The sequence below is a fragment of the Citrobacter sp. Cb041 genome (genome assembly GCF_030336655.1).
Lineage (GTDB): Bacteria > Pseudomonadota > Gammaproteobacteria > Enterobacterales > Enterobacteriaceae > Citrobacter > Citrobacter braakii.
This window is the reverse complement of record NZ_JAOWDD010000038.1, coordinates 288,357-334,384: the sequence shown is the minus strand read 5'-3', so window position 1 is coordinate 334,384 and position 46,028 is coordinate 288,357. Positions and strand designations below refer to the sequence as shown.

The 46,028-nt window shown below is 51.6% G+C and carries 41 protein-coding genes and 3 pseudogenes (1 of these 44 only partly in view); 25 read left to right on the top strand and 19 right to left on the bottom strand.

What is annotated here, in order from left to right; translation table 11 throughout:
* Positions 1–34: 34 nt before the first annotated feature.
* On the top strand, positions 35–1,045 hold the full coding sequence (gene pyrD, locus OGV52_RS12945) for a quinone-dependent dihydroorotate dehydrogenase (protein WP_287108610.1): 1,011 nt from the start codon (positions 35–37) through the stop codon (positions 1,043–1,045).
* A gap of 107 nt (positions 1,046–1,152) precedes the next feature.
* On the opposite strand, the gene symE (OGV52_RS12940) is transcribed toward pyrD, so the two are convergent.
* Complete coding sequence (gene symE, locus OGV52_RS12940; protein WP_287108609.1) at positions 1,153–1,515, bottom strand: endoribonuclease SymE; 363 nt, start codon at positions 1,513–1,515, stop codon at positions 1,153–1,155.
* Between the two features lie 777 nt (positions 1,516–2,292).
* On the opposite strand from symE (OGV52_RS12940), the gene OGV52_RS12935 reads away from it, so the two are divergent.
* The 3 genes from OGV52_RS12935 to pdxY all read left to right on the top strand — a co-directional run bounded on the left by OGV52_RS12935 (position 2,293) and on the right by pdxY (position 5,986).
* On the top strand, positions 2,293–3,663 hold the full coding sequence (locus OGV52_RS12935) for a tyrosine phenol-lyase (protein WP_287108608.1): 1,371 nt from the start codon (positions 2,293–2,295) through the stop codon (positions 3,661–3,663).
* A 188-nt stretch (positions 3,664–3,851) separates the two neighbouring features.
* Entirely contained in the window at positions 3,852–5,117 is a 1,266-nt protein-coding gene (locus tag OGV52_RS12930) for an aromatic amino acid transporter (protein ID WP_016151548.1), read from the top strand.
* 11 nt (positions 5,118–5,128) lie between these two features.
* On the top strand, positions 5,129–5,986 hold the full coding sequence (gene pdxY, locus OGV52_RS12925; protein ID WP_016151549.1) for a pyridoxal kinase PdxY: 858 nt from the start codon (positions 5,129–5,131) through the stop codon (positions 5,984–5,986).
* A gap of 470 nt (positions 5,987–6,456) precedes the next feature.
* On the opposite strand, the gene OGV52_RS12920 is transcribed toward pdxY, so the two are convergent.
* Positions 6,457–8,010 (bottom strand): L-lactate permease, encoded by a 1,554-nt coding sequence (locus OGV52_RS12920; RefSeq protein WP_287108606.1) that lies wholly within the window; start codon positions 8,008–8,010, stop codon positions 6,457–6,459.
* 580 nt (positions 8,011–8,590) lie between these two features.
* On the opposite strand from OGV52_RS12920, the gene OGV52_RS12915 reads away from it, so the two are divergent.
* The 3 genes from OGV52_RS12915 to OGV52_RS12905 are packed head-to-tail and all read left to right on the top strand — an operon-like array spanning position 8,591 to position 11,433.
* Positions 8,591–9,310 (top strand): (Fe-S)-binding protein, encoded by a 720-nt coding sequence (locus OGV52_RS12915; RefSeq protein WP_016155592.1) that lies wholly within the window; start codon positions 8,591–8,593, stop codon positions 9,308–9,310.
* A 10-nt stretch (positions 9,311–9,320) separates the two neighbouring features.
* Positions 9,321–10,748 carry a LutB/LldF family L-lactate oxidation iron-sulfur protein gene (locus OGV52_RS12910; RefSeq protein ID WP_016151552.1) on the top strand — a complete coding sequence of 476 codons (1,428 nt, stop codon included), beginning with the start codon at positions 9,321–9,323 and terminating at the stop codon, positions 10,746–10,748.
* The gene (locus OGV52_RS12905; RefSeq protein WP_016151553.1) at positions 10,741–11,433 is read left to right on the top strand and encodes a LutC/YkgG family protein; all 693 of its coding nucleotides are present in this window, start codon (positions 10,741–10,743) and stop codon (positions 11,431–11,433) included. The genes OGV52_RS12910 and OGV52_RS12905 overlap by 8 nt, the downstream gene beginning before the upstream one ends.
* A 48-nt stretch (positions 11,434–11,481) precedes the next feature.
* On the opposite strand, the gene gntP is transcribed toward OGV52_RS12905, so the two are convergent.
* A complete protein-coding gene (gntP, locus tag OGV52_RS12900) occupies positions 11,482–12,825 on the bottom strand; it encodes a gluconate permease GntP (protein ID WP_131347536.1) in 1,344 nt (447 codons plus the stop codon).
* A 260-nt stretch (positions 12,826–13,085) separates the two neighbouring features.
* Here gntP and uxuA point away from each other — a divergent pair, with 260 nt between their 5' ends.
* The 5 genes from uxuA to OGV52_RS12875 all read left to right on the top strand — a co-directional run bounded on the left by uxuA (position 13,086) and on the right by OGV52_RS12875 (position 18,860).
* Positions 13,086–14,270: a mannonate dehydratase gene (gene uxuA / locus OGV52_RS12895; protein WP_016151555.1), complete on the top strand. Its 1,185-nt coding sequence runs from the start codon at positions 13,086–13,088 to the stop codon at positions 14,268–14,270.
* A 78-nt stretch (positions 14,271–14,348) separates the two neighbouring features.
* The gene (locus OGV52_RS12890; protein ID WP_181221168.1) at positions 14,349–15,824 is read left to right on the top strand and encodes a fructuronate reductase; all 1,476 of its coding nucleotides are present in this window, start codon (positions 14,349–14,351) and stop codon (positions 15,822–15,824) included.
* Between the two features lie 221 nt (positions 15,825–16,045).
* Positions 16,046–16,819, top strand: coding sequence for a Uxu operon transcriptional regulator (gene uxuR, locus OGV52_RS12885; protein ID WP_029139754.1), 774 nt, complete (start codon positions 16,046–16,048; stop codon positions 16,817–16,819).
* A 647-nt stretch (positions 16,820–17,466) separates the two neighbouring features.
* Entirely contained in the window at positions 17,467–17,676 is a 210-nt protein-coding gene (locus OGV52_RS12880) for a hypothetical protein (RefSeq protein WP_016151558.1), read from the top strand.
* 176 nt (positions 17,677–17,852) lie between these two features.
* Entirely contained in the window at positions 17,853–18,860 is a 1,008-nt protein-coding gene (locus tag OGV52_RS12875) for a porin (protein WP_016155597.1), read from the top strand.
* A 59-nt stretch (positions 18,861–18,919) separates the two neighbouring features.
* Here OGV52_RS12875 and OGV52_RS12870 read toward each other — a convergent pair whose 3' ends face one another.
* From OGV52_RS12870 to OGV52_RS12855, 4 genes are all read right to left on the bottom strand, one after another.
* Positions 18,920–19,321, bottom strand: coding sequence for a hypothetical protein (locus tag OGV52_RS12870; protein WP_016155598.1), 402 nt, complete (start codon positions 19,319–19,321; stop codon positions 18,920–18,922).
* Positions 19,322–19,511: 190 nt separating this feature from the next.
* A complete protein-coding gene (locus OGV52_RS12865; protein WP_287108604.1) occupies positions 19,512–20,699 on the bottom strand; it encodes an MFS transporter in 1,188 nt (395 codons plus the stop codon).
* Positions 20,700–20,796: 97 nt separating this feature from the next.
* Complete coding sequence (locus tag OGV52_RS12860) at positions 20,797–22,077, bottom strand: DUF445 domain-containing protein (RefSeq protein WP_279263593.1); 1,281 nt, start codon at positions 22,075–22,077, stop codon at positions 20,797–20,799.
* 74 nt (positions 22,078–22,151) lie between these two features.
* Positions 22,152–23,078, bottom strand: a complete 927-nt coding sequence (locus OGV52_RS12855) for a LysR family transcriptional regulator (protein WP_016151563.1) — start codon at positions 23,076–23,078, stop codon at positions 22,152–22,154.
* Between the two features lie 219 nt (positions 23,079–23,297).
* Between OGV52_RS12855 and OGV52_RS12850 the strand changes: the two genes are divergently transcribed.
* Positions 23,298–24,530, top strand: coding sequence for a dicarboxylate/amino acid:cation symporter (locus OGV52_RS12850; protein WP_003019196.1), 1,233 nt, complete (start codon positions 23,298–23,300; stop codon positions 24,528–24,530).
* A gap of 30 nt (positions 24,531–24,560) precedes the next feature.
* Positions 24,561–25,751, top strand: a complete 1,191-nt coding sequence (gene metC / locus OGV52_RS12845) for a cystathionine beta-lyase (RefSeq protein WP_049282575.1) — start codon at positions 24,561–24,563, stop codon at positions 25,749–25,751.
* 92 nt (positions 25,752–25,843) lie between these two features.
* On the opposite strand, the gene mdtM is transcribed toward metC, so the two are convergent.
* The 3 genes from mdtM to OGV52_RS12830 form a co-directional block, all read right to left on the bottom strand.
* Complete coding sequence (mdtM, locus tag OGV52_RS12840) at positions 25,844–27,085, bottom strand: multidrug efflux MFS transporter MdtM (protein ID WP_016151565.1); 1,242 nt, start codon at positions 27,083–27,085, stop codon at positions 25,844–25,846.
* Positions 27,086–27,408: 323 nt separating this feature from the next.
* The gene (locus tag OGV52_RS12835; RefSeq protein ID WP_279265304.1) at positions 27,409–28,059 is read right to left on the bottom strand and encodes a LysE family translocator; all 651 of its coding nucleotides are present in this window, start codon (positions 28,057–28,059) and stop codon (positions 27,409–27,411) included.
* Positions 28,060–28,107: 48 nt separating this feature from the next.
* On the bottom strand, positions 28,108–28,923 hold the full coding sequence (locus OGV52_RS12830; RefSeq protein WP_235117071.1) for a helix-turn-helix transcriptional regulator: 816 nt from the start codon (positions 28,921–28,923) through the stop codon (positions 28,108–28,110).
* Between the two features lie 230 nt (positions 28,924–29,153).
* Here OGV52_RS12830 and OGV52_RS12825 point away from each other — a divergent pair, with 230 nt between their 5' ends.
* On the top strand, positions 29,154–30,092 hold the full coding sequence (locus OGV52_RS12825; RefSeq protein WP_287108601.1) for an Rpn family recombination-promoting nuclease/putative transposase: 939 nt from the start codon (positions 29,154–29,156) through the stop codon (positions 30,090–30,092).
* Positions 30,093–30,143: 51 nt separating this feature from the next.
* Here OGV52_RS12825 and OGV52_RS12820 read toward each other — a convergent pair whose 3' ends face one another.
* Positions 30,144–31,556, bottom strand: a complete 1,413-nt coding sequence (locus tag OGV52_RS12820; RefSeq protein ID WP_287108599.1) for an aminotransferase-like domain-containing protein — start codon at positions 31,554–31,556, stop codon at positions 30,144–30,146.
* 177 nt (positions 31,557–31,733) lie between these two features.
* On the opposite strand from OGV52_RS12820, the gene OGV52_RS12815 reads away from it, so the two are divergent.
* The 7 genes from OGV52_RS12815 (at position 31,734) to tssD (ending at position 36,273) form a co-directional block, all read left to right on the top strand.
* Positions 31,734–31,898, top strand: a complete 165-nt coding sequence (locus OGV52_RS12815; protein ID WP_064484482.1) for a DUF1127 domain-containing protein — start codon at positions 31,734–31,736, stop codon at positions 31,896–31,898.
* A gap of 148 nt (positions 31,899–32,046) precedes the next feature.
* On the top strand, positions 32,047–32,511 hold the full coding sequence (locus OGV52_RS12810; protein WP_049282571.1) for a MarR family transcriptional regulator: 465 nt from the start codon (positions 32,047–32,049) through the stop codon (positions 32,509–32,511).
* A 5-nt stretch (positions 32,512–32,516) separates the two neighbouring features.
* Entirely contained in the window at positions 32,517–33,584 is a 1,068-nt protein-coding gene (locus tag OGV52_RS12805) for an HlyD family secretion protein (protein WP_287108596.1), read from the top strand.
* Positions 33,574–34,638 (top strand): DUF2955 domain-containing protein, encoded by a 1,065-nt coding sequence (locus OGV52_RS12800; RefSeq protein WP_049282568.1) that lies wholly within the window; start codon positions 33,574–33,576, stop codon positions 34,636–34,638. The genes OGV52_RS12805 and OGV52_RS12800 overlap by 11 nt, the downstream gene beginning before the upstream one ends.
* A gap of 205 nt (positions 34,639–34,843) precedes the next feature.
* A complete protein-coding gene (locus OGV52_RS12795; RefSeq protein ID WP_287108595.1) occupies positions 34,844–35,275 on the top strand; it encodes a tlde1 domain-containing protein in 432 nt (143 codons plus the stop codon).
* Entirely contained in the window at positions 35,275–35,781 is a 507-nt protein-coding gene (locus tag OGV52_RS12790) for a hypothetical protein (RefSeq protein ID WP_049282567.1), read from the top strand. The genes OGV52_RS12795 and OGV52_RS12790 overlap by 1 nt, the downstream gene beginning before the upstream one ends.
* Positions 35,782–36,273 (top strand): type VI secretion system tube protein TssD, encoded by a 492-nt coding sequence (gene tssD, locus OGV52_RS12785; protein ID WP_016151575.1) that lies wholly within the window; start codon positions 35,782–35,784, stop codon positions 36,271–36,273. It begins immediately after the preceding gene.
* A gap of 94 nt (positions 36,274–36,367) precedes the next feature.
* On the opposite strand, the pseudogene symE (OGV52_RS12780) reads toward tssD, so the two are convergent.
* The 3 genes and pseudogenes from symE (OGV52_RS12780) to OGV52_RS12770 all read right to left on the bottom strand — a co-directional run bounded on the left by symE (OGV52_RS12780) (position 36,368) and on the right by OGV52_RS12770 (position 38,023).
* Positions 36,368–36,685: pseudogene (symE, locus tag OGV52_RS12780) on the bottom strand (endoribonuclease SymE).
* A pseudogene (locus OGV52_RS12775) lies at positions 36,615–36,761 on the bottom strand (type I restriction endonuclease); the annotation flags it as partial. The pseudogenes OGV52_RS12775 and symE (OGV52_RS12780), both read right to left, overlap by 71 nt.
* Before the next feature lie 95 nt (positions 36,762–36,856).
* Positions 36,857–38,023, bottom strand: coding sequence for a restriction endonuclease (locus OGV52_RS12770; protein ID WP_019078303.1), 1,167 nt, complete (start codon positions 38,021–38,023; stop codon positions 36,857–36,859).
* 233 nt (positions 38,024–38,256) lie between these two features.
* Here OGV52_RS12770 and OGV52_RS12765 point away from each other — a divergent pair, with 233 nt between their 5' ends.
* Together OGV52_RS12765 and OGV52_RS12760 are read left to right on the top strand one after the other, a co-directional pair.
* On the top strand, positions 38,257–38,544 hold the full coding sequence (locus tag OGV52_RS12765; RefSeq protein WP_049282566.1) for a BrnT family toxin: 288 nt from the start codon (positions 38,257–38,259) through the stop codon (positions 38,542–38,544).
* Positions 38,531–38,833: a BrnA antitoxin family protein gene (locus tag OGV52_RS12760; protein WP_049282564.1), complete on the top strand. Its 303-nt coding sequence runs from the start codon at positions 38,531–38,533 to the stop codon at positions 38,831–38,833. The genes OGV52_RS12765 and OGV52_RS12760 overlap by 14 nt, the downstream gene beginning before the upstream one ends.
* Before the next feature lie 307 nt (positions 38,834–39,140).
* On the opposite strand, the pseudogene OGV52_RS12755 reads toward OGV52_RS12760, so the two are convergent.
* The 5 genes and pseudogenes from OGV52_RS12755 to OGV52_RS12735 form a co-directional block, all read right to left on the bottom strand.
* Positions 39,141–40,993 (bottom strand): annotated as a pseudogene (locus OGV52_RS12755) (UvrD-helicase domain-containing protein).
* A 186-nt stretch (positions 40,994–41,179) separates the two neighbouring features.
* Positions 41,180–42,136 carry a GTPase gene (gene yjiA, locus OGV52_RS12750; RefSeq protein WP_287108593.1) on the bottom strand — a complete coding sequence of 319 codons (957 nt, stop codon included), beginning with the start codon at positions 42,134–42,136 and terminating at the stop codon, positions 41,180–41,182.
* 12 nt (positions 42,137–42,148) lie between these two features.
* Positions 42,149–42,343, bottom strand: a complete 195-nt coding sequence (locus OGV52_RS12745; RefSeq protein ID WP_003830038.1) for a YbdD/YjiX family protein — start codon at positions 42,341–42,343, stop codon at positions 42,149–42,151.
* Between the two features lie 49 nt (positions 42,344–42,392).
* Positions 42,393–44,543 carry a pyruvate/proton symporter BtsT gene (btsT, locus tag OGV52_RS12740; RefSeq protein WP_003830033.1) on the bottom strand — a complete coding sequence of 717 codons (2,151 nt, stop codon included), beginning with the start codon at positions 44,541–44,543 and terminating at the stop codon, positions 42,393–42,395.
* 242 nt (positions 44,544–44,785) lie between these two features.
* The gene (locus tag OGV52_RS12735) at positions 44,786–45,334 is read right to left on the bottom strand and encodes a hypothetical protein (protein ID WP_181221177.1); all 549 of its coding nucleotides are present in this window, start codon (positions 45,332–45,334) and stop codon (positions 44,786–44,788) included.
* Between the two features lie 248 nt (positions 45,335–45,582).
* On the opposite strand from OGV52_RS12735, the gene tsr reads away from it, so the two are divergent.
* Positions 45,583–46,028, top strand: the 5' end (the start) of a protein-coding gene (gene tsr, locus OGV52_RS12730) for a methyl-accepting chemotaxis protein (RefSeq protein ID WP_200108369.1). Its footprint extends 1,216 nt past the window's final position; 446 of the gene's 1,662 nt are visible here — the first part of the coding sequence; it begins with the start codon at positions 45,583–45,585; its stop codon lies off the right edge, out of view.

The window sequence follows — 46,028 nt, the reverse complement described above, 5'->3', positions numbered from 1 at the left end:
CCCCGGTTTGCACACCGGGAATCCAGGAGAGTTCATGTACTACCCCTTCGTTCGTAAAGCCCTTTTCCAGCTCGATCCAGAGCGCGCTCATGAATTGACATTCCAGCAATTACGTCGCATTACCGGCACGCCGCTCGAAGCGCTTGTCCGCCAGAAAGTACCCGCAAAACCGGTTACCTGTATGGGGCTGACGTTTAAAAATCCACTCGGGCTTGCTGCCGGACTGGATAAAGACGGGGAGTGCATTGATGCGCTCGGCGCGATGGGATTTGGTTCCATTGAGATTGGTACCGTGACGCCGCGTCCTCAGCCGGGTAATGATAAACCACGTCTGTTTCGTCTGGTCGATGCAGAAGGTTTGATCAACCGCATGGGGTTTAATAACCTGGGGGTTGATAACCTGGTTGAGAACGTTAAAAAATCGCATTTTGACGGTATTCTGGGGATTAATATTGGTAAGAATAAAGATACTCCGGTAGAAAACGGCAAAGATGACTATCTGATTTGTATGGAAAAAGTCTATGCTTATGCTGGTTATATCGCGATTAATATCTCTTCACCGAATACGCCGGGATTACGTACGCTGCAATATGGTGAGGCGTTGGATGATCTTCTGACGGCAATTAAAAATAAGCAAAATGATCTGCAAGCGATCCACCATAAATATGTTCCAGTGGCGGTTAAGATCGCACCGGATCTTTCTGTGGAAGAACTGATCCAGGTTGCTGACAGTTTAGTTCGTCATAATATTGATGGCGTAATTTCGACTAACACCACTCTCGATCGTTCTCTCGTTCAGGGAATGAAAAATTGCGATCAAATGGGTGGCCTGAGCGGTCGACCGTTACAATTAAAAAGTACAGAAATTATTCGCCAGTTGTCTCAGGAATTAAAAGGTCAGCTGCCGATTATTGGGGTTGGTGGTATCGACTCGGTGATTGCTGCGCGTGAGAAAATAGCTGCCGGTGCAACCCTCGTTCAGATTTATTCAGGCTTTATTTTTAAAGGCCCGCCGTTGATTAAAGAAATCGTCGCCAATATCTGAATGCTACCTTAATCACAATCCAGGGCCTTATTTATGGCCCTGGTTTATTTAAATTCCCTTGCTGTTATCGGGTTTTACCTTGAAGCGGTATTAGTAGCTGCCAGATCTCACGCTTTCGCCGTTTTCCCCGCAATCACCCCGATAAACTCCAGCACCTGCTTTTGCTTACGCGCGGAGAGCTTTTCCACGGCGCGCAGGGATTTCATCAGTTCTGACTCTTCGGGTTCGGGCGTGCGGGCGGTTAACACAATGCAGCCTTGCATGACGCGCACATCGACGCGGGTGCCGGTGTCGAATCCGGCGGCTTTAAGCCACTGGCCCTTCATCACGATGGACGGAAACTGGACATACTTCACCGGCAAACGGCTGTAATCAGGATAACCGCTCGCATAACCCACCTTCAGGCAACGGTTATCTGCGACGTACACTTCTGGATCAAATGAAACTGCAATACAATGCGTATCAGTCATGGTGACTATTCTCCGATAATAGTTACTGCGATTAGCGATGTGGAGGTGTTGGCGCACCTTCGCATCGCGCTAATAAAACCCCTGTAAATTACCCCAGTAATTGGCGGGAAGTCCAGATGTAAATAAGATGAAATAAGCGCGATTAGCACGCTTTCGGAATAAATAGAAATCCTCTCTATCCCAATAAACATAGTATTATTCACCGTATAAATTCATTCATATCCCATCCTCCTGATACCTGCCATTTCCAGAAAATAACGCCCATCTGTATCAGACAAAAATGTGATCTAACTCACTGAATCAAATAGCAAACTCTGAAACAACACCGTTTTGTACACTTTGCTTTACACTTTTAGTGATGTGAATCACAAATATAAACCCGTGAAGTGATCCGACTCTCACAAAATGGGGTGTACTCATTCAGCAATACAGAATGAGCACAGCCTGGAAAGTTAAGTTTTCAGTATTTCCCCTCTCCACGGGGGCACCATCGCAAATGGCAAATCAACACGCAAAAAAAAACTTGTTGAATATGAACGGGTAAAAAAATGACGTGTGATTTGCATCACCTACATTTACAGCTTTTTAAATTATTGCCAGTGATTAATGTTGACCAGGCTATTTCCATAATCAATTAAATCTTGCATAGTGCCTCCACATTATTTCTCCCCCTGACTCAGGAGGCGAATAGTTATATTTCATCAGACTTTATTGATGAACCAGGTATGCTTTACTTCACATTAATACGTACATGACCACTGTTACTGGAGAAACAAAATGAATTATCCGGCAGAACCCTTCCGTATTAAAAGCGTTGAAACTGTATCTATGATCCCGCGTGATGAACGCCTTAAGAAAATGCTGGAAGCGGGATACAATACTTTCCTGTTAAATTCGAAAGATATTTATATTGACCTGCTGACAGACAGTGGCACCAACGCAATGAGTGACAAGCAGTGGGCCGGAATGATGATGGGTGATGAAGCCTACGCGGGCAGCGAAAACTTCTATCATCTGGAAAGAACCGTGCAGGAACTGTTTGGCTTTAAACATATTGTTCCTACTCACCAGGGGCGCGGCGCAGAAAACCTGTTATCGCAGCTGGCAATTAAACCGGGGCAATATGTTGCCGGGAATATGTATTTCACTACTACCCGTTATCACCAGGAAAAAAATGGTGCGGTGTTTGTCGATATCGTTCGTGACGAAGCGCACGATGCCGGTCTGAATATTGCTTTTAAAGGTGATATCGATCTTAAAAAATTACAAAAACTGATTGATGAAAAAGGCGCCGAGAATATTGCCTATATTTGCCTGGCAGTCACGGTTAACCTCGCAGGCGGGCAGCCGGTCTCCATGGCTAACATGCGCGCGGTGCGTGAACTGACTGCAGCACATGGCATTAAAGTGTTCTACGACGCTACCCGCTGCGTAGAAAACGCCTACTTTATCAAAGAGCAAGAGCAGGGCTTTGAGAACAAGAGCATCGCAGAGATCGTGCATGAGATGTTCAGCTACGCCGACGGTTGTACCATGAGTGGTAAAAAAGATTGTCTGGTGAATATCGGCGGCTTCCTGTGCATGAACGATGACGAAATGTTCTCTTCTGCCAAAGAGTTAGTCGTTGTTTACGAAGGTATGCCATCCTACGGCGGCCTGGCCGGACGCGACATGGAAGCCATGGCGATTGGTCTGCGCGAAGCCATGCAGTATGAGTACATCGAGCACCGCGTGAAGCAGGTTCGCTATCTGGGCGACAAGCTGAAAGCCGCAGGTGTACCGATTGTTGAACCGGTGGGCGGTCACGCGGTATTCCTTGATGCGCGTCGCTTCTGCGAGCATCTGACGCAGGACGAGTTCCCGGCGCAAAGCCTGGCTGCCAGTATCTATGTGGAAACCGGCGTACGTAGTATGGAGCGCGGAATTATCTCTGCGGGCCGTAATAACGTGACCGGTGAACACCACAGGCCGAAACTGGAAACCGTGCGTCTGACTATTCCACGCCGCGTTTATACTTACGCGCATATGGATGTGGTGGCTGACGGTATTATTAAACTTTACCAGCACAAAGAAGATATTCGCGGGCTGAAGTTTATTTACGAGCCGAAGCAGCTCCGTTTCTTTACTGCACGCTTTGACTATATCTAAATAATAATTATGGCCCCATCTCAGGATGGGGCTTTTTTGTATTTCTTTTCCATGAACAGGAAGCCTTTGCGGTGCCCGTTACCGTGACATAACTACAAAAGTAAACCCTGACTCCGACATTTTTATTATCCGCATGATGTACAAATGACAGCTGTAATTATAACGAATAGTCTACAGGAACATTTATCATGGATATTAATGCCATTGAGCGACAGAGTAGTACCCCCGGACTGATTAGCGGAACCATGTTGGTTATCGCGACCGTAGTGGGTGGAGGGATGTTTTCCCTGCCGATTGCGATGGCTGGCGTATGGTTCCCCGGTGCGTCAGTTATTCTTCTGTTTATCGCCATCATGATGTTATTAACCGGCCTGATGCTGGTCGAAGTTAACCTGCATTATGGCGCCGGTGCCAGTTTTAATACTTTTACTCAGGATTTATTAGGCCGAAAGTGGAATATTGTGGTCGGTATCGCTTTCGGCTTTGTGCTGTATATTCTGACCTATGCCTATATCTCTGGTTCGTCGGCGGTGATGGCGCAAACCGTGTTCAAATACAGCGGCGTGCGCTTTCCGGCGAATATCTCGGTGGTGATCGTCAGTATGCTGGTCGGGGCGATTGCCTGGTACAGCTCCTTGTTGGTTGGACGTATTACTACCGTGTTGATTATCGGTAAGTTTATCGCGTTCTTTGCCACCTTTTCTGGCCTGGTGGGTCATATCGAAGTGGCGAAACTTGTCGACAGCGTGGCGGTGGCGCTGCCCAATTCGCAGTACCTGCCGTATATCCTGATGACGTTGCCGTTCTGCATTATCTCGTTTGGTTTTCACGGTAACGTGCCGAGCCTGGTTAAGCTGTATGGCACGAGCGGGATCTCAAATATTACGCGTTCGATTATCATCGGCACGCTGTTTGCCCTGCTGCTGTATATCTTCTGGCTGGGCGTCACGATGGGCAACATCAGTCGTTCCTCGTTCCCACCGATTATCGCCAAAGGCGGCAATATCGACGTGTTTGTCGAGGCCATCAGCGGGCTGTTCACCAGCCGTTATATGGATCTGATCCTGACCTTCTTCGGCAACTTTGCGGTAGCCAGTTCCCTGCTGGCGGCGACGCTTGGCCTGTTCGATTACATCGCCGACCTGTTTCACTTCCCGGATGACGGCATGGGTCGCCTGAAAACCGCGCTGGTGACCTACTTCCCGCCAGCCGCCGTGTGCTTCTTCTTCCCGAACGGGTTTGTGCACGCCATTGGTTACGCCGGTCTGGCCTTTACCATCTGGAGCGTGATCCTGCCGCCGTTCCTGGTGAAAGCGGCGCGGAAACGTTTTCCGACCGCCAGCTATACCGCGCCGTGTAATAACACCGTGCTCAATCTGGTCATTGTCTGTGGGGCGGTTGTCTATCTGACGGTTGTTCTGGACGTATTTGGTCTGCTGCCAACGTTTCGCTAGACGGAGTCAAAATGAAAAACGTGTTGTCTGTTCAGTCGTCAGTCGTTTATGGCTATGCCGGAAATAAAGCCGCCGTGTTGCCGATGCAGCTCTCGGGGATCGATGTCTGGCCGTTTTACACCGTACAGTTTTCCAACCACACCCAGTACGGGATGTGGCAGGGCATGGCGATGCCGCACGGCGAGCTGAGCGCCATCATCAGCGGGTTGGATGACCTGCAAAAACTGGCGCAATGCGATGCCGTGCTGTCCGGGTATCTCGGGGACAAACGCCATTGCGAAGAGGTGAAGCTCGCGGTCACCACCATTCGCCAGCGTAATCCCCAGGCGCTCTATTTTTGCGATCCGGTGATGGGCGACCCGCAAAAAGGCTGCATTGTCGCGCAGGGCGTGGAGTCTTTTTTTGTCGATGACGCCATTCAACTGGCCGATGTGATGGGGCCGAATCTCTATGAGCTGGGCGTGCTGACGGGCAGACAACTACGTAGTTTTGACGAGGTGGTGGAAGCGGCGCAGCAGTTGGTGGCGTGGGGAGTGAAGAAGGTGCTGGTGAAACATCTCGGCGACTGCTCGCGCGACAAACAGGCGTTTGAAATGCTACTGGTGACGGCGGAACAGACGTTACACATCGCCCGGCCGCTGTATACCTTTGCCAAAATGCCGGTGGGCGTTGGGGATCTGATTTGCAGCGTGATGCTGGCTTCACTGCTCAACGGTTATGAGGACAAGCAGGCGCTGGAGCGGACCACCAGTGTCGTCGACGCGGTGATGCGGCTGACGAAAGAGCACGACTCGTATGAACTGCGGCTGATAGACGCGCGTCACCAGATAATGGAGCCGCAAATTCGCTATCAGGCAACGGTGCTGTAGCGCCGCAAGGAGGCTCTATGTTTCTGACACTGCTACGATTTCAGCATCCGCTGATCTACCGTTTTGCATGGCTTCGTCTGTGGGTCAGGGTGTTAAGAGCGTGCGGGCTGCGTAAGTGAAAGGGGAGAACATTTTCTCTGCTGCCGGATGCGGCGCTTGCGCCTTATCCGGCCTACAAATGAGCGTGAAACGTAGACCCGATAAGCGAAGCGCCATCAGGCATTAGCGCCAGGCATTACACGCGGAAGTAGCGTGGTGGGATCAACGCGGAAAAGGCGTCGAACTTCTTCACCATCTTTTTCCAGAACAACATAACAACAATCCTCGATTTGAAACATCGGCGCTATTTTAGTCAGCGCCGACAAATCGTAAAGCCAGTCGCTTCGTTTCGATCCTGAAGCGGTGTAAACCTTTTTGGTCACCAGGTCGTCAAATACGGTTGCCGTGAATTTGACGGGGTTGACAATGGATTACGCCATAAACCAGTAATAAAAGAGACCGACTTTCAGGCCGAGGATCACAATATAGGCGCAGCAGTATTTCATGGTGCCAGACATTATCTGGTTGGCCTGTCCGTCCATTTTGGTGGCTGAAACCGCAATGGCGATACTCTGCGGCGAAATCATTTTCCCCCCCGTTGCACCAGAAGTATTCGCCGCCGCGAGCCAGTTGGGATCGATATGCAGTTTACTGGCGGCAATGGTTTGCAGTTTGCCGAACAAAATATTCGAGTTGGTATCGCTGCCGGTAACAAACGTGCCCAGCGCGCCAATCACCGGGGCGAGGAAGACGTAGGAACTGCCGGTCAGATCGACAATCGACTGGGCCAGCGTGGAGATAATCCCGCTGAGATCCATCACCGTGGCCAGCGCGACAATCGCCATAATCGCCACAATGGAATTTTTAAGCTGGAAAATGGTTTTGATAAATACTTCCAGCATCCCGCGTGCGGACGCTCCCTGAATAAAACCGCCGATAAGGGTCGCAAAGATGATCAGCATCCCCGGCGTGGTCACCCATTCAACTTTCAGCGCCAGCGTGTTGCCGTCGGCGAGCGTGAAATGCAGCACCGAGGCCAGTTGGGACGCCGCGCCTTTGATCGTCGGGAACAGCGGTGAGCACAGCAGGATAAAAACAAAAATAAACAGATAGATAGAGCCTACGCGGAACAACACTTTTGCCGAGCGCGGCGTGGTTTCGCGGGTATGGCTGACCTCAATGCGCCACTCGGGATCGGTTTTCCCTTTGCGCAGGCGACTGACCATCGCCACGGCAAACAAGCTGACCAGGCTACCGGCAAAGGCGGGCAATTCCGCGCCAAGATGGATGGCGACAAAATATTGCGGAACCAGCGTGGTGATGCCGCAAATCAGCGTGATCAGAAATACGCCACGAATGGCTTTCAGGCCGCCGCCAATAATGCAGACAATGACAAACGGCAGCAGGATATTAAACAGCGCGAGCTGCAGAATAATGGTTCCGCCTAAGGTATACACCGGCAGATTAACCTGTTCCGCCAGAATAGAAACCGGGATCCCGACCGCGCCGAACGCGGTGGGAACGGTATTCGCCACGAGAGAAGCGATCGCCGCCTTCAGCGGGTTGAATCCCAGCGCAATAAGAATGCCGATCGGAATGGCGACCGCCGTGCCATAACCTGCCGCGGCTTCAAGGAATCCGCCGAAGCACCATGAAATCAGTAGCACCTGAATACGCTTATCTTCGCTAATGCTGGCGAGAATATCGCGCAGAATATCCAGCGCTTTGGTTGCCTGCATGACGTTATAACTGAAGATGGCGCCGAGGATCACAATCACAATCGGCCATAACCCCTTCAGGGCGCCATAGCCTATCGCGGCTTTCAGATTCTGTACGGGCATTTCCCAGAATATGGCCGACAGCGCGGCAGTGAATACCAAAGAGATCAACACGGAATAATGGATGGGCATTTTCAATTTCAATATTAAAAATACCATCAGTAGTAAAGGAGAGAGTGCCAGGGCAAAAATAAAATATTCGTTCATTGCTATTCCTGATTGGTTCATTAAACCTGATTTATATTTATGGTGGGGAGGCTACATTGCTAAGTTAATAAAGTATGTAAACTGAATCGCTTCAGTGAATAAAGTAATTATGATTTGTGGTTTTGTAACTATTGTAATCTTTTAATTAAAATCCAATGCCAGGTAAATATACTTAAGAGTAAGCTGAATACCTATAAATAGTTATTTGATAACCTTTTTAATAATGCTGGTGATGAGAATAGTAAGCACCTGAAACTGTTTTTAAGGTGTTCATAACGCTGTGGTTTTAAATATAAAAATGTGAGCGAGACCGAAAGAAATAAACCTGGTTGTTGCATATGGGGGGTGATTAGGGGATTATTTGGTTTTGTCATACAAATGAAAATACAGACATATGCGACTGTCCTGACTTAAGAAGCGGAGAGTCGGCATCAAAGGAAAACGACCCGAGCATCACCATGAACCCAGGCATTAGTAAAAACAGCAAACAGAAAAACTGGGCGTGAAATACGGCTGAACCTTTGCTTGATATCGCGATATCAAGCGCAATAAACAGAAATGAAGCAATGGAGTAGTTATTGTGAATGTAAATTTCTTTGTTACCTGCATTGGTGACGCACTGAAATCACGGATGGCACGAGACTCCGTATTGCTGCTGGAAAAACTCGGTTGTCGCGTTAATTTCCCCGAGAAGCAAGGGTGTTGCGGTCAGCCAGCCATCAACAGCGGTTACATCAAAGAGGCGATCCCTGGGATGAAAAACCTGATCGCCGCCCTGGAAGACAACGACGATCCGATTATCTCGCCAGCAGGCTCCTGTACCTACGCGGTAAAAAGCTATCCGACGTATCTGGCCGATGAACCGGAATGGGCGCTGCGTGCCGAAAAGGTCGCCGCGCGTATGCAGGATCTCACCTCCTTTATCGTCAACAAGCTGGGCGTGGTGGACGTCGGCGCCAGCCTGCAGGGCCGCGCTGTCTATCATCCCTCTTGTAGCCTGACTCGAAAGCTGGGAGTGAAGGAAGAGCCGCTCACGCTGCTGAAAAACGTGCGCGGGCTGGAGCTGCTGACGTTTGCCGATCAGGACACTTGCTGCGGCTTTGGCGGGACGTTCTCGGTCAAAATGGCCGAGATATCCGGCGAGATGGTGAAAGAGAAAGTCTTACATTTGATGGATGCGCAGCCGGAATATTTGATTGGCGCAGACGTCAGTTGCCTGCTGAACATTGGCGGTCGACTGCAACGGGAAGGCCAGCCGGTCAAAGTGATGCATATTGCTGAAGTGCTGATGAGCCGCTGAGGGGAAAGAGATGTCGATAAAAACCAGCGATGTAGAATTTAAACTGCGCATTCGTCAGCAGATAGAAGATCCGATCATGCGCAAAGCCGTGGCCAATGCGCAGGAGCGTATTGGCGCAAATCGACAAAAAATGGTCGATGAGTTAGGCCACTGGGAAGACTGGCGCGATCGTGCCAGCCAGATCCGCGATCACGTGCTGAGCAACCTCGACGCTTACCTGTATCAACTCTCCGAGAAAGTGACGCAAAACGGCGGCCACGTCTATTTCGCCAAAACCAAAGAAGAGGCCACCGCTTACATTCTGCAGGTCGCGCGAAGCAAAAACGCGAAGAAGGTGGTGAAGTCCAAGTCGATGGTGACCGAGGAGATCGGCGTCAACCATGTCCTGCAGGATGCGGGAATCCAGGTGATCGAAACCGATCTCGGGGAATACATCCTGCAATTGGATCAGGATCCACCTTCGCACGTCGTGGTCCCGGCTATTCATAAAGATCGCTATCAGATCCGCCGCGTGCTGAACGAGCGTCTGGGGTATGACGGCCCGGAAACCCCGGAAGCCATGACCTTGTTCATTCGCCAGAAGATCCGCGAGGATTTCCTGAGTGCCGAAATCGGTATTACCGGCTGTAACTTTGCCGTGGCGGAAACCGGTTCAGTATGCCTGGTGACCAACGAAGGCAACGCGCGCATGTGCACCACGCTGCCGAAAACGCACATTGCGGTGATGGGCATGGAGCGTATCGCGCCGACCTTTGCTGATGTGGATGTGCTGATCACCATGCTGGCGCGCAGCGCCGTGGGCGCTCGTCTGACGGGCTATAACACCTGGCTGACCGGCCCGCGTGAGGCGGATAACGTGGACGGACCGGAAGAGTTCCATCTGGTGATTGTCGATAACGGTCGCTCGCAGGTGCTGGGCTCTGAGTTTCGCGATGTGCTGCGCTGCATCCGCTGCGGGGCCTGTATGAACACCTGCCCGGCGTATCGCCACATTGGCGGACACGGCTATGGCTCTATCTATCCCGGCCCTATTGGCGCGGTGATTTCTCCGCTGCTCGGCGGCTATAAAGATTTTAAAGACCTGCCGTACGCCTGTTCCTTATGCACGGCCTGCGACAGCGTCTGCCCGGTGCGTATTCCGCTGTCAAAACTGATCCTGCGTCATCGTCGGGTGATGGCCGAGGAGGGCATTACCCCGAAAGCCGAGCGACGGGCGATCAAAATGTTCGCTTATGCCAATAGCCATCCGGGGCTGTGGAAAGTCGGAATGATGGCGGGCGCGCATGCGGCAAGCTGGTTTATCAATGGCGGGAAAACCCCGCTCAAGGTTGGCGCGATTGGTGACTGGATGGAGGCGCGCGATCTGCCTGATGCTGACGGCGAGAGCTTCCGCAGCTGGTTTAAGAAACATCAGGCGCAGGAGAAAAAGAATGGATAACCGTACCGCGTTTTTAAACACCATCGCCCAGGCGCTGGGTCGCCCGCCGCGTTTCGAACCGCAAGCGGATGCCGCGCCGGTTAACAATTATGCCAACGAGCGCCTGACTGAACTTAGCCCGCAGCAGCGCTGCGATGCGTTTATCCAGTTCGCCAGCGAAGTGATGCTGGCCCGCTGTGAACTGACTCGCGAGGACCAGGCCGCAGAAGCAGCGCTACGCCTGTGTGAAGAATTGGGTCAGCCGGTAGTGCTGAGCGGCGACAGCCGACTGGTGGCGCTGGGCATCACCGAACGTTTGCAGCAGGAATGCAACGCCGTGGTCTGGGATCCGGCGCGAGGCAGCGAAAATATTACCGAGGCCGAGCAGGCGAAAGTCGGCGTGGTGTATGCCGAGTATGGCCTGACCGAGTCCGGCGGCGTGGTGCTGTTTTCCGCGCCGGAGCGCGGGCGTTCTTTGAGCCTGTTGCCGGAGTCCTCGATTTTCGTGCTGCGTAAAAGCACCATCCTGCCGCGCGTGGCGCAACTGGCAGAAAAACTGCATCAGAAAGCGCAGGCCGGTGAGCGTATGCCATCGTGCATTAACATTATCAGTGGACCCAGCTCGACGGCGGATATTGAGCTTATCAAGGTGGTTGGGGTGCATGGCCCGGTGAAGGCGGTGTATCTGATTATTGAGGATTGTTAAGGCAGGAGAAGAACCGCTCTGGCGCTGCGGGCCAGAGCGGTATCGATGTTATGCAATCATGCTGATGATCAACACGATAATCAGACCAACCACGGAGTTCACCAGCTCCAGCAGACCCCAGGTTTTCAGCGTATCCTTCACCGACAGGTCGAAGTAGCCTTTGAACAGCCAGAACGAGGCATCGTTGATATGGGTCAGGGTGTTGGAGCCAGCCGCCGTCGCCAGTACCAGCAACGCCGGATCGACGCCCACCAGTTGACCGGTTGCCGGGTCGAGAATGGCTGCGCTGATAATCCCCGCCGCCGTCATGGCTGAGACCACGCCCTGACCGGTTGCCAGACGAATAAGCACGGTTATCAACCACGCCATGATGTATGGAGAAATATTGCCGTGCGACATCAGCATGCCGATGGTATCGCCGATGCCGGTATCGATAATGGTCTGCTTCAGTACGCCGCCCGCGCCGATGATCAGGATCACCATGGCGATGCTTTTCACCGCGTTTTCAAAGGCGTTCATCACCCACTGCATGTCGTGACCACGCGCGGTACCAAACAGCACGAAGGCGACAATCATGGCGATAAACATCGCAATTGGCGAGGAGCCTAAGAAGTTGACCACTTCCCACGCCTGCGTTCCTTTCACCAGCCAGATGTTGGCGATGGTGGTGGAGATCATGATGATCGCCGGGATCAGCGGAACCAGAATAGAGATGCCGAAAGACGGTAGATTGTTCTGGTCAACCGGTACGTCGGCCTTCATGAATGACGGCGTCGGGCGATCGAGGTTGCCGAGGAACTTCGGCAGGATAATCCCGGCGCAGATCACGCTCGGAATAGTCACCAGAATACCGTAGATGTAGACCATACCCATGTCAGCGCCGTAGGCGTTAACCAGCGCGACCGGACCTGGCTGCGGCGGGAACAGAGAGTGGGCGGTGGTGGCGGCGGCAACGGCAGGAATCGCCAGCTTGAGGAACGGGATCTTCGCTTCTGCGGCAATGACGATCACCAGCGGCGCCAGCATAATAAACGCCACTTCATAGAACATCGCCAGGCCAAAAATCAGACCAATAATGATCACCGACAGCTGTACATAGCGCAGACCGAGTCGCGCCAGCAGCGTATGAGCAATCTGATGCGCCGCTCCGGAATCGACCATCAGCTTACCGATGACTGCCCCGAATACCACGATAATCGCCAACTCACCCAGCGTGCTGCCAAAGCCGGATTTCATGGTGTGCAGCAGCGCCATTAAGTCCATACCCGCCAGCATGCCGACCGAGAGCGCCGCCAGCAGCAGGGCGACCATCGAGTTTATTTTGAATCTTAGATTGAGCACCAGCATCAGACCGATGCCGAATACGACCCACAGAATATTGAGAACATGCATATAACGTCTACCTTTATTGGTTGAACTATTATGACTTTGGTTGAGATGTTATCCGTATTGGTTAACCATTGATGCGATGAATGTCACATTGCGTTACATGTTTACATCTTTACTGCGCTTCCTGGCCGCAAAATGGCGATCTAATCAGCAAAAATCGTGATTTGGTTAACCAATTAATTCCTTCAGGTTGACATGTCATACCAAAAGGAGGAATTTATGTGCCATATCGTCGAGTCCATAACGTAAATGAGGAATAAAAGATGGAACAGACATGGCGCTGGTATGGTCCTAACGATCCGGTCACCTTAGCGGATGTACGTCAGGCGGGTGCCACGGGCGTGGTCACCGCCTTGCACCATATCCCGAACGGGGAAGTGTGGACGGTTGATGAGATCCTAAAACGCAAAGCCATTATTGAGCAGGCGGGCCTGGTCTGGTCGGTCGTCGAAAGCGTACCGATCCACGAAGACATTAAAACCCGTTCTGGTAACTATCAGCAGTGGATCGCCAACTACCAGCAAAGCCTGCGTAACCTGGCCCAGTGCGGCATTCGTACCGTGTGCTACAACTTCATGCCGGTTCTCGACTGGACCCGTACCGACCTGGAATACGTCCTGCCGGACGGCTCCAAAGCGCTGCGTTTTGACCAGATTGAATTCGCCGCCTTTGAGCTGCACATCCTCAAACGTTCGGGCGCGGAAGCGGATTACACCGCCGAAGAGATTGCTCAGGCGAATGAACGCTTCGCCACCATGAGCGATGAAGACAAAGCGCGTCTGACCCGCAATATCATCGCCGGTCTGCCAGGCGCGGAAGAGGGCTATACGCTTGACCAGTTCCGCCAGCATCTTGCGCGTTATAAAGATATCGATAAAGCCGCACTGCGCGAGAACTTTGCCGTCTTCCTGAAAGCAATTATTCCTGTGGCGGAAGAAGCAGGCGTGCGGATGGCGGTACACCCGGACGATCCGCCGCGCCCAATCCTCGGCCTGCCGCGCATTGTTTCCACCGTGGAAGATATGCAATGGATGGTCGATACGGTCAACAGCATGGCGAACGGTTTTACCATGTGCACCGGCTCCTACGGCGTCCGGGCGGACAACGATCTGGTCGACATGATCAAACAGTTTGGCCCACGTATTTACTTCACCCACCTGCGCTCCACGCTGCGTGAAGATAACCCGAAAACCTTCCATGAAGCGGCGCATCTTAACGGCGACGTCGATATGTACGAAGTCGTGAAAGCGATCGTTGAGGAAGAGCAGCGCCGTAAAGCCGAGGGTAAAGAGGACCTGATCCCAATGCGTCCGGACCACGGCCATCAGATGCTTGACGATCTGAAAAAGAAAACCAACCCAGGCTACTCCGCGATTGGTCGCCTGAAAGGGCTGGCGGAAGTGCGTGGCGTTGAGATGGCTATCCAGCGCGCTTTCTTTAGCCGCTAAAGCGAGTTGCCGGTCACCTGTCTGGCCGGCTTTTTCTTTTCTCTTCCGTTGGTCATTCAACGGGTTCTGGAGTTCACGATGACAACGACAATTGCCAATAGCAACCTGCCGGTTGCTCGCCCTGCATGGGACAGCTCGCGCCTGCAATCCCGTATTGTTCACCTGGGATGCGGCGCATTTCACCGCGCGCACCAGGCGCTGTACACCCATCATCTGTTGGAAACCACCGACAGTGACTGGGGGATCTGTGAAGTTAACCTGATGCCGGGTAACGACCGCGTGCTGATTGAAAACCTGCGCAAACAGCAACTGCTGTATACCGTGGCGGAAAAAGGCGCGGACAACACCGTGCTGAAAGTGATTGGCTCGATGAAAGAAGCGTTGCACCCGGAGCTTGACGGCTGTGATGGTATTTTACAGGCTATGGCGCGCCCGCAGACGGCAATTGTCTCGCTGACGGTCACGGAAAAAGGCTACTGCACCGATGCTGCCAGCGGACAGTTAGATCTCAATAACCCGCTGATTAAACACGATCTGGCGAATCCAGGCACGCCGAAATCGGCGATTGGTTACATCGTACAGGCGCTGCATCTGCGTCGTGAGCAAGGGCTTGCGGCCTTTACCGTGATGTCTTGCGATAACGTGCGTGAAAATGGTCATGTGGCGAAAGTCGCGGTGCTGGGTCTGGCGCAGGCGCGCGACCCGCAGCTGGCGCAGTGGATTGAGGCTAACGCCACTTTCCCGTGCACCATGGTAGACCGCATTGTTCCGGCGGCGACGCCAGAAACGTTGCAAGAGATTGCCGACCAGTTGGGCGTGTACGATCCGTGTGCTATCGCCTGTGAGCCATTCCGTCAGTGGGTTATCGAAGATAACTTTGTCAACGGTCGCCCTGACTGGGACAACGTTGGTGCACAGTTCGTTGCCGATGTGGTGCCGTTTGAAATGATGAAATTGCGTATGCTCAACGGCAGCCACTCTTTCCTCGCGTATTTGGGCTATCTCGGCGGCTATGAAACTATCGCTGATACCATGACAAATCCGGCGTACCGCAAAGCGGCGTTCGCGCTGATGATGCAGGAGCAAGCGCCGACGCTGTCGATGCCGGAAGGCACCGATCTTAACGCCTATGCGACGCTGCTCATCGAGCGTTTCAGCAACCCATCACTGCGTCACCGCACCTGGCAGATTGCGATGGACGGCAGCCAGAAATTGCCGCAGCGCCTGCTGGATCCGGTGCGTCTGCATCTGCAAAACGCCAGCGACTGGCGTCACCTGGCGCTGGGCGTGGCGGGCTGGATGCGCTACACCCGTGGCGTGGATGAACAGGGGCAGGCCATTGATGTTGTCGACCCCTTGCTGGCTGAGTTCCAGCGCATTAACCAACAGTTCCAGGGGGCCGAACGCGTGACGGCGCTGCTGGGGCTGAGCGGCATTTTTGGCCATGATCTGGCGGAAAACGCTGATTTTGTGGAGACAATTATCGCGACGTATCAACAGCTGTGTGAACACGGTGCACGCGAGTGCGTTGCGGCGTTAGGCGCTGACGCATAATCCCCGAAGTATGACGGGTCAATCAAAATGCTGATTTGGTTGACCCGTTTTCTGTTTTTGGCTTCCCGCAAATGCTATAGTTCAGGCGAAAAAACGTTTTTTGTAGGCTTGATAAGATGCGTCAGCGTTGCCATCAGCCAACGGCACAGGTGCCGGTTGGCAGCGCATGTGCCTTATCCGGCCTACGGATCTGAATTGACGCATCTGACGGACATAACACGATGAAATCGAACACTTCTCAACAAAGACCCTACCAGGAAGTGGGTGCAATGATCCGCGATCTGATTGTCCAGACGCCGTACCAGCCCGGGGAGCGTTTGCCGCCGGAACGTGAAATTGCTGAGATGCTCAACGTCACTCGCACGGTGGTTCGCGAAGCGTTAATTATGCTGGAAATTAAAGGTCTGGTGGACGTGCGCCGCGGCGCCGGGATCTACGTACTCGACAATGCAGATGCGCAGACCATCGACAGTACGGATGTCAATCATTGCAATGACGCGGGCCCGTTTGAGCTGCTGCAGGCGCGACAACTGCTGGAAAGCAATATCGCCGAATTCGCCGCGCTGCAGGCTACGCGTGAAGATATCGTTAAAATGCGCCAGGCGTTACAGCTGGAAGAGCGGGAGCTGGCCTCCAGCGAAGCGAACGGTTCTGAAAGCGGCGACATGCAGTTCCATCTCGCCATAGCTGAAGCCACGCATAACAGCATGCTGGTGGAGCTGTTTCGCCAGTCATGGCAGTGGCGTGAAAACAACCCGATGTGGATCCAGCTCCATAGCCACCTTGACGATACCCATTACCGTAAAGAGTGGATGGGCGACCACAAACAGATCCTGGCGGCATTAATCAAAAAGGATGCCCGCGCAGCCAAGCTGGCAATGTGGCAGCATCTGGAAAACGTCAAACAGCGCCTGCTGGAGTTTTCAAATGTTGATGACATCGACTTTGATGGTTATTTGTTTGATTCCTGGCCGCTGGATAAAGTTAACGCCTGATTTTCCTTCCTCTCCCATGCGGGCTGTTGCAGCCCGCGCGACACTTTTCAGCACAAAAGTATATTGCATAACAACGCTTTTTCTCGTCATGAACGTCACGTAAAAAAAAGGTTTCCATCACCTCAGATGATGATTTTTCCGCCGTCGTTACGCGGTGAAAATTGATTTATATCAATTAAAAACAACTTATTTTTGCATGCGAAAAAATGCATTCTTTACCTTATTTTTACCTTTCCGTGCTTATTTTTAGACAAAATGGGCCTGTGTTAAGTGAGAATCAAACTGATTTACGCGGTGGTCAGAGCGAAGCAGCCCGGAATAACAGTGCATAAAAACAGGCGCTTCACGGAAATGTAGACATTAATAACGGCACGTAACTTATTGGCTGTAATGATGTTTTGATTTGAGGTCATGTTTATTGTCAATAGTTCTGGCTTTTTTAATCAAATGAATAAAAGTGAATATATGTAAAGTTAAAATTACACATTATTCTATAATCAAGTTATCTTTCATTTGAAATGCTGTTCCAGTTTTTTGTCCGTTATTAACAGTTTCATTACTATTGTCACTGTATTTTGCCGTTGACATGTTTTTACACTGACTGCATATTTCATCGCCATAAGCGTGTTTGCGTTCAGGAGATGATAATGCCCTCTCGAGATTACCCCGATATTAGAAAGGCCAGGGGTACCCGTTCAAAAGATATGGTTCTTTTAAGTGCCCGTGTCGATACCTCTCTGTGGGAATATGTTCGTACGCTGGCATTTGAAACCCGTAAAAGTAAACAAGATATTATTGCCGAAGCAATAATGTTATATCGCTCTGTTAATGAGAGCGTAAACGAAGAATCTAAGTAATTACTCTCTGTTCGGGTTTTATTTAACCCAAAATGATATGTGTCTTGCCACTTTATTATTACCTTCATTGGTGTGTTAGAGGTTTTCCCCTTTTCCATAGGGGGCTTTTTTATGCGGGTATTCTGCCTTCATAACAAAGTTGATAGCAAAATTCACAATTAAAAGTGAGTAATAACATGAAAAAGTCAGCAGTGGCATTAGCTGTAATGGTATTAGGGGTAACCTCCGTTCATGCAGCGGAAATTTATAATAAAGATGGCAACAAACTGGATCTGTACGGCAAAGTAAAAGCGGTCCATTCCTGGACTGGCGGCACCGATGCCGACGGTACATACGCGCGTCTGGGTTTTCGCGGTGAGACACAAATCAACGATCAACTGACCGGTTATGGCCAATTTGAAAGTCAGTTTGATGCCTCTAAAGCAGAAGGTTCTCAGAATGGCGTCAATACACGTCTGGCGTTTGCTGGCCTGGATTATGGCCATGACGTTAGCTTTGACTACGGTCGTAACTACGGTATTGCTTACGACGTGGGAGCTTACACTGACACTCTTTCAGAGTTCGGCGGCGACTCCTTTGAAGATACTGACCGCTTCCTTACTACACGTACTGCTGGCGTTGCAACACTCCGCACCAAAAATCTGTTTGGAGCCGTTGATGGTCTGAACATTGGCGCGCAATACCAGGGCCAGGATGACACTAACATTAGCCCGGCAAAACAGCATGGCAATGGTTATGGCTTCTCCCTGGGTTATGACAATATTGCGGATTCCGGCGTATCTGCGATTGCGGCCTACACCACCAGTGCGGTGACTGCTCTGCAGAAACGAAGCGGCTGGGATGGCGAAAACGCAGAGTTCTGGGGCGCGGGTCTGAAATATGATGCTAATGCCATCTACGTCGCGACCATGTACGGCGAGTCCCACAACCTGATTCAGGATGCGGATAAAGCTGAGCACTTTGAAGCAATGGCTGCGTATGTGTTTGATTTTGGTCTGCGTCCGAACGTGGGTTACGTTCACGCGCGTGACAACAACAATAATGACCTGACTGAATACGTAGCGTTGGGCACGGATTACTACTTCAACAAAAACATCGTGGCTGATGTGGGTTACAAAATTAACCTGCTCGACGGCAAAGACGACGACAACCAGGTTGTTGCAGGTCTGACCTATCAGTTCTAATTTGTTGTACTAGCATAAAAGGCGTCTTAGTTAAGACGCCTTTTTTACCTCTGCCGTGTTTAAACTGGCTGACTCTCTTTGACCTGTCCACCGCTAAACAGCCATTGCCAGATGCCCACTTTTACCCATGCGACCACGCAGAGAATCAGGTAAAAAAGTGGATTATGCGTAATGGTAACGTACATGACCTCCATTAAATCCACATGCAAATTTCCGGCAATTGCCATATTGATAACAAAAATTGAGGCTACCGCGCTGGCCAGTAAAATAAATACGGCCTGAAGCTGGGTTATCTCTGGTAACCTGCCAGAGGCCCATTGCCATAAAAATGTTGTTGTTAACAGGAATATAAGAAACAATCCTAACGCGCCAAACAGGCCAAAGTCTTTATAATCTTTTAGCGTGCCAATTAAACCCACCAAAATAATTAACCCCAGTAGTATTTTTTTAAACCATGACATGTACTTTTCCCGAAGATAGTGTTGATGCTGAGTTAATATGTCCATTTTTACGCATTTTAAATTGAGTTTATAAATGAACAGCCGGGGATTATAAATTGTCTGGCGGGTAATTGCCGATTATTTGTGGTTTATTAAATGTTGACATTTGATTGCGGACTAATCCTAAGATACCTGTTTATAAGGTTGTCGATTATACCCTTTTGGGGGAGGCGAAACGCTGTTTGTATAATTGTGTGAGGCTGATCAGTGCCGCAATAAACAAGGCGACGGCACCGCATAGCGTGGCATTAACGATCGCTTGAGCGCCGCTTCCCAGCAGGCTGGTTAAGAGCGGCCCGAGTATTTGCCCAATGCCGTAAGTCAGGGTGACCAGGCCCAGCAGATTAATATTGCGCGGTACGCTAAGTTGACGGGCGAGCGGCATGACCAGCGAAGTGGTCCCCATAAACGTTGCGCCAAAACCCACGCTGCTTATCACCAGCAGCGGCAAGGAGTCGCTGGCGAGCGTCATGACCACGCAGGCACTTTGGATCAGTAAATTCGCCGTCAGGCATTGCAATACCCCCCAGCGTCGGGCAGCCCACAGCCAGGCGAAACAACCCGGAATAATCGATATGCCGACCAACGACCAGAGATGGGCCGTCAGCAGCGGCGACCCGGCACTTTTCGCCATCAGTGGCAGGTATGTAGCGACAATGATGTAGCCAAATCCGGCCAACCCATACAGTAGCGCCAGCAGCCACCAGGACATAGGCTGATGCTCTGTTTTTACCGGTGCTGCGGCGGGGAGCGCATGGTCGCGAGATGGCAAGAGCATAACGAGTAGCACAAAGAACAGCGCGGAGGCTGCCGCTGCCCCCAGCCAGAGCGTGTGTGATGACAGCGCAAAATGCAGACCGCTGATGACATATTCATTGCCCAGCAAAATGCCTGCGCCAACGCCGGAGAACAACGCGGCGATCACGAAGGGATGCCGGGTATGATGCAGGACGATCATCGAACCAAAGATCATCATACCGGCACTGGCGACGCCTGCCAGAAAACGGATCAGCATCACCAGCGTGGGCTGCTTAACGCTTGCCATTGCCAGAATCAATCCTGCGGTAGCGAGCGCAGAAGTTAACAACATCGGGCGTAAACGTGAGGGAAGATGGAAGAGCCCGAAGGAGAAGAGCAGGCTTCCCGCCAGATATCCGGCGTAGTTGGCGCTGGCAATCCAGGAGAGCTGGTCAAACGTAAACTGACCTTCCGACAGCAGTACCGGGAGCATCGGCGTATACAGAAAGCGTCCAATTCCCATGCCCAGCGTTAAGACCAGCATGCCAAAGAGCGCGACGCTGATGGCATGACGATTTGAATCGGGGCTTCCCTGGGACATACGGACTCTCATTTCACGCTGTTAGTTTGATGATTGTTATATTACATGTGCAAATGATAATAAAAAGTAAAATAAAAACAGGGATTTTACTTTCTCCTTAAAAATTCGCCAGCGTCAGCAGGGAAGGAATTTGCGACAACAGATATAACACCAGCCCAATAGAACCGCCGACCAGCGTGCCGTTGATGCGGATAAACTGTAAATCTTTACCGATGTTTAGCTCAATTTGCTGCGACATATCGTGCGCATCCCAGCTTTTCACCGTGTCGCTGATGTGGCGCGTCAGGAAGGTGGCGAACTCCGGCGCAACTTTATACGCGGCCTGCTCCAGATGCCCATTCAGTGAGGCGCGCAGGGCGCTGTCGGCAACCAGTGTTTCGCCGAACCACTGTCCGGCGCTGGCGATGCGCTGCTTCACGCGCGAATCGTCAGCGTTAATGTCGGCTTTCACCCACTGGCGCAGGTCTGCCCACAGTTCGCCAAGATAACGGTTGAAGGCTTCGTCTTCCTTCAGATAGTTTTTCATGCTTTCGGCCCGCACGGCCATCTCCGGATCGTGTTTGAGCTTATCGATTAGCTTAAACGTGGCGCGATCGAAGGCGTGGCGGATCTGATGCGCCCGATCGTGGCTGATGTCATCCAGTAAGGAATTAACGGCATCAGACACCAGTTCGGCGCTGTGCTCGCCCAGCCATTCAGTCGGCAGGATCTTCGCTTTCAGCGGATGCTCGGTCTCCAGCCAGTGCACGATCTGTCGGGCGATAAACGCCCGCGAGCTGTCGCGCTGGAGCAGGGCGATAAGTTGGGCGATCAATGTGTCGAGCAACACCTGATGGCGATTGTTTTTGGTCATGCTTTCCAGCATCAGCGCGCTGGTACCGGAGAGATCGACCTTGTCGATGGCTTTGTGCACCGCCCGCTTGATCAGCCGCTGAATGCGGGCGTCGTCGGTGAGTTCGAGAAAACCGCTCATTATTTGCAGCAGATGCTGGCCAATTCGCTGGGCGTTTTCCGGCTGGCTGAACCAGTTACCGATCAACAACGCCGGTTCATGGCGGCGGATCAGGGCGATCAGGGACTGGGTGTCGAGAAATTTTTCCTGCACAAACTGACCGAGATTCTCCCCGATCCGATCCTTATTGCGCGGGATAATCGCCGTATGTTGCGAGATGAACGGGATTGGTACCCGACGAAAAAGCGCCACCACGGCGAACCAGTCCGCCAGCGCGCCGACCATCGCCGCTTCGGCGATCGCTTTGATCCCGAGCACCCAGAAGTTAGGCGGCAGAAACAGCGTGATGACGAAGGTAGCGGCGGCAATCAGCAGCAATGAGAGCGCCAGTCGCTTGGCGCGTTTGAGTTCAGCAATTTTATTCATAGGCTTAAGGATAGAGCCAGACGGGGGGATCGCGCAAAAAATGTGGAGCGCCTCCCATTTTCAGACGACAAAGCTTACTCCGGGATCCAGTTGTCCCAGGCGGGTAAGGGGCCGAGTTCCGCCACCAGAAAATCGATAAACGATCGCACCTTCGGATTGCTGTACTTACTGGGAAAATAGAGCGCATACAGGGCGTGGGTTTCGCAGGTGATGGTGCCGTCGAGCATCAGCGGCGTTATCTCTTCTTTTTGAATATGATCGCCAATCAGATAGGTGGGCAAATACGCCACTCCCTGATCTTCTAACACCGATTTCAGCAATACCAGACTGCTGTTGGCCTGGATAGGCATATGCAGTTTTAACTGATGCAGACGATCCTGTTCATCCGCCACCTTCAGCACCGGCGTGAGACCTGGGTAAACCAGGCAATCATGATTGACCAGATCGCTACGACGCTGGGGCATGCCTTTTTTGGCAAGGTAGCCGGGTGAGGCGCAGTACGCCCAGCGGACAGGCACCAGCTTGCGCATTGCGTAGTTCTGCGGTGGTGCGGTGGAGATTCGCAGGGCGATGTCGAAATCTGTTTCGTTCAGATTCACGAAGTTATCGTTGAGATCGATATACAGATTCACATCTGGGAACTGGGAACGATATTTATCCACCAGGTTCACCAGCCGGGAATAACCAAACGCAATTGAGCAGGTTATGCGTAATTCACCCTGCGGGCTGTGGTAATAACCGGAGGTGGTATTCAGCGTTTCATCGAATTCTTTCAAAAGCTTATTGGCGCGGTTAAAGAGATATTGCCCGGCATCGGTCAGGGTAATACTGCGGGTGGTACGTTTAATTAATGTCGTGCCTAACGTATCTTCCATTGCCGCCAGGCTTTTGCTGACCGCAGATGGCGAGACGTTGAGCTGCGCCGCGGCTTCTGACAATCCTCCGCAGTCGACGATTTTAATGAAAAACTCCAGATGCTTGAGTGAAATCGGCGTACTCATAGTTTCCTTTTATTCACAAGTGATTTGCAAAAACGGTACGAATAGGCCGTTACATTCGCGTTTTAAACATGCAACTATTGAATCACAGGAAACAACTTGCTGGCAAAATGAAAAAATAACAACTTAGGTGAGTTACGTCACAAAATAAAAGGAGGCGAAACGGAAACTCATCACATTGTGAATTTAATCTCATTAAATATTATTCTAAAGGTACCGATTATGTGGTCACGACTCGAACCCTACAGATCGTCGATTATTTTATTAGTTGCTCTGGTGATTGGCGGCTTATTAGGTATTTATGCCCCCTCGTTTGCAAGTAAACTCCAGCCAATCGGCCAGATATTCTTAAATCTTCTATTTATGATTATTGTGCCGCTGGTGGGGATCAGCGTCATGTCTTCGATCGCCAGTATGACCGACCTGAAAAGGCTGGGGCGCATTATGGCGATTATCTTTATTGTTTCGATCGCAATGGCCTTTATTCCGGCTGCCGGGATCGTTGCGCTGGCGCTATGGTATAACCCGGCGCAGGGCGTCACTATCGATCTTTCGCAGTCGGTGCAGGCGGGCAGCGGTAAGATGGATTTTGTCAGCATGATCACGACCAGCGACTTTATCGGACTGTTTTCTAAGTCCAATATTCTGGCGCTGATTGTGATGGCGATTATTGCTGGTGTGGCGATTGGTCAATCGGATCAGGCCGGTAAGCGCATTGCGTCGCTGCTGGAAGATGCCAATACCGTGATCATGAAGATCGTCTCGATCATTATGAAGGTCGCACCGATTGGCCTGGGCTGCTATTTCGCTGCCACTATGGCCAGTCAGGACTCTGCACTGCTGCTGACCTTTGCTCGCGCCATCGGCCTGTTCATGGTGGCCACGCTGGTCTACTTTGTTTTTGGCTCGATTCTCTATTCGTATATTGGCGGCGGTATTCCGGCGGTCAAAGCCTTCTGGCGTAATGCGATTGAACCGTCTGCGACTGCGCTGGGAACCTGCTCTTCGCTGGGGACTCTCCCGGTAACGCTGCGTGCCGGTAAGGCGATGGGGATTAACCCGGAAATCGTTGATGTCTCCATTCCGCTACTGGTTAACCTGAACAAAGGTGGCGTGGCGATGATTGCCGCGCTGAAAATTGTCTTTATCTATTCCGTGCTGGGCATGGAGTTCACCACCGAGACCTTCTTCCTGACCATGCTGATTGCGGTGCTCTCCGCCATTATCGTCGGCGGCGTACCGGGCGGGGCATTCCTCGGTGAAATCTTTATCGTCACTACGCTGGGCCTGCCAATGGAAGCGATCCCGATGTTGGTAGTGCTGGGCACGATTACCGATGCGCCTGCCACACTGATTAACGTTATCCATGATTTGAATGCGGCGCAGATTGTTGAACGGTTCGCTGGAAAAAAGCAGACCAACACTGAAATAAACTCTACTGCTGCGGTGGTATAGGTTTCACACGGATTAAGAACAGGAGATGTTATGAAAGACGTAATGAAGCTTGAGACGCAATTGGTTGTTGCGGGTCGCGACAAACGCTACACCCAGGGAGCGGTGAATCCGGTTATCCAGCGCGCCTCTTCGCTGGTGTTTGATACCGTGAAAGACAAAAAATTTGCCACCGCCAATCGCGCAAATGGCGAGCTGTTTTACGGTCGTCGCGGAACCTACACCCACTTTGCCTTCCAGAAGGCAATGAGCGAACTGGAAGGCGGCGTTGGCTGCGCGCTTTACCCGTGCGGCGCTGCGGCGGTGACCAATGCGATTCTGGCGTTTGTCCAGGGTGGCGATCATATTTTGATGACGGGCGCGGCCTACGAGCCAACCCAGGATTTTTGCAATAAGATCCTGAGTAAATTCAATGTGGAAACAACGTATTACGATCCGTTGATTGGTGCTGGTATCGTTGATCTTCTGCGTCCGGAAACGAAAGTTGTATTCCTCGAATCGCCAAGTTCGATCACCATGGAAGTCCAGGATGTACCGGGGATGGTGAAAGCTATCCGCGCGGTTAATCCGGAGATTGTCATTATGATCGACAACACCTGGGCGGCGGGCGTACTGTTCAAAGCGCTGGAATATGGCGTGGATATTTCCATTCAGGCGGGAACGAAGTACACCATCGGTCATTCGGATGGCATGCTGGGCACGGCGGTGTCCAACGCGCGTTGTTGGGATCGTCTGCGCGAGAACTCCTATTTGATGGGGCAAACGCTGGATGCCGATACGGCCTACAACGGCAGCCGCGGATTGCGCACCCTGGCGGTACGTCTTAAGCAGCATCAGGAGAGCAGTATCCATATTGCCCGCTGGCTGTCGGCAAGGCCGGAAGTGGCGCGGGTGAATCATCCGGCATTACCGGAATGCCCGGGGCACGAGTATTTTCAGCGTGACTTTGCCGGAAGCTCAGGCCTGTTCTCGTTTGTGCTGAAAAAGAGACTGACCGACGAGCAGATGGCGAATTTCCTCGATAACTTCTCGCTGTTCCATATGGCCTATTCGTGGGGCGGATTTGAGTCGCTTATTCTGGCGAATCAGCCAGAAGAGCTGAACAGCATTCGCCCAGCCGGAGAGGTGGATTTCAGCGGCACCCTGGTCAGGGTGCATATTGGCCTTGAGGATATTGGCGACCTGATTGCCGATCTGGAAGCAGGGTTTGCGCGCATTGCTTAAGATAATGTGATGGTTGCCGGATGCGGCGCAGGCGCCTTATCCGGCCTATCACTACGACATAGGCCGGATAAGCGTCAGTGCCATCCGGCAGGTTAGTTTTCAGTGGCTAACGTTGTTGTTTCATGCTGGCGAACCCGTTTCAGTAAGCCTGCCAGGGTAAAGACGACAGCAATACCCGCCGCAACCGCCAACAGATGAAACGAAATCCTGCCGCCGTTAAACCACAGCCAACGTCCGATTTCGACAGAAACCGCCATCACCGTCAGGATGACCATATTCAGCGACGCCGAGACCGTACCCTTCGGTAAGTTGTTGGAAAACAGCGTAAAGCGGAACAGCGTCGGAAAGATCATACCAATGCCAAACGCATACAGGCTGGTTCCCAGCACCGACCACAGCCAGACGTGCGGCCACAGCAAATTGCCGGCAATCAGCACCGCCAGTCCGCTCAGTTGAATGGGGGCCGCCCGCCAGATAAAACGTGGCTGGGTTGGATCCTTCACAAAACGAACAACCACCATATTGGCGACGATCACCGCGCCAAACACCGGTGCCTGCGCCCAGGCGAACTCTGATGTGCTCATACCGCCAGCGTCGATCAGGATCACCGGCGAGACCGCCACCCAGCTCATCATCGGGATATAGCTTAACGACAGCGTGGCTGCGCCAAACAAGAACACCCGGTTACGGAAAACGTCGCGGAAATCACGCAGTACGCCGCGTGCACTGAACGGCACCGCGCCGCGCTTAACGGTTTCCGGCATTGCTAACGCTAGCCCAATCAGGGCGATAAGCCCCATGGCGGCGATAATGGCGAACAGGACTTTCCAGTGTACAAAGTGCATCAGCGCTGCGCCGGAGAGCGGGCCGATAACTGGCGCAACCAGCACAATGGAGGTGATTATCGCCATTAACTTAATGGCCTTCGTTTGCCCAAACGCCTCCTGAACCGTGACATAGCCAACGGTAGCGATAAAGCAGATGCTGGTGCCCTGTACAAATCGGGCGACCAGAAATTGCGTCATTGAGGTGGTCAATAGCGTGGCAGCGCAGGCGAGCGTAAAAATTAACGCCCCCGCAATCAGCACCGGTCGACGGCCAATCCGGTCGGAGAGCGGTCCCAGCAGCCATTGCAGCGCCATGCCGCCAGCCAGATAGAGGCTCACCGCAGCGGGGGCCAGGCTGACGTCGGCGTTGAAATCACGCACCACATTGATGATGCCTGGCTGGATCAGGTCCGTCGACAGATAAGCGGCGAAGTCATATAAAATCAACGCGACAGGAAAAAATAGCGTCGTGGTGCGTTGGGAGAAAAACGCGAGAATCCGTTGCATAAAACAGCTCCTTTTCGGGAGAAAACCCTCAACGGGAATAGCGAAATTCAATACCGTCTTTGAGACGTCAGACCGATGACAGAAAAAAGCAGACTGCAAATGTACTGAATTTCATGTAATCAAAAACGCTGCCTGCGCGAGGCGCAAACAGGAGAAACGTTTTCAGACTCGGGTCAGAAAACGTAACGATTACAGGTAACAATCAGCACATCGCACCTCGGGAAGAATTGGTTGAATGGATAATAGCCACCCAAAGTGTAATGCGGATTGGATATTAATTAAACGAGTTTATCCGCTTTATTTGCAGAAAATCGTCACGCTTATCAGAAAGTGACGCTCTGCAGAAAACGCAGCGCGATCGCACTGCCGAAGACGATCAGCACGCCGCCGGCGATACGCTCAATCCACACGATCCCTCTGGTTAACCGTCGCTGGATCTGCGGTAAGCCGATGAACATCACGATCAGCAGATCCCAGAACAACACCACGCTGGTCATCCAGATCCCGCTCATGGTTTGTTGCAGCAGCGTCACCGACGGGCCGAGCAGGGCGGTCATCAGCGCCAGATAGAACAGCGCATTTTTTGGGTTAAGCAGCGACGAACCTAATCCCAGCAGCAACTGTTTGCCAAATCCTGGACAGGTAGACTGGGCGTCTGCTCCGGTCAGGGTTTGCGGGCGGCTGCGTATCAGTAGGCTGCCTATCCACAATAAATAGAGTGCGCCCAGCAGTTCAATAACCGTAAACAGCAGGGGAAGTTGGCGCAGGATCCCCCAACCAATAATCGCCAGCAGGATATACAGCCCGTTGCCGATGGCGATCCCTACGCACAGCCCGGCGCTGCCGCGCATCCGGTAACGTACGGAGTAACCGACCAGTAAAAAGAAGTCCGGCCCTGGGCTGAGTAGTGCAACAAAATGCGCCAGCGCCAGCGCGGGAAAAGCAGACGGAAAAAGTTCAGCAAGCAGCGACATAGCGACCTCAGAAAATGAAACAGAGATCAGCGTACGCCTGACGCAACGCTAATTATTGTCTGATATTGATCGTCCCAATGCGTACTGGCGCGGTGTGGCTGCTGTGTAGCGAACAAAGGTGCGATGGAAATGGCTCTGGTCGGCAAACCCGCTCTGGTAGCCGACATCGACAATCTCGTCCCCGGCCCGTAGCCGCTGACGGGCATAGTCAATCCTCACGATGTTCAGATAATTTCCCGGCGTCAGCCCGGTGTCCTGCTTAAAGGTCCGAATCAGCGTTTCTTTACGCATGTGACACTCATCTGCCAGCTCATCCAGCGAGGGTGGGGAGAGCAGACTGGACTGCAACCGCTCGCGCAGATACTGGCTGGTGACGCTTAGGTTTTCCGGTGTTACCGACTGCAATGGCAGCGAGCGCAGCAATGCTTGTGCGGCATCAGTTATCTGCGTCGTTTGCCGTTGCGGCATGAGCGCCACAAGGTGCATGTAGCACTGGAATAATTGCGGATCGCGGATAACAGGAGTGCGCGTGCAAAGCCGTTGATTGCTGTTCAGCGCTGGCAGATGGGCAAGGCACCACCGGGCATCAAGATAAAGCATGTGATAGCTGCGAAATTGCCCGTTGACGGGATTACAGCTGTGAGGTGCCAGTGGTGGGATCACAATGAGATCGCCCACCTCCAGATGGTATTCCTTGTCATCGCACAGGCAGCAGGTTCCTCCCTCGAGAATTGCCCCAATCGAGAGCTGAGAGTGGTGATGGCGCTTATAGGCCTGCTGACTTTGCCAGGTGCTGCGAAGCTCCAGCCACGGCAGTTGCTCATCACGCCAGAACGATTGTGGAATATCTCGGGTATGCGTCACATCGTGTCCTCCATGAAAGTGATGATTTGTTATAGCACAGGCCCTGCGGTGAAAAAGCGGGAATGTGCATTGAGGTCGTGATTCTGCGTGATGCGTTCCAGACAAATGCAGACGTTACAAAGGGGCGTTTTTATCCCGGAAATCGCCTCGCAAAGAGAGAACGTTACAGGTGAGAGTGTGGTTTACCAGCGCTACAGTCACGGCATCTTATTTCCAGGTGATGGATCGCCATGAACAAAGCACCGACTTCCACCCCGCATGATGCGGTCTTTAAAACATTTTTGCGCCACCCTGAGACAGCTCGGGATTTTCTACAAATACATCTTCCCGCTTCGCTGCGCGAACTTTGCGATTTTCAGACCCTGAAACTCAAGCCGGATAGTTTCATTGAAGAGGATTTACGTGCGCACTATTCCGATGTGTTGTGGTCCGTGAAAACGACGGAAGGTGATGGCTATGTTTATGTGGTGATTGAACACCAAAGTACACCGGATGCGCATATGGCATTCAGGTTGATGCGTTACGCGGTAGCGGCCATGCAGAAGCATTTAGATGCAGGGCATCAGCAATTACCGCTGGTGGTGCCGATGTTGTTCTATCACGGTGCGAAAAGCCCGTATCCTTATTCCCTATGCTGGCTGGACGAGTTTGCTAACCCGAAGCTGGCTCGTCAGCTGTATGCAGTGGCGTTTCCGCTGGTGGATATTACGGTTATCCCGGATGACGAAATTGTGCAGCATCGACGTATGGCGCTGCTGGAGTTAATCCAAAAACATATTCGTCAGCGCGACCTTATGGGGCTGGTCGAGCAAATTGTTTCCCTGCTACTTACCGGACTGACTAATGACAGCCAGATAAAGACGCTGTTTAATTATATTTTACGAACTGGCGATGCACCTCGATTCAGTGAGTTTATTCGTGAGGTTGCCGAACGTTCACCGCAGCATAAGGAGCATTTGATGACGATCGCCGACAGATTGCATGAGGCAGGGCTACAAAAAGGCAGGCTGGAAGGGTTACAGGAAGGACGACAAGAAGGGCTTATAGAAGGGCGACGTGATGAGGCGCTCCGTATTGCCCACACTATGCTGACAGACGGTATTGATATCTGCACGGTACAAAAAATTACCCGGCTTTCCGCAGAAGATATTCAGGGTTTAAGTCATTAGATATGAGTTAAATCGTATAATCGCCTGCCCGGAATCACCGGGCGGTCCGGTTTACTCTATCGCCATCTTTACCGCCTCGCCGAGCTTTTGCATCACTTCCTGATGCTTCTCGTTTGGCGGTAACGCGCAGTTGATGCGTACGCAGTTGCGATACTTTCCGGATGCGGAGAACAGCGATCCCGGTGCGACCTGGATTTTCAGGCGACAGAGCTGCTTAGCGACGCAGACCATATCGACCTGGAGCGGCAGCTCGACCCACAGCATAAAGCCGCCTTTTGGTCGGGTGACGCAGATCCCACAGGGAAAATATTCCCGTACCCAGCAGGTGTAGATCTCCATATTACGCTGATAAATCTGGCGCATACGCCGGATATGCCGATGGTAATGACCTTCGCGCACAAAGGAGGCTGCTGCCAGCTGCGTAGCGGGAACGTTAGTACCAATGACGGCGTACTTCATGTGTAGCAGTTTGTTGTAATAGCGACCGGGAACCACCCAACCCACGCGCAGTCCGGGGGCTATGGATTTTGTAAACGAACTGCAGAGTATTACCCGGCCGTCACTGTCCCAGGAGTGGATCGTACGCGGGCGCGGATACTCTGTGGCCAGTTCGCCATACACATCATCTTCAAAAATGACGATGTCGTGACGCTGGGCGAGGGCGAGCACCGCCCGCTTACGCGCATCCGGCATAATGAACCCGAGAGGGTTGTTGCAGTTGGGAACCAGCAGCACGCCTTTGATCGGCCACTGATCCAGCGCCAGCTCCAGCGCTTCAATGCTGATCCCGGTATCCGGATCGGTTGGGATCTCAATCACCTTGATCCCCAGGCCGCGCAGTAGCTGCATTGTGCCGTAGTAGGTGGGGGATTCAACGGCGACAATGTCTCCTGGCTGACAAACCGCCAGCAGCGCCAGCGACATTCCGCTCTGGCTCCCGTTGGTTATCACAATATCATCAGCGTTGAGGACTGAACCGCTGTCCAGCATCAGACGGGCGATCTGCTGGCGCAGATCCTGGCTGCCGGGAAGCTTGTCGTACCCCAGCACTGCCTTCAGGTTATGCTGCACTACGCGGCTGAGTTCGCGCCAGAGCGGTTTCAGGCTCGGTTGACTGACATCTGGTGCGCCGCTGCTGAAGGGGATCACAGATTTATCGCTATGCCCTTTTAGCATATCCAGCACCAGATCCCACTGCGTTATCTCGACCGGACGCTGCACCGGGCGTGACATCGGCGGTACGGGCGGCAGCGCTTTTTGCGGCGCGACAAAATAACCGGAACGCGGCTGCGGGGTGATCAGTTGCCGCTGTTCCAGCATCTGATACGCCTGCTGGACGGTGCTGATACTGACCCCGTGCTCCTGACTCAGGTTACGTACCGAAGGCAGTTTTTCGCCATGGCGATACAACCCCTGCTCAATGCGTTCGGCCAGCAGATTGGCCAGATGTTGGTAACGCGTCATGCTGTATCCCTTATGGGTACCATACAGATTAAAAAACCAGTACAGATTGGCGTGAAAAAAGCGATGCAGAACTCTTTTTAACCAATCTGTATGTTAAATAAAAGTACTTTGTGAGTCTGTATTGCTTAGGGCCAAATCCGTGAAGATAAAGCCTCAGACAAGGCGGGGAGGCAAGGTATGGAATTTCATGAGAATAAAGCAAAGCAGCCATTTATTGGGTTTGTTCTGATCTGGCGGGCATATAAGGCGTGGCGGTTACGGGCGCAAACGCGGCGCGTACTGCAACAGATGAGTAATGAGCGGCTGCGGGACGTCGGGCTGCGACGCGATCAGATAGAGTGATTTTCTTCCATCGACAGAGGCTGGAGGGTTATCACCCGGCCTCTTTTTATATTCACATTATTTATCAATTCATGCTTCTGGATAGCCTGTTTCTTGATACTTATCCTGATAAGTATTATTTTCTTCTCAGCGATGAGGGGAAAGTAAGATGACGGAAGATGAACTGTTTGCCCGCCGTCCGATGGGGATGCGCATGGCAATGGTGGTGCGCCAGTGGCGAGCCATTATTGATGCTGCCATCACCGATACTGGCCTGACGCAGTCAAGCTGGACGGTACTGATGCAACTGTATCAACTGGGAGACAACGTCTCGGTCAGTAAACTGGCACAAATGCAGGGCATTGAACTGCCGCCGCTGATGCGCACCCTTTCGCAGCTGGAAAAGCAGGGCTATCTGCTGCGTTCCACATCGCCTTATGACAAACGCATCCGTCTGCTAACGCTGACCGCGCAAGGCCGCTCAAGGCTTGAAGAACTTAACCGGGTGATTGAGACATATCAACATCGCGTCACCTGCACCATTCCTGAAGCGGAGCTTGCCTCATTCAGCGCGACCTTAAATCAACTCGCCTGCAATTTGCGGAGAATCCGCGAAGAAGACAATCAACACTAAAAACTATGATGACCCCAGAACAAAAATTTGCCCGTTGGGTAAGGGTGAGTATTGCCGCTTTCCTGGTAATATTCGCCTGGTTTATCGTTGCCGATATCTGGATCCCGCTGACGCCGGACTCCACGGTGATGCGCGTGGTAACGCCCGTTTCCTCACGCGTATCCGGTTACGTCGCGCTGGTTCATGTACACAATAATAGCCTGGTGAAGAAGGGCGATTTGCTGTATGAACTGGATCCGACGCCGTTTATCAATAAGGTCGAGGCTGCGCAAATCGCCCTTGAGCAGGCGAAGTTGAGCAATCAACAGCTGGATGCGCAGATAGCCTCCGCGCGCGCCAACCTGCGTACCGCGCAATTCAGCGCCCGTAACGATAAGACCACCTTTGACCGCTATCAGCGCCTGGCCACCATGCAGAACGTGTCGCAATCCGATCTCGACAAGGTGCGTACCGCCTGGCAAACCAGCGAGCAGTCGGTGGCGGCGCTTAATGCTAGCATTCAGAACCTGCTGATCCAGCGCGGCGAGCGCGATGACAAGCGTAACGTGACGCTGCAAAAATACCGTAATGCGCTGGAAGAGGCACAGCTGAACCTCGGTTGGAGCAAAGTGTATGCACAGACCGACGGTACGGTGAGTAACCTCCAGCTTAGTCCCGGACTTTACGCTACCGCGGCCACGCCGCTGCTGGCGCTGGTCAGCCATCAGACCGATATCGTGGCCGACTTTCGCGAGAAAAGCCTGCGCCACACTCGGGTAGATACCGATGCCGCCGTGGTGTTCGACGCCTTGCCGGGCAAAGTTTTCTCTGCCCGCGTCACCAGCAGCGATGCCGGTATTCTGGCGGGTCAGGAACAGGTTAACGGTCTGCTGTCGCAACCGGAACAGTCCACCCGCTGGGTGCGCGATGCCCAGCGTATGCGCATTCACGTAGCACTGAACGAACCGCTCGACACGCCGTTACCGACCGGGGCGCGCGCCACGGTGCAGCTGTATAACAGTGAGGGGATGTTCGCCCGTACCTTTGCCGGGGCGCAGATCCACCTCGTCAGCTGGCTGCATTATGTCTATTAACACTCTGGCCCACGTCTTTACGCCGCACGGGAACATTGTCTACACCGCCAATGATTTTCGCCAGACCTTGCGTATCTCCGTTGCCGGGACGATAGCACTGAGTATCTCGACCTTCTACAACGTACAGTACGGCGTATTTTTTGTGGTTTATCCGCTGATGCTGCTGTCGCTGGTGCCGGTGTTCAACCGCCATGTGGCAAAACAGTTCGTGTTCAGCGCGGCGGTGAACTGTGTCGAAATGGTGCTAATCGTCGGCTATCTCTCACAGTGGCCGCTGATTATGACGCTGGTGGTGTTTGGCCTGTATGTGATGCGTTTTCGCTTGATGAGCAAAGGACCGCTGTTTCTGCTTGGTTCGATGGGCGTGGTGTGCCAGAGCACGATGCTTAACTTTATGAGCTATCCCACCACCAACTGGCATACGCTGATGTTCTCCAATATGGAAGCCTGCATCATGGCGGTGGCGCTGAGTGCGCTGCTGCATTATCTGATCCCGGACGTGGAACCCCGCCAGCTACCGACGCGCATTGAGAAAGATGCCGCCCGGGTGCACCACGAGTCGCTGCTTTCCGGTACGGTGGCGACGATGATTTTTGTTGTCTTCCAGATCTGTGATTTGAGCGATTCGCTGTCGGCACTGATGGCGGGCATTTTGATCCTGTTTCCTATGCACTATCGCGGCGCGGTGTTGAGCTCTCTCTGGCGCGTGGTCGGCGTGGTGCTGGCCTGCCTGTATATTCTATTGGTGCAGCTGCTTATCTATGATTTCAGCAACCATATGCTGCTGATGATGCCGCTGATCGGCCTCGGGCTGGCGTTCAGCGCCCGCCTGCACGTAATGGAAAAAGTCGGCGCGGGGGTGGGTTTTGCCAGTATCACCACCATCGGGATTATGTTCGGCCAGAACCTGCATCCGGACAGCGATCTGGTGTTCAGCGATTTATACCGCATCACCTCTGTTACCGTCGCGCTGGTGGCAACGCTAACGATGGTATTTCTGGTACACCGGGTTTTGAACTGCTTTACCGCGACGCGGTTTGTGATTACCGAGTGAGTGGGGAGTGAGTGCTGGATGGCGGCTGCGCCTTATCCGGCCTATGAGAAGCAGAATTTGTAGACCCGGTAAGCGTCGTGCCACCGGGTGTTTTCAGATTGCCTGCTGCTTCCCCGTTATCTAATTATTCAGAATACGATTTATTTGTTCGAGAAATAAAGATGTATGAATTATAAATATTTTGAATTTTAATAATTGTGACTTTATGAACATATTTAATTTTACAATTAAATATGATGAGCATAATTATTATATTTTAAAGGATGTAAATCATATGACATGGGAATATAAAGTATCGACAGGTATACTGAGCCATAACGGTAAATTAATTGCTTATTGCTACAGTGGTGCTGGTGAATCAAAGGATAAACCGAACTGTGAACACATACGTAACAAGGGCCCCATTCCACGAGGCGTTTATTTTATTGCTGGATGGAATAATCATAAAAGTCCCGCCGCTATTATCCTCGAACCTATTGCAGGGACAAATACTTTTGGCAGAGATCATTTCGAAATTCATGGTGATAAAAAAGGGCAGCCACCGGGAACAGCATCTGCAGGATGTATCATTATGAATGGACAAGATAAGCGCCAAATCATTTACGATTCGGGTGACACAATTTTGGTGGTAAGATAATGAAATTTATTTTTATCTCCTTTCTATTTATTCTTTCGGGTGCTCCCTGTGCTGCAGTGCATACTGCAGCACAGCTTCTGCAGATGATAAATGAAAAAGGAGCAAATACCGTTGTACACGAACTTTATGATGGCAGTGAGTCAGAATGGTGGAACCATATTATTCCTGAAATTAGCAAAGGTAATAATGACTGGTTAACGGTAGCAAGTGCTCTTGAATCTGGAGTTGATGCCAGTACGGCGGAAGATTTACAGGGGGCGGTCTCTGAAGCCATTCCACATAACCCAGTCGGTGTTCTGGCTATCCTCAACGATAACAGACCATTGCTGAATATTGAGCAGATATGCGCATTTACCTCTTACCCTGAGTCAGAAGAAGAAATGAATAAGCTATTTGTTAATTCCATCAGGGAAATGTATAAGGTCAAAACGACAGAAGGGAAGCGGTGTATTGCGGTTATGATCAATAATGTTGAGAATTCTATTCCATTTAACAAGGATTTATAAATGGCTATCCCCGGATATATGTCATTAATCGATGATGCTGGTAATATTATCAAAGGTAGTGTAATGGTAAAAGACCGTGAAAATCAGATCGAGATTTTAGGTCTGTATCATAATGTGAGCTACAACTCTGATTTGCATAATGGGAGGGTGTTGAATAAACGCCAACATCGTCCATTTTTAATTGAAAAGGAAATTGATGCTTCTAGTGTGCTTTTGTACAAATCATTAAGTACCGGAGAAACATTAAGGAAAGCTGTTATTGACCTCTATCGAATAAATTATGCTGGTCAGGAAGAGGTCTATTTTACGATAACCCTGGAAAATGTGAAAGTCGTTACGCTTTTTTCACTGATGCACGATGTTAAAGATCCTTATTACGAAAAACAGACCCATCTTGAACTTGCTCAGCTCCGTTACAAGAAGATTACCTGGCACTATCATGATGGGAATATAGTCCACTATGATGATTGGGATTATCGCTTAGGGTCTTGAGTAAACGGCTCCTGATAAAATGATGTTACCCAGAGCTGTAATGCAATCAATACACGGCGCTTATACTCATGAGCGCCGTCTGGCATCCGGGCGGTTATTTCTGCCTGACAGGCTTCGCCGAAATCACGTCGATAAACTCCTGCACCTGCTGTTGCTTACGCGCGGACAGCTTGCACACCCGACGCAGCGACTGCAGTAACGCCGGTTCTTCCGGTTCCGGCAGCTTGGCCGTCAGCACAATTCAGCCGGGCATCACTCTGACATCGAATTTGCAGCCGGTGGCGAAACCGGCTGCCTCCAGCCACTGGCCTTTCATAATAATTGCCGGAACATGCGTGTAATCCGGATAACGCGACTTTGCCGTCCCGGAGTTTGACCTCTTGTCTGATTTGCGTTGTGTCGTTCCAGCCAGCGCCAAGGATGGCGGGCATTACGCGTTTGGTGATGATGTCTGCTTCCGTCAGGGTACTCAGGTTCAGGTCAGCCATGTCCGTTCTCAACCGATAATGAGATTGCTCTGATTTTACACAATATTGTTATGCAAGCCATGAACAGAAATGGCTGTGCTACAGCGTCTGGCACGTTATTCAATCTCCAGCTCATCAAACAGCTGTAAATCCACATCCAGCAATTCCACTGCGTTGCTGCGTCGAATGCCGACGTTGTTTTCAATCAACAGCTCCAGCAGGCGATCGCCGTCGATTAAGGTAATCGGCGCGGCGCCTGGGAACAGCGCCGCTTCTGCACACTTAGCGGCGAACTTACCGGTAGTGATCAGCGTGCCGCGAATGGCTTTGTGGTAAGGCAGTGCGCCGCGTAGCTGGTCGATATACGGGCGCGTGATGGTGTTCTGCATCCGTTTTACCTGCACCACTTCGGTAATGGTGGTGATGCCCACCTGAACCTTACCAATCACATCCACGCCTTTATCGCCGGAGGCTTTGGTCACTTCAACCTGCTCGTAGCCCATTGTTTCAAGTAGCTGAGCCACCAGATGTTCAAATTTGTACGGATTCATGGTGGAGAGCTGGTCGCGCAATAGCTCTTTTTGCTGCTGGTTATAGCGTTTTACCGCATCCAGCAACTCCTTACGTGGATCGGTTCGACGTTCAGGCAGTGCCTTACCGAGCCATTTTCGGCCAGCCTCGGTAATTTTGTAGCTCATCCCTTCACGGGCTACCAGATCGCGCTCGACCAGGTTGTACAGCCGGGCGTAGAGCGTAGTTTTGACTGAACTGGGGGAGGCAAATTTTGAGTGCTGATGTAAGAATGCCTGCCACTCGGGTAGCAGATCAGCGCGTCTGGCCTGCTCCCGGCCGGCGAGCAGTTCCAGTAGTTGCAACATGCCTTCTGTATCGTCGAGTTTACGCAGTGTGGCTTCATCGTTATCCAGAAATAATCGCCCCTGTTCGCTGGGGTACCAGCCGCCGTCTTCGTGGGTCTGCATAAGATCGAACAAAGGGTTATTGATAAACATGTAGCAGCCATAGCTGTGGCGGGGGTTGAGAATATGGTTATCCATCTTCCAGATCTGCCAGGCTATTTTGGCATCTTCGCCGCTGAGCCGTTCTTTAATCCAGTTATCCGGCTCTGACCAGTCAACCGGGTTTTGTGGCGTACCCGTTTGCTCCTGAATGGCGGTGATCATATTACGCACCGCTTTGACTGAACATCCAGCCACGGCATTCATCATGGCTCGGGTCTGATCATAAGTTGGAAAAAGCGGGGTAATCACTTTGTACTTTTTCACGTTGGTCCCTTAACGAGTGCAATGGCAATAGCTTGCCATACCAGATGAAAAATTCCATGGGATGAATCACTTATCGGAATGAAAACTGCCAGTGCCGGATGGCGGCTGCGCCTTATCCGGCCTACTAACTTCACTCTATTAAAAGCAAAATGTGATGTTATTTCCAACAATTTCGCTATAATCATAAGATAATTGTAGATACATTTTTGTATATACAATTAGGGATAAAATACATGCCAATGGAGTTTGAGTGGGATGCAAACAAGGCACAAAGTAACCACCGTAAACATGGTGTTCGCTTTGAGGACGCAATATTGGTTTTCGACGATCCCCAACATCTGTCGCGGCAGGATCGGTATGAGAACAGTGAGTATCGCTGGCAGACCATCGGTCTTGTTCATGGCATTGTGGTTATTCTGGTTGCCCATAGCGTTAGGTTTGAAAGTGGCTTTGAAGTCATTCGTATCATCAGTGCCAGAAAGGCAGATCGTAAAGAGAGGAATCGTTATGAGCATAGTTAAACATAAACGCGGCAGCGTATCCGCGCTGAGTGCTCAGCATGAGGCTGAACTGAAGGCGCTGGCGAATAAACCGGACGATGATATTGATTACAGCGACATTCCCGTGACCGAGGATGAGCTGTGGTCAGAAGCTCATCGCGGTAATTTTTTTCGTCCGTTGAAAACGCAGGCGTCGGTACGTATTGATGCCGATGTGATGGAGTGGCTGAAACGCCCAGGAAAAGGATATCAGACGCGCCTTAATGCCATTTTGCGCGAAGCGATGCTGCGCGAGCAAAATAAGAAATAGTCAGAATATGCAGGGACTGTGAGTGCCGGATGGCGGCTGTGCCTGATCCGGTCTACGGGAAGCGGAATTTCCAGGCCCGGTAAGTGTAGCGCCACCGGGCATCTGCGAGGTTATTTCTGCTGCGGTTCTCCGCTAAAACAACCGCAGCTGTCAAATTAGTGGAACACCTGCGGCATCATGCCGAGATGACAGACCGATTACCACCGGTGAACAGTGGGTTGTAACGCAACAGGGCGTGTTGAAATAGGATTCACCCCTCTCCGCTGTAGGGAGAGGGGAATGTTTACGGATTCCTGGCGTGGCTCCGTTAGATCACCTTTGCGCTATTTTCGTAGGTGTTGATAAGATGGTCGCGCAAGCTCCCTGTTCCGTGCATTGTCACCAAAAGATTCTGGCGCGCGCGGGTAAATCCGACATACAAACGCTTGATGTCGTCACTCAGATCTTCCTCATCCCTTTCCTTTGCGGCATCCATAATAGCCACTGAGTGAAATTCAAGCCCCTTACTGCTTGGTAAAGGCATTACACAAAGGAGATCATTTTGCGGCGACCAGTGCTTTTTGTCATCGCTGGTCACAATCATTTGGTAGGGGATGCTACGCGCCGCGAGACGTGGCCCCAGCATCCCCGAAATGCTGTATGTTGAAGGGCACAGTATGGCGATCTCTGACCATGCAATACCTTGTTGTCGCTGCTTTGTCACCCAATCGAGCACGTGAGTAATCTCCTCGTCCTGATTATCAAAGCTGGCCAGTGCCGGGTAAGTGCCGGACAAGCCTCCAGCATCGGGTTGCTGGTATTTGAGCGCCTCTTCAATGTGATTATTGAGATAATTAAAGGCAATGTTGCTGGCAAAATGGAGTATTTGCCGGGTATTACGATAGTTGGTATTCAGGATCGTAGTGCGGCCGAGGGCCTTAATATTGACACTAGAGAGTGTGAAGTCGAGGGCTTTCTTTTTCTGGTAGATAGACTGGGCGTCATCGTAGAGGAAAAGAAGGGAGTTATCTTTGTTGTCTGGCATACGTGCGAGTATTCTCAGCCACTCCGGTTTAAAATCGTGTCCCTCGTCTATTAGGACTGCGCTGTATTGCTCCGGTTTTATAATCCCCTCTTCAAATGCCACCGTCAGTGCATTTTCCATCAGCTCAATAAAGTTTTTGCTTTTCGGCGGAAGACAATGATGTGCATTTAACTGTTGATAACACCAGGCATGAAAATGGATGACTTCGACGGGAAGTCTTAAAGTGTGCTGCTCAAGCTGTGATTTGAGTTTTTTGGCCAGCGTGATGTTGTAGCAAATCACCAGGATCGGCTTGGTGTTTTCAATATTGTTGGCAAGCTCAATACAACGGTGGTGCAAAATGAGCGTTTTACCGGATCCTGCCACGCCATGAATAACACGGTGTCCTGCACCCATGCTTCTGGCGAGTTGTTCCTGATTCCTGTTCATCATGCAAACCACATCGGGGGTGTGGAACGTAAAATTGTTCAGATCAACCTGCGTAACGGATGCGTTAATGCGTACATCGGGATATAGATGCCATCGGATACGGTCGAGTTGCTGTGGTGTGGTGTGGTGTGATGAGCGTAGTTATGTCTGAGAAGGGATTCGAGCCGGGCAGAGATTTGTTCCTTGGTCATAAACTCGCTGAGTTCGTCTTTGCAAATAACCTGGCTGGCTGGGAATAGTTCATTTATCGCTTCGGGTGGAAAACTCTTTTCTAGCTGTGCTCGGGTGATATTGCTCAAATAAACACCAAATCCATACGGCATAATAAAGCTGCCTTCATAATCTCCTTGTTGCTGGCGAAGCAGCGGATCTTTTTTTAGGCTATTGATAGTGTGAAAGGTATATTGACGAACCTGTTCGAGTGGATTCTTGAACGGTTGAATGCCGTCTTTAGTTTCATAATGAATATGTGATTTGTTGGCAGATTTAATTTTTGTAATAAACCAGTCTTTTACTTCTATAAATAACAAACCTTTTTCGGGGGTTAGAATTACAAAATCCGGATGCTCTTGCTTGTCTCCCATTCGGGTGTCATACCAGCAGGTACACTGTTCGCTGAGTCCCCCCTCAAGAAGTCTTGCTAGTCTTTTTTCGCCGGCAGTAATTTTCTCGCTACAACTGCTTATTGTGGGAATAATGATTGCCATGTTACGCCTACCAATTCATGAAAATTATATAAATATGTTAAATTAATATTCCGAGAGATATTAATAAAAACATGAATTCATCATGGGTAATGACATTAACAGACAATATTACAAACAGAAAGCGTGATGCGAGATATTTGTTTCAGAGATATTTGCTCCCTTTCACAAATAAAAGGGAGCGGCTGTTTACTTCTTCAATCCCGCAAACGCGGCTCTGATCTCGTCTTCCGGCAGGTTAATGCCGATAAACACCAGCAGGCTGTGCGGTTGTTCGTCGTCCCACGGGCGATCCCAGTCGGCGCTGTACAGACGCTGAACGCCCTGGAACAGCAGGCGGTTTGGCTCGTCTTCAATCCACAGCATGCCTTTGTAGCGCAGCAGCTTCTCGGCGGATTCCAGCAGCAGATTTTCCATTACCCGCGACACGTCACTGATGTTTACCGGGTAATCTAGCTCGACGACGATCGAGGAGATATCGTTTTGCTTGTCGGCGATAAAGTGGAAGCGTGGTTTGGCGCTGACCACGTTCTCCTCAAGCATGAAACCGTTGGTATCGAACAGCAGGGAGAGGTCGATATCACCATGCGTGACGGTATACACCGGGGCGCGGGCGTTGATGCGCGCCAGGCGCTCACGCAGTTTCTCGCTTTCACCCGCCACGTCGGTTTTGGTCAGCAGGATGCGGTCAGCGTAGCCCACCTGCGACTGGGCTATGGTGAACTGGTTCATCTGCTCGTCGGCATGTACCGCGTCAACCAGCGCAATCACACCGTCCAACAGGTAGCGTTCGCAAATCACTTCATGGGAGAAAAAGGTCTGGATAATCGGGCCGGGGTCGGCCATGCCGGTGCACTCGATCACCAAACGGTCGAAATGGATGGCGCCTTTGTCGAGGTTGTCGAGCAGATCTAACAGTGTGTCTTCCAGCTCACTGGAGCGTGTACAGCAAATGCAGCCGTTGGTCAGGGTTTTGATCTGCGTGGCGCGGTCGCCAATTAGCTGATCGTCCACCGAGACTTCGCCGAATTCGTTTTCGATAACGGCAATCTTATAGCCGTGCTGCTCGTTGAGAATATGGCGCAGCAGGGTGGTTTTACCCGCGCCAAGAAAACCGGTGAGTAGGGTAACTGCAATCGGGGTCATTCATTTCTCCTTCTAACAGCAACTGCTTCCGCCGCTACCGTAGCGGGCTTCCTGGCGCTCGCGGAAGAATTCTTCGTAGGTCATGTACGGCTTATCGGGATGGTTGGTCTTCATGTGCTCGACGTAGTTGTCGTAGTCCGGAATGCCAATCAGCATCTTTGCCGCCTGACCGAGGTATTTTTTTGCCTGACCTAAAGTACCAAACATAAACAATCCTGATAAGCGAAAAGCCCCGCCGAAGCGGGGCTGAATACGGTTAGTGATGTGAAGAGGTCTTCACGCCGCCTTCCGGCACCGGTACATACGGCGTCTCTTTATCAGAGCGACCGTTGATGGCGCGGGCTTTCTGCCAGGTACGGAACCCGTAGAAAATGATGCTGTACACCACCACCAGGAACAGAATACTCAGGCCTGCGTTGGTGTAGTTGTTGACGACGATGTGGTTCATGTTGGCAATCTGCTGAGCGGTCAGTTCGCCGCCGTTAGCAATCTTCTCTTTGTACTGATTCGCCATGAAGAAGAAGCCTTCCATCTGCGGGTTGGTGCTGAACAGTTTCAGACCCAGCGCCCAGGTGGTGCAGATAAGCAGCCATACTGCCGGAACAACGGTAACCCAGATGTATTTGGTGCGCTGCATTTTAACCAGTACCACGGTGCCGAGAACCAGTGCCACGGCAGCCAGCATCTGGTTAGAGATACCGAACAGCGGCCACAGGCTCTTAACGCCGCCCAGCGGGTCAACAACGCCTTGATACAGCAGGTAACCCCACAGGCCTACGCAGCCCGCAGTACCGATGATGCCCGCAACCAGAGAGTCGGTTTTTTTCAGGAATGGAACGAAGTTACCCAGTAAATCTTGCAGCATAAAGCGGCCAGAACGGGTACCGGCATCCAGTGCGGTCAGGATGAACAGCGCTTCAAACAGAATACCGAAGTGGTACCAGAAGCCCATATCAGCCATCGGCAGCACTTTGTGGAACACGTGAGCGATACCAACGGCCAGCGTCGGCGCGCCACCTGCGCGGTTCAGAACGGACGGTTCACCGATGTCTTTCGCGGTCTGCAGGATCTGCTCAGGCGAAATGACGAAGCCCCAGGAGCTGACGGTCGCCGCCGCATGTGCGGTCACGTCTTTCAACTGCGCCATAATCAGCGGGGCGTTCTCGCCGCTCATTTCATGCAGGTTCGGCATGGTGATGCCAAGGCCTGCTGGCGGGGTGTTCATTGCGAAGTACAGACCCGGTTCGATGATGGACGCGGCAACCAGCGCCATAATCGCCACGAAGGATTCCATCAGCATGGCGCCGTAACCGATAAAGCGCGCGTCGGTTTCACAGGCCAGCAGCTTCGGTGTGGTACCAGAAGCGATCAGCGCGTGGAAGCCAGATACCGCACCACACGCGATGGTGATGAACAGGAACGGGAACAGAGCGCCTTTCCACAGCGGACCAGTACCATCAACGTACTGAGTCATTGCCGGCATTTTCAGTTCCGGGTTGAGGATAACAATCCCCACCGCCAGACCGACGATAACGCCGATTTTCAGGAAGGTAGCCAGATAGTCGCGCGGCGCGAGGATCAGCCATACCGGCAGCAGCGCAGAGATAAACGCGTAGCCGATCAGGGTAAAGGTAATGGTGGTGTCTTTAAAGGTCAGCGCCGGGCCCCAGTACGGGTCGTGAGCAATCACGCCGCCGAAGTAGATAGACGCAACCAGCAGCACAATACCAATCACCGACACTTCGCCCACACGACCCGGTCGCAGGAATCGCATGTAGATCCCCATGAATAGCGCGATAGGTACGGTTGAGCAGACGGTGAACACACCCCACGGGCTTTCAGCCAGCGCTTTCACCACGATCAGCGCCAGTACCGCAAGGATGATGATCATGATTAAGAAGCAGCCGAACAGCGCAATGGTTCCCGGGATCGGGCCCATCTCTTCTTTGATCATCTCACCCAGAGATGCACCGTTACGGCGTGAAGAGATAAACAGCACCATGAAGTCCTGCACCGCACCGGCCAGCACGACACCCGCCAGTAGCCACAGCGTACCGGGCAGATAGCCCATCTGCGCGGCCAGTACCGGCCCAACCAGCGGACCTGCACCTGCGATAGCGGCAAAGTGGTGGCCAAACAATACGTTACGGTTGGTTGGAACGTAGTTCAGACCGTCATTGTTGATGACCGCCGGCGTGGCACGCGTCGGGTCAAGTTTCATCACCTTTTGGGCGATGTACAGACTGTAGTAACGATAGGCCACCAGATAAACAGAAACTGAGGCGACCACGATCCACAGGGCACTGATGTGCTCACCCCGACGTAATGCCACTACCGAGAGGCAGAATGCACCGATGATTCCGAGAATCACCCAGGGTATGTGCTTGAATATCTTTTTCGTATCCATAGTAAAACCTGGTATCTAATTAATAATTGGCCGAAGCCGCGTGGGTTTGATCTTGTGTTTGAGGAGGTAAATTGACTGCTATGTTGGGGGGATCTTGCCAGAGAAATACGCGCGTAAAGTAAGGTAAATAAGTGAGCGGTTATATGTCAGCTTAAGCGGTCCCAAGTGTCAGTGAGCGGTTTTAATATGGGGTGTAGACCGGTAATTATGTGATTAAAATCACATAATTACCGGTATGAGGTTCACGCGACGGGAGTGGACGCCTGTATTTGAGTGGCTATAAGGTAGAGGTAGTAGGCGAAAATGGCGATAACCACGGCATAAAAGGTACATCGTTCAGTTTTGCCAACCGCGTTTTTACTCATGTGGCTCAGGAAGTCAAATAGGGCCCATATCACGATCAACATCGCAGAAAAATATAGGCCGACTCCCGCCATGCGAAATTCGCTATAGGGAAGCATTGCCAGCGTAAGCCCGAAAAGTGTACCAAACGTGGCTGCGGTAATGGATTTGCCCAATTCATTGAATTTAAATAAAAATCTTTCATAGATAAAAGCAGATTTTTCTTTTTTTGAATCGAATACACCACATAGCCTGAGTAAAATTACAGTAAATAACGCATCTATAATGAGCAGAAACATGATGCTTTTAGGTGCGATACTCTCCATTAAGATGCCTGAAATCTCCGGGATAAGGAGCTTTGGCACTATGGGGGTCATTAATCCTAAAATGCCTCCCAGCAGTAAGAAGGGAGCAGCATTAGATAATAAATCGAAAAATTTCTTTTTCACAGAGGGACTTCCTTGTTTTAGAGGCGGGTGACAGGACTTCCATTGGTAATCGAAGTACGTATAAATGAAAAGCCCTCTGAAAAGGTGGGGAAGCCGCTACGGCACCTTTTGCGTGGTATGTGCCGAGTGTGTTTGCTGCTTTTTTCAGCGAGAGATATTGCCAGAATACCGGCTTTTCGAACGATATCCATAAAGTTTTCCCTTTCCAGGCCGAAAATTCTGACATCTGTCTAGCGGAAAGAGAAAACATGTTAAAACGAATGAAGATTGTTACCAGCTTACTGCTGGTATTGGCGCTATTTGGCCTTTTACAGCTCGCCTCCGGCGGCTTGTTTTTTAACTCACTTAAGAATGACAAAGAGAACTTTACCGTTCTGCAAACCATTCGCCAGCAGCAGTCTGCGCTGAACGCCACCTGGGTTGAGCTGCTGCAAACGCGTAATACCCTGAACCGGGCGGGTATTCGCTACATGATGGATCAGAGCAATATCGGCAGCGGTGCGACCGTTGCTGAGCTGATGCAGGTAGCCAGCACGGCGCTGAAACTGACGGAAAAAAACTGGGCGATTTACGAGTCGCTCCCGCGCGATCCGCGTCAAAGTGAAGCCGCGTTCCAGGAGATCAACCGCACCTATGACATCTATCACGGCGCGCTGGCGGAGCTGATCCAGTTACTGGGTGACGGGAAGATCAA

Bases quoted from the DNA above. Each gene is read 5' to 3' on its own strand.
- OGV52_RS12920 (WP_287108606.1), bottom strand. From the start codon at position 8,010: ATGAACGAATATTTTATTTTTGCCCTGGCACTCTCTCCTTTACTACTG.
- OGV52_RS12815 (WP_064484482.1), top strand. From the start codon at position 31,734: ATGGAATTTCATGAGAATAAAGCAAAGCAGCCATTTATTGGGTTTGTT.
- btsT (WP_003830033.1), bottom strand. From the start codon at position 44,543: ATGGATACGAAAAAGATATTCAAGCACATACCCTGGGTGATTCTCGGA.
- gntP (WP_131347536.1), bottom strand. From the start codon at position 12,825: ATGCATGTTCTCAATATTCTGTGGGTCGTATTCGGCATCGGTCTGATG.
- OGV52_RS12875 (WP_016155597.1), top strand. From the start codon at position 17,853: ATGAAAAAGTCAGCAGTGGCATTAGCTGTAATGGTATTAGGGGTAACC.
- OGV52_RS12905 (WP_016151553.1), top strand. From the start codon at position 10,741: ATGGATAACCGTACCGCGTTTTTAAACACCATCGCCCAGGCGCTGGGT.
- OGV52_RS12835 (WP_279265304.1), bottom strand. From the start codon at position 28,059: ATGTCGCTGCTTGCTGAACTTTTTCCGTCTGCTTTTCCCGCGCTGGCG.
- OGV52_RS12805 (WP_287108596.1), top strand. From the start codon at position 32,517: ATGATGACCCCAGAACAAAAATTTGCCCGTTGGGTAAGGGTGAGTATT.
- yjiA (WP_287108593.1), bottom strand. From the start codon at position 42,136: ATGACCCCGATTGCAGTTACCCTACTCACCGGTTTTCTTGGCGCGGGT.
- OGV52_RS12765 (WP_049282566.1), top strand. From the start codon at position 38,257: ATGCCAATGGAGTTTGAGTGGGATGCAAACAAGGCACAAAGTAACCAC.
- OGV52_RS12850 (WP_003019196.1), top strand. From the start codon at position 23,298: ATGTGGTCACGACTCGAACCCTACAGATCGTCGATTATTTTATTAGTT.
- mdtM (WP_016151565.1), bottom strand. From the start codon at position 27,085: ATGCAACGGATTCTCGCGTTTTTCTCCCAACGCACCACGACGCTATTT.
- metC (WP_049282575.1), top strand. From the start codon at position 24,561: ATGAAAGACGTAATGAAGCTTGAGACGCAATTGGTTGTTGCGGGTCGC.
- OGV52_RS12820 (WP_287108599.1), bottom strand. From the start codon at position 31,556: ATGACGCGTTACCAACATCTGGCCAATCTGCTGGCCGAACGCATTGAG.
- OGV52_RS12795 (WP_287108595.1), top strand. From the start codon at position 34,844: ATGAACATATTTAATTTTACAATTAAATATGATGAGCATAATTATTAT.
- pdxY (WP_016151549.1), top strand. From the start codon at position 5,129: ATGAAAAACGTGTTGTCTGTTCAGTCGTCAGTCGTTTATGGCTATGCC.
- OGV52_RS12910 (WP_016151552.1), top strand. From the start codon at position 9,321: ATGTCGATAAAAACCAGCGATGTAGAATTTAAACTGCGCATTCGTCAG.
- OGV52_RS12880 (WP_016151558.1), top strand. From the start codon at position 17,467: ATGCCCTCTCGAGATTACCCCGATATTAGAAAGGCCAGGGGTACCCGT.
- OGV52_RS12745 (WP_003830038.1), bottom strand. From the start codon at position 42,343: ATGTTTGGTACTTTAGGTCAGGCAAAAAAATACCTCGGTCAGGCGGCA.
- OGV52_RS12935 (WP_287108608.1), top strand. From the start codon at position 2,293: ATGAATTATCCGGCAGAACCCTTCCGTATTAAAAGCGTTGAAACTGTA.
- symE (WP_287108609.1), bottom strand. From the start codon at position 1,515: ATGACTGATACGCATTGTATTGCAGTTTCATTTGATCCAGAAGTGTAC.
- OGV52_RS12760 (WP_049282564.1), top strand. From the start codon at position 38,531: ATGAGCATAGTTAAACATAAACGCGGCAGCGTATCCGCGCTGAGTGCT.
- OGV52_RS12865 (WP_287108604.1), bottom strand. From the start codon at position 20,699: ATGTCCCAGGGAAGCCCCGATTCAAATCGTCATGCCATCAGCGTCGCG.
- uxuA (WP_016151555.1), top strand. From the start codon at position 13,086: ATGGAACAGACATGGCGCTGGTATGGTCCTAACGATCCGGTCACCTTA.
- OGV52_RS12870 (WP_016155598.1), bottom strand. From the start codon at position 19,321: ATGTCATGGTTTAAAAAAATACTACTGGGGTTAATTATTTTGGTGGGT.
- OGV52_RS12930 (WP_016151548.1), top strand. From the start codon at position 3,852: ATGGATATTAATGCCATTGAGCGACAGAGTAGTACCCCCGGACTGATT.
- OGV52_RS12855 (WP_016151563.1), bottom strand. From the start codon at position 23,078: ATGAGTACGCCGATTTCACTCAAGCATCTGGAGTTTTTCATTAAAATC.
- OGV52_RS12890 (WP_181221168.1), top strand. From the start codon at position 14,349: ATGACAACGACAATTGCCAATAGCAACCTGCCGGTTGCTCGCCCTGCA.
- uxuR (WP_029139754.1), top strand. From the start codon at position 16,046: ATGAAATCGAACACTTCTCAACAAAGACCCTACCAGGAAGTGGGTGCA.
- OGV52_RS12790 (WP_049282567.1), top strand. From the start codon at position 35,275: ATGAAATTTATTTTTATCTCCTTTCTATTTATTCTTTCGGGTGCTCCC.
- tssD (WP_016151575.1), top strand. From the start codon at position 35,782: ATGGCTATCCCCGGATATATGTCATTAATCGATGATGCTGGTAATATT.
- OGV52_RS12810 (WP_049282571.1), top strand. From the start codon at position 32,047: ATGACGGAAGATGAACTGTTTGCCCGCCGTCCGATGGGGATGCGCATG.
- OGV52_RS12860 (WP_279263593.1), bottom strand. From the start codon at position 22,077: ATGAATAAAATTGCTGAACTCAAACGCGCCAAGCGACTGGCGCTCTCA.
- OGV52_RS12825 (WP_287108601.1), top strand. From the start codon at position 29,154: ATGAACAAAGCACCGACTTCCACCCCGCATGATGCGGTCTTTAAAACA.
- pyrD (WP_287108610.1), top strand. From the start codon at position 35: ATGTACTACCCCTTCGTTCGTAAAGCCCTTTTCCAGCTCGATCCAGAG.
- OGV52_RS12800 (WP_049282568.1), top strand. From the start codon at position 33,574: ATGTCTATTAACACTCTGGCCCACGTCTTTACGCCGCACGGGAACATT.